The following is a 55723-nucleotide window of genomic DNA, read 5'->3' as shown; positions in this document are numbered from 1 at the left end:
ACTAATTATAAAATGGAACCGAAAAATAAAAAATAAAGGTAACTTAGTTAATGCAGTTTAGATGTCGAACAGCTTAACATAAGAAATGCTCTTGCGAATATTGTGAAAGCCTACTGATTCGTAAAGCCGCAGCGCACCGCAGGAATTTTCAGCATCGACGCCGAGAATAGCAGTCTCGACACCGGCAGCTTTGAGTCGATGCAAACCAGCCAGCAACATTGCTCGTCCCAATCCAATTTTGCGGAAGCCACGCCGCGTACCGAGAACACAAATCCAGCCTTCGTTTCTGCCGGTGCGATCGTTTTCATCGGGGTTAATTTCGCAGTAGCAAAAAGCGGCAAAAGTGCCGTCTGCTGCAACAGCGATCGAATCTAGCTCGTTTCTATAATTGGGTAGAGTTGAATAGTAATTGGATTTCTCTACTGTAAAATCGTGGTGGTTCCAGTGGTCGATAAACGACTGGTTGAACATTTCTACCCAAGCTTCCGCATCCTGTTCGCAGGAGACTTGACGCAGCAAGAAACCTTCGGGAAATTGCGGTTCTGGGATTTGTTCACAGAGCGATCGCGCCATGCGGAAAAAATAGCGATCGGCCCTGAAACCGCAACTTGCGAGCACAGAAATGCGATCGCAATCCTCAGCGCGAGCCCAAGATCGCAGCTTCACGGGCGCGCTCCGCATCGCAGACACCTCGCGCATCCGCACTTCACCCCAGGCGATCGCGGCTGCTTCCACGTCGCCCGATCGCGCGTCGGGGCGGACCCGAAACGACAGCCAACCGTCTATGACTTCCCCCGGTTCAGAAACCGACAACTGAGCAAAACCGATTAATTTTCCCTCCGCATCTTCCCAAAGGCGGATATCGCGCGCTACATCTAGGGAAGGTTCGTTAAATTCTTGTTGTAATTCGGAGATTGAAGTGCCTTGATCCAGCCGATCGACTTCTTCGCAAGTATTGATTAAATGTGCGATCGCATCTAAATCGCGATCGCCTGCATAGCAGCGCACCGAGAGATTTGCCATCATAGCTAATCACCATTTCCTGTTGTTATTCAGTTTAAAAATAGCTTGGGCGATCGCACTTTTATCGATCGGGCGGGTCGATTCACATTAAAAATCCGACCACGCAAACACTCACAGTAATCCAACCGCTACCGCCATTGGCTGCTATCGTGAGCGCAAAATGAGTGGAAAACGACAAACTAGAGACAGTTTAAAGTCTCAAAGCCTTGTGAGTCGTATGTTATTGGGGATGGGAGTAGAAGGACTTGAACCTTCGACCTTGAGATTAAGAGTCACCTGCTCTAACCAACTGAGCTATACTCCCGCATCTAGAATAGTATAACACAATATTTTAATTTTCGCATATTTCACCTTTTTTATTAAGTTGTGTGGTTACTGGGTGCTTCTGAATGTAACTAATATATCCGATCGCTCCCTTGGTTAGAGATTTGCGATCGACCTTTTTATTTGTTAGCGCCCAGTTTCGCAGCAGCAGCCATTTTATCGCGCTGCGCCCGCATCTCTACAGACGATCGCAGCAAGGTGCGATCGGTACTCAAAAGGAGATAAGCTGGTGTCAACTAAATATGACTGCTGCTAATGCCTGAACAAGAGGAAGGTTCCAAAACCATAAAAGTTACAATGCCCAACCGAATCCATCAAAAGCTGAAGAAGCTGTCTGACGAGTCAGGAATATCCATGTCTAAACTGATGCTCCTGGCAACTATCAACGAATATAAGCTGATTGACGATAAACTTACCCCTGACTAGCCCCATTTAGTACCCTCTCTTTCCCCATTGTGCTATCCTTCAGGAAAATAGTCAACCCTGGAGGTGTGCTTGTGACCCAAGATGAACTCGAAGCCCTTGTCGATGAACTCGGCTTAGTGTCAGTCGTCAGCCTGTTGGCAAATATCTGCCACAACAAAGCCCGACAAACCTTGTGCCTGAACGGACAAGGGGCTACTCCTTATACCGCTTGGAACAGCAACGGCTTCTTGCTGAAGCAGTTGATGACCAGACTGCGGCCGATCGGCAGCTACGATCGCGATTTAGACCTCAAGAACAACTGAGGTTCTGAGGTTCAACCCGTGCAAGTGCGTAAAGCATTGGTTTTAATCGGTTAACAGCCGAGTATGTATGCTTTAACTGTTAGGGCACGGGTTGAAACTCTTCGATTTGGACTTGAACCTTGAATGGAGAGGACGGGGCTCGAACCCGCATCGATCGACAGCAACTTTCAGGAAACGCGCTTCCTTACTGCCCGCAAGCAGATGAGAACTGCCCCCATCTCGGACTGTTAATTCCTTTCAGTGCCTCCGCAACCCGCTGCCAGTTTGCATTTTCAGGGAACGTCGCCAAGCAACTTTTTACCCTACTCAACAAACCCGATCGTCCTTTTGGGAGCCGCTTTTCCAAAGTTTTTACGGTGCCATTCCACTTAGGCGACCTCCCCATAATTTTGCTCGCTGTATGATAGTAAATCTCGTGAAAATAATTAATCCTCATCCTCCATAATTTATATAAAATCATAAGAAATCCACCGAGGAGGTACTGCCCCTCCTATCGCCGCGTTATCAGCACGGTGTCTCGCTTTTCGACTTCCGGTGGTTAAAAGGAAGATGAAGGAATCGAACCCTTACAGTTACCTGTACCCCAGTTTTCAAGACTGGTTGCCAACCATTTAGCGGCATCTTCCAAGGGGTGTCTGACGGGAATTGAACCCGCTATTACTGGTTCCACAAACCAGCGCCGCGACCGCTTTGGCTTCAGACACCACAAGTGGAGCCAAGGAGAATCGAACTCCTAACCTCTTGCGTGCAAAGCAAGCGCTCTACCAATTGAGCTATGACCCCGTGTAAAAGATTCACCTCTGGAGTAAATCTAAAATCTAAAATCTAAAATCTAAAAGCGACTTCAGACACCACAAGTGGAGTCAAAAAGAATCGAACTCCTGGCCTCTTGCGTGCAAAGCAAGCGCTCTACCAATTGAGCTATGACCCCGCGTAAAAGATTCACCTGTGGAGTAAATCTAAAATCTAAAATCTAAAATTGGTGTGGTGGATTGCGCTCGGATTTGAACCGATATCTTTCTAACAGCCAGTTAGATGCTTTACCAATTAAGCTACGAACCCCAGACAGCAGGAGCGGTAGGACTTGAACCCACAACATTCGAGGTAGAAGCTCGACACTCTATCCAGTTGAGTTACGCTCCCATGTTTTTTGTTAATGCGTGATTCCCTACGGGATAGCTGCACTTCACGCACTTTGACGTGCAAGTTATCAGAGCATTGCGTTTTCTCAGTTACTAGAGGGACTCCGCCGATGAGTTATTACACACTCTTTAAAGGATGGCTACCTTTAAGCCAACCTGCCGGGTTCATCGCACTCCTCGTTCTCAAACGCCCGCTAATTTTGACAGCGTTACCTTTCCTCTCGTACTAAAGTATGTAGGCTCCAAAGATTGGGAAACGCAAAGGGCGATCGCTCTTAATATAAAAAATTATCCATTCAATGGAATCAACCTCCTTAAATTAAAGTAAAAACAACGAGAGTGGCAGGACTTGAACCCACAACATCCGCGTCCGAAGCGCGGCGCTCTATCCATTGAGCTACACTCCCATATTGGTAGTCCTGACAGGAGATTACCCCGCGTCTGCTTGTAAGGCAAACGCTCTAACATCGAAGCTCAGGACTACAAAAGCGGATGATGGGACTCGAACCCATGCGCTGAGAATGGCATACTCAGATGCTAACCTTTACATCACACCCGCAAACCGATTTTAGATTGGAAATTTGAGATTTTGGATTGAAAAAACCTCTCGTTTAGCCAAGCGGATAACGAGGCTCGAACTCGTGCCTAGAGTTTGGAAGACTCGAATGCTACCGTTACACCATATCCGCAATTGTGGGGCTGGTGATAGGAATTGAACCTACAACCGACTGATTACAAATCAGTTGCTCTGCCTAATTGAGCTACACCAGCGCGCCAAGCAGATGGTGAGATTTGAACTCGCAAGAAAGCTTTACAAGAGCCTCATGTTGCCAATTACATCACACCTGCATTTTTGGTGGCGGGGGCAGGAGTTGAACCTGCTATTAAGAGGCTTATGAGACCTCCAAGCCTACCCAGGCTACTTCACCCGCGATGTCACCAAATACCCCTGACTGGCATCGAACCAACACTAACTAGATCCTAAATCTAGCGCCTCTACCGATTGGGCTACAGGGGCAAAACCGATTTGAGATTTGAGATTTGAGATTTGAGATTGAATAAAACCTCATACCCCTGACAGGCCTCGAACCTGCAAAAAACACTCGTTCTGAGCGAGTGATGTTTTCCAATTACATCACAGGGGTAAAGTCGGGATGGTTGGATTTGAACCAACGACTCCATGCTCCCAAAGCATGGCTTCTGGCCGCTGAATTACATCCCGTTCATGCTCCTAGTGAGACTCGAACTCACACTCAAAATAAAACAGATTTTAAGTCTGCCGCGTCTGCCAATTCCGCCACAGGAGCAAGTAGAAACTTAGTTAAAAATTTGGTACTCCTGGTGAGATTTGAACTCACACAACACAATTTTTGAAATTGCGGCCTCTGCCAATTGGGCTACAGGAGTGTAATTGATCTGCTTGGGTAATAGCAGAACTGGGAAGGCAGGGATCGAACCTGCATTTTGCCGCTTTCAAAGAGCGGTGCCATACCGATTAGGCGACTTCCCAATAATTGGGTGCCGGGGTAGGCTTTGAACCTACAGAAACTCCTATTTCAGAGATAGGCGACTTTAGCAATTTGTCTACCCGGCAATTAAAAAAATGGCTGCCCCAGTAGGACTCGAACCTACAACCTAGCGGTTAACAACCGCTTGCTCTACCATTGAGCTATAAGGCAACGCAATCCCCCAAGTCAGTATCGAACTGACGACCTCTTGCTCTTCAGACAAGCGCTCTACCAACTGAGTTATCGGGGGAAAACGGAGAAGGAGGGATTTGAACCCTCGACGGCTGTTAAACCGCTCTTTCTTAGCAGGAAAGCGCCTTAAGCCACTCGGCCACCTCTCCTCAGCGAGCGAGAACGGAGGGATTTGAACCCTCAATCTTCAGTTTTATTAACTGAGATGTTATCCGGCTACACCACGTTCTCAAGATTGCAACTGCATATTAAATGCAGTTACAAATGGGTCGGGCTGGAATTGAACCAGCAACGCTTTAAGCTACTGTTTTACAGACAGCTACCTACGCCAATAGGAGGGCCGACCCAAGATAGAAATTTTGGTAGGTCGCCGAGGAATTGAACCTCGATCCATCCGCTTAAAAGGCGGCTGCAAAACCATTCTGCCAACGACCCACGAGAAGTGCTGACGGGAGTTGAACCCGCAATCACTTGGGTGAAAACCAAGCGGCTTAAACCATTTGCCTACAGCACTATAAATTGGCACAGGAACTGAGATTTGAACTCAGAATGGTGGTTTTGGAGACCAGAGTGTTGCCAGTTACACCATCCCTGCTTTTGGTGGCAGCGGCGGGATTTGCACCCGCATTGACCAAGGTATGAACTTGGCGCTTTACGATTAAGCTACGCTGCAATTTCACTTTCGTTTCGTTCTTTTTCAAAGTTAAAAATTTCAATTAAAAGACTGTTAGTTTAATCTTTTAATTTCTAATTTTTAATTTCTGATAGGGAACAGAGGTTAGGGCGGGATTTGAACCCGCGAAAATCGGTTTTGCAGACCGACGCTTTGAGCCACTCAGCCACCTAACCTGGGAGTCCCGACGAGGTTTGCACTCGCAATCTTCACGCCAGAGGGGGAGACGGCTTGACTTTTGCCTACGGGACTTTGACGGGAGTAACGAGACTTGAACTCGCAACCTTTCGCTCGACAGGCGACTGCTCTGACCGGTTGAGCTATACCCCCACGAAAATGAACAATTTTCTGTCCTTGAATTACTCAAGTTGGGACGGGGTGGCGGTTGATTCCGCGTACTACAACCCGATCGGGTTATTGTTGCCGGAGTCTACACCGCCAATGTCCACAATTATGTGACACGATTAACTTCCTATTCAGTTTTCAAGGTTCATGTTGCTTGTGGGGTAAGACTTTGAAGCTCTTTCCCCTTCGCCATACATTTATACTACATTGCATAATACAAGGCTGTCAAGGGGGTAATACAACTTTTTTTTAAATTGGGTTTTTTAAAGGGGTGTTGATCGCTCCAAACAACCCTCTCCGTTCCCCCAAACCCTTATAAATCAAAAGTTTTGCTGCTAAAATGATGTTGTGGCGTAAGGTAAATCTGATGCTGAAACTGTACTACACACCAATTTCTCTGAATTCTCGCCGTCGCGCGAGGTGGCACTTCTGGAAAATGCGATAATCAGCTTTTAAATATCAAATACTACAAATCAAACCTTGTCTGAATTGCCCTTAACTCCCGTGCCCGCATCCACAGAACCCGATCGCCCAAACCTCCATCACTGGCTACACTCCTTGGATACCTGTCCGAGTACCAACAGTTGGGCGATCGCCCGCGCGGCCCAACTCCACCACGGAGATGCAGTATTTACTAGGCGACAAACCAGCGGGCGCGGCCAACACGGGCGCACCTGGCACGCCCCAACCGGTGTCTTGACAGTTAGTTTTGTACTCGACAACCTCAACCCCACTCTGTTGCCGGGACTCAGTTTAGCAGCGGGTTTAGCCGTGATTTACGCGATCGAAGATTTGGTTCCCGACTGTCGCGATATGCTGCGCCTGAAATGGCCAAACGATGTCTGGATCGATCGCCACAAATTAGCCGGAATTCTCTGCGAAGCCACCAACGGCAATGTTTCTGGCAAAACTCGCGCGGTTGTGGGAATTGGACTCAACCGCTGCGTAGATTTCGCGGCTGCGGGATTGGATGAAAGGGATCTCGGCAATGCGGTAAGCTTGCATTCTATTGCTAGTAAAATACCAGATGAACTGTGTTTGGTCGATCGACTGCGACACTATTTACTCGAACTAGCCGATATGTTTTCTACCACAGACAAGCCAGCCTCCAAGTCCGGTTTAGCGCTACTTTTGCCGGAATTGCGCCGCCGCGATGCGTTGATTGGCTGCCCGGTGGCGATCGAACTTTCCTCGGAAACCATCTGCGGAGAAGCCGCCGGCATTGATGGATGCGGCCGCTTGTTAGTATGCTTGGCGGGCGATCGAATACAAGCCTTTACCTCCGGGCGAGTTCGATTAATTTAAGAGGAAGAAGGAAGTTCGGCAACGGATTGTATAACGGATGTAACGGATGTCAGGAAGTTCGGCAACGGATTGTGTAACGGATGTAACGGATGTCAGTCCGATGGAAGTAGGAAGAAGGAACAAGGGAAATACAGTCAGAGCAATATTTTCAGCGATCAAAAATGTCCTAACCTTCTTGCCAGTTACTCTAAAATAAGAGAAAGAAGTCATTAGTCATTAGTCATTAGGGAAAATTCCCCATTAACAATGCCCAATGCCCAATGCCCAATTTCCTATGCCCTATCCCCCAATTCCCAATTACCAATTCCCAATTTTAATTTATCACCTCAAATACTACCAATCTGCTCAGCCACAGCGGTTGATTGGCCTCCACACCTTCGGGGCGACCCTTAGTAGAAGCAACTTGTATTCTGTTGCCATTTATCCCTTGTCTAACCAAAATATTTTTCACATTTGTCGCCCTTTCCAGTGCCAACTTTTGATTTTCTGCCGGAGTGCTTTTAAAATCGCTGTAGCCAACTATCCTTAAATTCTTCGTGCTATTTTTCTCCATATATTCCTTGACTTTGCTAAGCTTTTGTGCTACGTCTTTCGCCTGCAAACTTGCCGAGCCTGCACCGAAATACACGCGAACTGGCATTATTATCTTTGGTGGCGGTGGAGTTCCTATTATCACTGTATTTGTTACCGACTTCACCCCCGGAATTTTCTCAAAAGCTTGAGTTATTTTCTGAGCATCTGGTACTTTGCTCACGCTGCCTGCAACTGCGACTTTTCCCTCTGCATAGCGAGCTGAGATATTAATGCTTTCTACTTTATTCAAAAGAGCTGCTGTCCGCTTGATATCGGCTTCTACTAAAACCGGATCAGGAGGTACTTCAACGGCTATAATTTTATTTTCAATTCTTGATTGGGGAGCCGCTTGCTGAGCGATTTTTTCCGCTTTCAATCGCAGATTTTGATTCGGGACTCGTCCCGAAATCTCCAATAATTTATCTTTAACATCTGCCGCGATACGATAAACCGATAACTCTGGAGCAGATTGTAATGCTAAATTCGTATCTGCTTCTAAGCTCGCTTCAACTCCGCTGCGGTATTGATGAATTCCCCAAGGTACGCCAATTAAACCTAACGCTGCCAAACCGATAATGGGTAAAATTGGAAGTTTAGGAGATTTAGCTTTTACCTCTGTATCGATTAATTTTTGCAAGTTCGAGTTTACTTCGGGTGGCACAGTTGCTAGATCGCCGTTAAATGACTGAATTTGAGTTCCGTATTCTTGAACAATATTGTTGAATATCGCTCGCATTTTATACTTAAACCACTGGCGGGTTTCTCCTTGCATCACTACTGCTAGATAACACGAACCCGCCACTTCCAGTACGATCGTAGATGTGCCGTATTCTATAGCATCAATCTCTGCAATATTTCCCGACTGAGATATACAATCGTTTACAAAAGCGCGAATAGCAGTCAGCATCCCCGCTACCATGTCTGATTCTAGCTGTTCGCGTTCAGACTTCTGCACTGCTGAAATTACTAACCCCGATCCTGCTTGAATTAAAAAGACAGCTTTAACACTCAGTGGTGTTGTTTCTTTCACCAGCAATTCTGCTTCAGAAATTCCCTGCAATTTGGCTTTAATTTTGCGACTAATTGCCTGTGGACTTAAAGATGCTTCGAGTTTTTCATTAATCTCCCGCATCATCTCGGCGATGTATTTTAAAATCGTGCTGCCGATAATCGGATAAAGCGCATCCGACATTGCTTCTCGCTTGAGATGAATTTGCTGTTTGATAGCGGTGGCCATTTCCGGCGCGATCGCCATTGCAATTTCATCCGGCGATTCACTCATTCTGTGGCTGATTCCCACAGTCAGAGCCGGGGATATGGCTACTCCCATCGATTGTCGATTTTCTCTGGTTTTGGTATTAATTATTTCATCAATTATCGGAGCTATGGTTTCGACAAATGATTGTCTCGACTCATTAATGGTTTGGATCATCATTTCGGGAAACATGATTTTAATTCTGGCGAGTAATTCTTCCCGATCGCCTCCCCATTCAGCATCAGTAATTTTGCGATCGAGTTCCCCTACTTTATCGTTGAGTCTGTAATTATAACTTACAACTTCATCTAACAATGGTAAAATAGATTCGATTACCGACTTTTGTAGTTGAGCGTGATGGCTAACCATCAGCTCGTCAATCAAAGGTTTCAGTAAATCTGTAAACAAGTCTGTCGATTCATAAATTCGGTGTTCGATCGCCACAATCTGTTGTTCGATCTTCCCCAGTCTTTGATCAATCCTTTTATTCTGAATGATGGCATCGACAGCGGGGGCGATCGCAGATTCTATCTCTAGCTTTGCTTGCCCGATGTTTCGAGACAGCATTTCCACAATCACTGGCATTATTCTTGCCATCAACCCTTCTATCTCAGCTAAAACTTGCTGCTGAACTTCGACAATCTTACTTTCATTATTTAATATTTGTGCTGCAATACCGCTGTTTTGAATAGCAGTGTTGACACCAGGTGCGATCGCCTCTCTCACCTCTAACTTTGTCTCCTCGATTTTCCGGTTCAGCGACTCAATCATTAACGGCATTAACCTTGCCATTATATCTTCCGGCTGAGTCTTTTGCTGTCGTTGAAGATTATTTAGTCTACTTTCTACGTCGCTCAATTTGCCTTGAACTTCTCTTTGAAGAATTGCTGATTCTATCAAAGGTTGGATCGTCGCTGCTACTTGTAATTTTGATTCATCTATTTTCTGATTCAGCAAATCAGTTATTGCCGGCATTAGCATCGCCATTATCTCTTCAGGCTTCTGAGTTGGCGACTGTTGCGTAGCCAGCCGACGCTCGATGATGCTCAATACTTTTTCTTCTATTTCTACCCAAGCTATTCTTACCTGTACTGAGGGTGCGACAGTTGCTATAACCTCTAACTTTAATTCACTAATTTTGCGGCTCAGCAATTCGCTAACTACTGGTACTAGCTGCTTGATTAAATCTTCCGGTTGCTGCTGGTAACGCTGCTGAATATTTGCAACTCTATCTTCAATTCTTACTACGTGTTCTTCAAGTCCGTTTTGATTGTGAATTACTTGATTGACTGTCGGTGCGATCGCCGAAGCTACCTCTAACTTAGACTCCTCTACCTTACGGTTGAGCAGATCGCCCACTACTGGCATCAGCCGTTGGATTAAGTGTTCTGTATTCGGCAGTGGCTGCTGGCTCAAGTTAGCAATTTGATTTTCCCAATCTGCTAATTTTGCCTCCAACTCAATCGGATTAATTTTATTATTGCTCGCGAGGTCGATCGCCTTTTTTAATTCAGACTTCAACTCCTCTAATTCTTCTCTCACTAACTCAGGAATTAACGGTTTCAGTAAAACCATCAACTCTTCTGGTTGAGACATCAGTTTCTCAAAATTTTCTAACCTTTGTTCCACGCTCAAAACATTACTGTAAAATTCCGGCAAATCCCTTTCAAATAGCAATTGTTGCAACCGCTTAAACTCCTCTACTGCTTGTTCTAATTCTTGCTCAGACGGCCGATTTTTTTTGGCTACCTTCGCGGCTATAGATAAATCGGGTTCCTCATTATTGTTTTCTCGTCTTTGAGATGGGATCTCTTCATCGTTAGTTAATACTTCGGGTACAATACTCGGTGACTCGATCCGAAAAGACAATTGTTTGCGCCGATTTTCGTCATCCTCCAACCGCTGCACAGACTTTTCCGAAAGCGGTAACTTCAGCTCGCTTGGTTCTTTTTTTGATTTCTTTAATAACTGGAATTCAGTCAGTATAGTTAGCAATTCCTGAAGTTGCTCTCCAGCTTTAGAACTTGCCAGAGTTGCATCAGAAACCTCTTTTTCTGACTGATATATTTTGCCTGAATTATCATTAAATGCTGCCATACTGCGCTACCAAAAGGTGATTTTTATCGACCGAAGGAAATTACCAGCTTGCTTGCCGCCTCACCCCAGCGAAAATCAATAGGAATGACACAATTTTTCCAAGCGTCAGGCGTACTAAAGCTATCGCCTTATTTTAACTGCTGTTCTGCGACTAGCCAACTGGGCCGCCAACTGCAATGCTGCCTTCATGCTGGAGGCATCTGCAATCCCTTGACCTACAATATCAAAAGCTGTGCCGTGATCCGGAGATGTGCGGACAAAAGGCAAGCCAATTGTAGTGTTGACAGCTTTGTCAAAAGCCATCAATTTTACTGGAATCAACCCCTGGTCGTGGTACATTGCCAAGTAACCGTCGTGAGCTTCTGTGGCTAAACCGTACCAAACTTTAGCCGGTTTTACCCACAGGGTATCTGGGGGGACTGGCCCGTCTAACTGCACTTGAGGAAAGCGATCGCGCTGCGTTTCCAACCAAGGTATCATCCAGTCTTGCTCTTCATTTCCCAGTTTGCCATTTTCTCCGCTGTGAGGATTTAAGCCAGAAATCGCAATTTTCGGTCTTTCTAGCCCAAAATCTTCCCGCAAACACTCTACCAGCAATTCTAGTTTTTCGCTCAATAATTCTGGACTCAACGCATCTGGGACTTGACGCAGGGAAATATGTGTGGTAGCTAGTAAAGTTACCAGCGTCCAGCCACTGTGGGGAGATGTGGCGGCAAACAGCATTCCGAACCGCTGCGATTTTGCCCTTTCTGCGAGGAGTTCTGTTTGTCCGGGATAATTGTAACCGGCTGCCTGCCAGCAAGTTTTGGAAATCGGGCCTGTCACAATGGCCGAGAATTCGCCGGCGATGGTACGGGCGATCGCACTTTCCATGTAAGCAAAGCTAGCCGCCCCGCTAGCTGCACTCCCGACACCGGGGACAATTTCGCCCCACTTGTTGTCTGGTTCGATATCAATAATATTTAATGTTTCGGGATTTGCCGCTTTTGCTGCTGGATTGCTCGATCGCAACTTATCGTAAGTTTGCTGCAAAACTCTCCTAGAACCTATAATTGTTACCCTCAAACCAGCAGCGGGATCTGCCAAGGCCTTGAGAATCACTTCCGGGCCAATTCCCGCCGGATCTCCCAGAGTTACAGCTAGTTTTGATTCCCGATCGAGACTCAAGGCAGTTTTCTCCAACAAAATACAGGAATTTCGGCACTGAAATTTTAGCATTCATGTACCTGGTTGCCCCAAATTATATTATCTTTATTTAATGCGATCGCCCAATTGGACTTATCAAATTATGAATCCTGAAATTTTCAATGCAGCCTTTTTGTCCTTTTCCCTAATTTTCGTGGGTATAGGTGGAGGCTTCCTCCTGCTCAAATTGCAAGGCGGCGAAGAATAAGTTTTTTTAACCAATCCTTCAGAAGCCTTATACCTTCTGCCTTCTAGAGTCTAGTTTCTGCCGAAAGCAAGCCTTCTGGCGAATATCTCAAGCCTAAAATGAGAAAATTTCAGGTTTTTGTTAAGTTTTTTATATAAACTTAACAAAAACCTGATACCATCTTATTGAAAGTTTAAGATTCATAATTAATCCCTAGATGACTTTATTGATTTTAGGTGCCACCGGCACTCTCGGCCGCCAAATAGCCCGCCGCGCCCTAGACGAGGGCTACCAGGTGCGCTGTTTAGTCAGAAGTTACAGAAAAGCTGCATTTTTGAAAGAATGGGGCGCTGAACTCGTACCGGGGAACCTTTGCCAGCCAGACAGTCTGCCTCCGGCCCTAGAAGGCGTCAGTGCTATTATCGATGCAGCAACAGCCAGTGCTGCGGATTCTGTCAGCATCAAAAGAGTAGACTGGGACGGAAAAGTATCGCTGATCCAAGCAGCAGCAGCAGCAGGCATCAAGCGTTACATATTCTTTTCCTTTCTCGACGCTGAGAAATATCCCCAAGTCCCCTTGTTGGAAATCAAGCGCTGTACCGAATTGTTCTTAGCAGAATCCGGTCTAGACTACACAATCTTGAGACCTTGCGGCTTTTTGCAAGGACTGCTGAGCCTGTATGCTATGCCGATTTTGGACAATCAGGCAGTCTGGCTGCCCAACAAGCCATCCGCCCTTGCCTACATGAACACTCAGGACGTTGCTAAATTTGCCGTCCGGGCTCTTTCCGTTCCTGAAACCGAGAAAAAAAGCTTTCCGGTGGTGGGAAATCGCGCTTGGGATGCTGAAGAAATCGTGCGGTTGTGCGAACGGCTGTCAGGCAAGCAAGCCAAAATTACGCGCACCCCAGACGCCTTGTTGAAGGCTACTCGTCAATTTGCTAAGTTCTTTCAGTGGAGTTGGAACGTAGCTGACAGATTGGCTTTTTCAGAAGTTTTGGCCGCCGGAAAACCCTTGAAAGCTCCGATGGATGATGTTTACAGCGTCTTCGGCATCGACCCCAAAGAAACTACTACTTTGGAGTCTTATCTCGAAGAATACTTTAATCTCATTATGAAGAAGCTCAAGGAAATAGAGTACGAGCAGCTTAAAACTAAAAAACGGAGTAAACAAAAAATGCCCTTTACTTTTTAAAGTGCCGAAAGCTGGGATTATATACAACGACGTTAAACCTGTGGCTTGTCGCATCGCCGCAGAGTTGGAAGACAAGCTGACTGCCCGCGGCTGGGAGGTTTGCTCGGTTTCTGGTTCCGGAGGAATTCTGGGCTATTCTAGCCCCGATCGCCCCCTGTGCCACAACCCGATCGACCAACTCGTCCCCCCCGGTTTTGACAGCGACATGGAGTTTGCAGTGGTTTTGGGCGGCGACGGTACGGTACTGTCGGCATTTCGCCAAGTCGCTCCGATTGGAGTGCCGCTGCTGACTGTCAATACCGGTCACATGGGCTTTTTAACAGAAACTTACCTGAACTTGCTGCCGCAAGCTTTGGAAAAGGTAATCGCCGGAGAATACGAAATAGAAGAAAGATCAATGCTGGCGGTGCGGCTGTTTCGAGAAAACGACTGCCTCTGGGAAGCCCTTTGTCTCAATGAAATGGTGCTGCACCGGGAACCGCTGACTTGTATGTGTCATTTTGAAGTGGCGATCGGTCAGCACGCCTCTATTGACATTGCCGCAGATGGGGTAATTATCTCGACTCCCACGGGATCGACAGCTTACGCCCTTTCTGCGGGTGGGCCTGTGATCATTCCCGGAGTGCCGGTGTTGCAGTTGCTGCCTATTTGCCCGCATTCAATGGCTTCGAGGGCTTTGGTGTTTTCCAACACCGAGCCGATCAAGATTTTGCCGGCGAGTCCAAACCGCCTGGTAATGGTGGTAGACGGTAACGGCGGATGTTATGTTCTGCCCGAAGATTGGGTTCATGTCGAGCGAGCTCCGTACCCAGCCCGCTTTATTCGGGTGCAATCTTTTGAGTTTTTCCACATTTTGCGGGAAAAATTGGGCTGGGGTTTGCCTCACATTGCTAAACCGAGTTCTGTTGAGTTGCCTTGATAGTTGTTGTTGACACTCCCCGACTATCAAGGTACGGGGATTGTTGGCTCAACCAGTTGGCTGGCTCGTAGATATCATATCAAGTCGTAGCTGTAGGAGATGGCAATTCCCGTTCCCGTTTTTCACCGATTGAAGGGATTTTGATTTCTCGATCTGTTGATAAATCGTAGAATAAAGCAGCAATTAGTGTTGGTAATGTAGGGCGACATTTATCCACCGGAATCCTTAATTCTCGATCGAGCTTCCGAATCCTCTCCAAAGTCAGGCAGCGTTTATGATAGATGTATTCTCGTACTTCTGGGAGTTTAAACCATGTCTCTCGCTGAGTTAATTCCTTTGGTGAACAATCTGAGCCAGTCAGACAAATTATCACTCTTCAAACTCCTAGCCGCACAAATCCCAGACGCTGAATTACAAGTCATCTTTTCTGCATCAGAGTATCCAGTTTGGTCGCCCTACGATGCAACGGAAGCTGCAAACATTATGATGCAGATGATTCAGGACGATCGAGAGGCATCTACTCATGCCTAGTTCGATCGAGTTTCCCTTTTCTGACGATGAAGCATTACCCACGATTCCCATCACTCTGAGTCATGCAGGCTTTTCTGTCTCGGCGAATGCACTGCTAGATACTGGGTCTGCGGTCAATCTATTACCTTATGACATTGGGCTGCAATTGGGTGCAATTTGGGAGGAACAAACTGTCCGCTTGCCATTGGCTGGAAATCTGGCAACGGTTGAGGCGCGGGGTGTATTTGTAGATGTTCAAATTGGGAATCTGGAACCCGTTCGCCTAGCATTTGCTTGGGCACAAGCCTCTCAGGTTCCATTAATTCTCGGGCAAACCAACTTCTTTCGAGAATTTGATGTCTGTTTTCAGAGATCGCGATGCACGATCGAAATTATTCGCTTCTAATAAGCATCGATGCAGAACTCGGAGTTTTATTTAGCTTAACTCTCGATCGAGCTTCCCAATCATCTCCAAAGTCAGGCAGCGTTTACCATATAACGACCGTGTTCAGCGGCGGCAGACAGGTTAGAGCACCCACCGATAACCTCTGTTCTGTCCGCACCAACGCAGTGTTAGGCGGGCTTCAACAACTTAACTAAAAACCCAATAGAGCCTTTTGAACTTCCTCCGGTGAGACTTGAACTAGATTTTCAGTCGTGACAGGTTTGTACTGGTGACTCAACTCAATCATTCCGCCAACAGCGTTTACAAGCCTAAGTTGACGATAGAAAGACGGATTTGACCATACCGGCCCTTCAAGAACACCATAATCGTTTGTACCTTTAATTTTGTAAAAGGGTTTACTCATTTCTATCTAATCCTATTTACTGTTGATTGAGTTTTCCATTATTTTTGATTTTTTGAATAGATATCTTGAAATGATTCAAAATCTATTGCTATAGCACTCGTCCCCTGGTTTGCCAAACGGAGTTCCTGACAAATAATTGTATAAATTGCTGGAGGAAATCCCCCAGGAAACAGCCATCTTGTACCTCCATCTTCCATTGTCACAATACCTGAGATATTGGGATACCTATAACCAAGCTCATTTCTTATAATATGTCTCGAGAGTTCCCTACTATGTGTAAAACCTAAAGGACGCAGATCCTTTAGTAGTCGATATAACTCATAAGCCTCCGCTGTATCTAAGCGGCGATACCTCCTAGCTATTTTTAGAATTTCATCAACCTCCGCTGCATCTAAGTCATACTTCTTAGCTATGCTTAGAATTTCATAAACCTTCGTTATATCTAAGCCATACTTCTTAGCTATTCTTACAATTTCATCAACCTCCGCTGTATCTAAGCCATACGTCTCAGCTATTCTTAGAATTTCACAAGCCTCCGCTGTATCTAAGCCATACTTCTTAGCTATTTTAACTATGCTTGCAATTTCATAAGCCTCCGCTGTATCTAAGTCATACTCCTTAGCTATTCCTACAATTTCATAAGCCTCCGCTGTATCTAAGTCATACTTCTTAGCTATTCCTACAATTTCATAAGCCTCCGCTGTATCTAAGTCATACTTCTTAGCTATTCTTACAATTTCATAAGCCTCCGCTGTATCTAAGTCATACTTCTTAGCTATTCTTACAATTTCATTTTGGAGTAAAGCTTCTGCTTCCCTGCGTCGCTCCTCCTCTGCCGCTCTAAGCTGACTCTCTAAGTTATCTCGCTCAACACTTAGTTCATGTCTGCCATCAACTCCAACCAACTCTCTCGTTACAAGGTCAAGCCAACTAGGTTTGGGAGAGCCTATATTTTTCCAGATACTCTCTACTTTTTGCTTTAAACCACATAATTCATTTGTGTAACTTTGAGGGATATCGTTTGCGTTTAGCCAAAGCTTACTAACTTGTTCGCCTTTTTCGGTGGTTTCAATTTCATACCAGAAATTGACTGTTTCAAAAGCTTCGTCACTGTCCAATTTTTGGGCTAATTCAAAATGTTTTTTCTTGATTTTTTTGATATGGAAGAAAACTTTTCCATCAGGATTAAAAAAAGTATGACCTACAAACCCAAATCCTCTATCAGGATTGTAGCCTTTGATACTGCCGAAGTCTATTGTCATAAAGCTAATTCTCTTCACTTACCACAAAGGGGGCATAACTACACTATAAACAGGATTTCCCTGCTGACAAAAGAAACTTTCAAGGTAGCCTAACTTATAATTGTATCGCAGTTGCGGTATAATACTAGATATAATCGAATAATACCGCAGCTTGATGATGTATGTCAACCCGTTCTTACTCCCCCTCGGAATCTCCTGTCCTCGATCGACTTCGCCGCACGATTCGACTCAATCACTTAAGCCGTCGCACTGAAAAAACCTATCTATATTAGATTTTAGATTAGAGAGCATTTAGAGTCGATCGCACACTTTCGGCGATCGCCAGAACCAAAACATTCATCACAACTTCTTCACGCACGAATCACTGTAATTAACCGACCCATCGAGGTAGTCTGAATTTCAGTTTTCAGTCGTTCTTCTAACTCCGGTGCATTCTCGCTGCGATCGAATATCACCAACCACCCTTCATCTCGTCCCAATCGAGCCAAATATCCATCTAACTGTTCCAACCCTTTACTCAACGGATCGACTTTCCGAGTTCGCCAAACCTTCAGTTCAATTCCCAATGTTACCTCACCATAACGCAAACATAAATCCATTCTGTCGCGTCCAATGGCATATTCCCTCTCCAACGTTCCCCCACCATTAATCACCCGATGCAGAAACGCCATCAACACTAAATGCGGGGCTATTTCGGGATAAGATGCACTTTTGAGTAACGGTTCGCCATGCTGTAGCCAAAATTCCAGAAAAGTTTTGAGTAACGCTTGCGTGTCTAATGTCCCCTGGGCCGTTAACCAACTCGGTGCAATTTGGGGTAGAGAAGCCATTGGCGTTACGGTGAGCACGCGGGGCAAAACTTCGCGATAAATTGGATTGGCGATCGTCAATCCACCCTGAACATCCATCTTACACAAACCCAAATCGATTAAAAACTGAATATCATCATTGGGGATATTGCCCAGTTCCAAACCCGCCAACATCGGCTCGATAATGGCTTTGACTCGATTTTCTCTGAGTCGTTCTGCCAAACTATCTAAATGCGTATCTTGCCGTTTTATTAAAATTTCTTTAGCTGATAAAATATGTTCTGGTGTAATTTCTATAGATTCATCTGTTACTAATTCTTCTACAATTTCCTTAGCTAAAGCATTCACTAACCAAGGTTGTCCCTGAGTCAGTTCAAAAGCTAATGCTACGGCTTCAGGTGTAAAAACTTGTCCAGTATATTGGGTATGTTGCGCGTAGAGTTCGGCGACTTCTTCTGCATTAAAATCTCTCAGAGTAATCGATCGCACTTTAATATTAAACGGACTGGATGTATGGAGTCGATCGCTTCCCCCCGCAGCCACTTTGTAATCGCGAACATCCCGCAAACCAATTAAGCCCACCGATTGCGGAAACGCTTTCGGGCGATTGGGATAACCATCGCGCAGTTGTCGCAGCATAGAAATCAACGCTTGGTCTTGCAATGCGTCGATTTCGTCGATAAAAATGACCAAAGGACGAGATGAAAATTGTGCCCAAGCTTGTAAAGCAGCCCGAATTTTCTGTCCCGACTGTATGCTTGTCCAGTCTGGCGGTTGCAGTTCGGGTGGGAGACGGAAGGAAATGTTGTCTCGCCAAGCGCCCAGAATGGCCTCTTCTGCACCGCCGATATCTTGACTGAAGGGTGCGCCGACTTCAGCCGAAACCATGACGGCGGTGTATTGTCCGCTTTCGGTGAGTTGTTTGGCTAACGCCAGCATAGCGGTGGTTTTCCCCACTTGCCGGGGTGCATGGATGACGAAATAGCTTTGCTGAGCAATCAGTCGCTCTAAATTCGGGAGGCGACGGGTGGCAGGAAGCAGATAGTGAATGTCATCGCGGCACGGGCCAGCAGTATTGAACCAACGTGGCATAGGTCAACTGGGGCGAATGGGGCTGCTCTCAGTTTACTGTACTGTTATTGGAATGGCGTTCTAGTTGTTAAGCGGGGGTTTGTAGCGACTCTCCGAGCCCGATGAAACTCTCTATGAGCGAAAGTCGTGCTCGATTCTTGATTCATAGAACAGAAGAACCCCAACTGCCAACTGCCAAAGTTTCACTCTTCAACGCGATCGCCCAATTCGGCTAAACGAGTGCGAGACTGCCGCCACTTCGCCTGCACTTTGACAAATAACTCCAAATATACTTTGCCCTCAATTAACTTTTGAATCTGTTCTCGCGCCGCACTGCCGATCGACTGTAAGCGGAAACGATATAACTCAAATGAGTGACACTCCAATGTGTGAACTCACACAAGTGTCACTATAAAAAGCGACTGTGAAGCCATCAAAGACAGCAGTTATACCTGAAATATCAAATGAAAACACTCGAATGCACAGAGGATTCCCATCATGTTTACAGAAGAAAAAACTCTCAATAATCAAGCTATGGCTCTCGTCGCCGATACTACTTCTCAATCAACTCTTGCAGTTGCTCAAGCCTCTGAACTGATGAAACCCACTTTAAAGCGGGGTTCTACTGGTCAAGCCGTCAAGGAACTGCAACAGCTTTTATATCATTGGGGATATTATTACGGTTTTTCGATCGATGGTATTTTCGACACCTATGTTGAAGACGCCGTCAAAGACTATCAACACCGCGTCTTTTTACCTGAAGATGGGATTGTCAGTCCTCTAACCTGGCAAGCACTATACTCTGGTGCACCTGTGAATATGCCGACTCTCATGAATGGTAGTTCAGGTAATGCTGTCAAAATTGTTCAGAATGTCTTGAAATTGAATGGATACTATTTCGGTTTTGTTGACGGATACTTCGGGGTTATGACCAAAGTAGCGGCGATCCAGTTCCAAACGATTAAGGGTTTACCAGCCGATGGAATTGTCGGGCCGAGAACTTGGCACGCTTTGAGCAAGTTACCGCACTAAACAACGGTCTATCTCACTTGTATAGGACTTACGTGCCGACTCTAATTGTAGGGTGTGAAACGCGCACCTTACAACTACAGGTAGTGTAGTTTCTCAGTTATTGCGTAAGTCCTGTTAGTTAAGCTTTAATCATTTATGAGGTTAATCAAATGACACATTCTGCTATCCTTGAAGCTACAGCAAATTCGGCAGAAAACGGACAAGAGCTGGCTGAATTTTTGCAGGAAAATAATGGACACTACTCGGCAATGCGAGCGATGAGTTTTATTGCACTGATTGCAGCAATTGGGTTTGGCGCAATCACAATAACTAGCAAGAATGCTGATGGCAAATACATTACAACTTCTTTTTTAGTTGCTGCTTTTGCACCAAAAGCTGTTCAAAAATTTGCCGAACGTCCTTAAAGAGTTGACTGTTGACAGTTGACTGTTGCGGGCGGAGTTTTTAGGACAATGATTTAAACTGAACTTCGGCCTACGAGGGGAAGTTCAGTTGTAAAATCTCTCAACGATCGCCCTTATTTGCTCCATCAGTTCGCTTTACTCTTCAACGCGATAGCCCAATTCCGCCAAACGGGTGCGGGACTGCCGCCATTTCGGCTGCACCTTGACAAATAACTCCAAATATACTTTGCCTTCAATTAACTTTTGAATCTGTTCCCGGGCCGCACTGCCGATCGACTTGAGCATACTGCCGCTTTTACCGATTAAAATACCTTTTTGGGAATCGCGTTCGACGTGAATTGTCGCTAGAATGCGAGTAATTTTTGCTTCTTCTTGAACAATGTCGATCGCGATTGCTACGGAATGCGGCACTTCTTCCCGCGTCAGCAGCAAAATCTGTTCCCGAATCAATTCGCCCATAATAAAGCGTTCCGGCTGGTCAGTCACCAAATCGGGCGGATAATAATAAGGCCCAACGTCCAAATGTTCGATTAACAATTGTTGCAGCGGCTCGACACCCTCGCCCGTGAGAGCGGAAAATTTTACTACAGGCCACTCAGGATTGACAATTTGCTCGTAAGTTCGATCGATCAACACGGAATCCTCCGGTTGTTCGTCCAACTTATTCATCCCCAAAATCACCGGAACTTTGCAATTGCTGAGAATTTCGACAATATATCGATCGCCCCCTCCCGATTCCACCGAACCATCCACCACAAACAGCACCACATCTACCGACTGAATGGCGGTGCGGGCATTCTGCACCAAAACCTTGCCCAATTGGTGATGTGGCTTGTGAATTCCGGGAGTATCTACAAAAATAATTTGTGCTTCCGGTGTCGTTAGGATGCCCCGCAGCCTGTTACGTGTCGTCTGAGACACCGGCGAAGTAATCGCAATTTTCTGCCCCACCAACTGATTCATCAGCGTTGATTTTCCGACATTTGGGCGTCCGACTATACCCACAAAGCCCGATTTGTAACCCGCCGGAGCCGCGGGAACACCCATAATGTCCGATACGTCGATAAATTTACTATCTTCCACTAAAATCACCTATTTTCAAGCCCCTTCTTTCTCTGTCTATTGTCGCCTGAAAATACTCAAACGCCCATCGATGCACTCTAGCATCTTTCTCGCCCTGGTATAGCGCGCCACACTCAAACGTCGATCGAGCCGCAAACCAGTGTTAAAACGTGATATGCGATCGGCAAAACTTGATATCTGAGACAAAATTTGATAAAGTTCCAATGACATCGATCGAAAATGAATCATTCTGGTAAAACCGACTCCCCAATGCTGTAACAACTTCAGATGTGTAAATATCTAACTCAACTGAAACTCTTCTACAGTTTGTCAGGTCAGCCAGTTTTAACATTTTTGAGAATGTTTGGTAATAAATTAGGTAAGTTGAACTCAAACTAAAAAGCTCAATATCATCAGGCGCTTTCTCAATAAAAGCTAGTGTCTTTTGAGCATACCTAAATTAGTGCTAATCGTCATAAAGTTGAGGAGATGAATCGAATGAAATCGAAATTATTTTGGAGTTGCTGCACCGTTTTGGTAGCAAGCTTGCCTATTCCCGCCTTGGCTCAAACAAGCCCTCCCACCAGCCCTCAAGCAGGTATTGACTACAAGGGTGGCTCGAAGAATTACCAGTTGGTACCGGGCAGAATCCAGGACAGAACCTTGCCCAGAGCCTTTGACTTTCCAATTATTACCAATGTTGGTACTGACACTAGCATCACCTCGGATTTTCTAATTACCGATCAGTTTCGCGCCCCAGCGGGTCGTACAGAATACACCGGAGCTCTCACCGCCTGGGCAACATCAATCAGAGAATGTCTGGCCAAACAACCACTCTTGATTCGAGCCAGCACTAAGAACCCGATTCAGATTAATGGTAGAGTAGGCACGATTGTCAGAAACGCAAATAACCGTGCAGTTTGCAAATAAGCCAGCAATATCACAGGGGCTAAATTGACCGTAATTGCTGTAAGGGCGGGTTCACCAATATCTCCCATGCAAGCATCGATACAGTAAACCCGTCACCGCAGCGATATTGGGGTCAATCGAGGCCAGTTGATATAACTTCCGCTATCTTAAAGATAAAAACTAGAGAGTGTTTTTGAACAAAAAGAGCAATAGAAAACCTATTGCTCTTTTTGTTGGCGAAATTTCAATTAATATCTACTAGGACTGGTATGATATCGGCTGAAACGACATCATATAAGAGGTTTGTAGTGAGGAATGCAAGTCCTTATCAAAGTTTAAGGACTTGCATTCCTCACTGCAAACGACATAATTACGCAGAAACCAGATTTTTTCCAAAAAATCCCGTGCAACCCGATGGATATGGATTTTAACACCTGGTTTATCAAAGTTTGTCTGCGTAATTCACGATTTAGGAGCGCAAAATTCATGTGTACTCAGTAAAATTTCGCCATAATCAGGAATCCAAGCTAGCCACTCTTCTTGCGAACATTCACACAACAGCCACGCTTCGTCAAAGCTGAATGCGGTTGGCGGATTGAACAATTTAACCCACATAGAAGGAGTTAATTTTGGTGCAGGTACGGCGCAGCCAAATTTTTCCCAGTCGCGGACACTGAAGCTTCCGGGCGTTGGTTGGGATTGCCAAGTACGAATATCTGTTTGCAGTTGCATAATTACTCCTGTCTAGCTAAGAGTCTGCACCAGGGCGTGGTTGAAACAACCCAGAGCGAAGGCGCAGATAAATTTTGATTATGTAGTCTATGTTACCGAATTATATAGGCGAATGTGTAAGGTTGTAGCAAAAATTTACAATCGAGAGGAAAAAACTGGCTCAAAGCTGAAAAGGTCGATCGGCTATTGTTCAGCTCGGCAAAAATCGCCTACCATAGCAAACAACATCTGATTTATTTCAAAAATTCCGACATGAACCAAGCTACCAAATCCCAGTGGAAAACTCTAGACCGCTTTGTAGAAATCAACTCTCATTGGGTAAAACTAATCGCCGAACATCTCGAAACAACCGAAGGGCAAACAGTAGAATATTGGCGAGTAGAAAGAGCAGATTCAGTTGTAATCTTGACAATTCAAGCTGACAAATTGGTGTTTCCCCCACCCATGTATCGCCCCGGCGTAGCATCCGCAACCCTCGATTTTCCCGGCGGTCGCGTACCAGCCCAAGTCACGCCAGCAGCGGCAGTTCCACTTATAATGAAAAGGGAACTAGGCGTGACAGAAAGTGCGATCGCCCGCATCGAACCGATTAACACCGTCGGCTGGGCAATAAACAGTTCCTTCTCAAATCAAAAACTCTACGGTTTTGTTGCAGAATTGCATCCGACAGCAATAGTAAACCCCGAACTGATCGGTGCTGAATATCCTGTCACCCCAGACGGAATTCGCGACTTGCTCAAGAAATTAACTTGCCTCCAATGTCGAGCCTTACTGCTAGAATGGCAAAATAAAGTCGATTTTAGATTTTAGATTTTAAAATTGAGAATTGTCCCCCGATGCTCGCTGATTTGAATTTTAGGACTTACGCTCATCAACCCGGTTTTTCTGACAAATCTTGGGTTAAGTAGCAAATTATCTAAGAAGAAAACCGGGTTTCTAGCCCCTTGTCTGTAAGTTCTAAAATTCCTGAAAACCCAAATCACCGGAACTAATCATGCCTCTCAATAATGAAGTTGCTGTCGAATGCCTCGACGTGACATATCGCCTCAACCGCAGGCATTTAGTAGACAAACTCAATTTCAAAGTGCTGCAAGGAGAAGTTTTAGTATTGCTGGGACGCAGCGGGAGTGGCAAAACTACCACCATGAAATTGATTAACAATTTACTAACGCCAAGCAGCGGCGAAGTTCTTGTCATGGGAAAACCAACAACTCAGTGGAACCCAATTCAACTGCGCCGAAAAATTGGTTATGTAATTCAAGAAATTGGTTTATTTCCACATTTTACCGTCGAGCAAAACGTCGGTTTAGTGCCAAAATTGGAAAGTTGGGAGGGCGATCGTATTCAATCTCGCGTCCGGCAACTGTTAGAATTAGTCAACCTCGACCCCCAGCACTTCGCCAAACGCTATCCCCATCAGTTATCCGGCGGACAGCGGCAGCGGGTAGGCGTCGCTAGAGCACTGGCCGCTGACCCTCCGATATTGTTAATGGACGAACCGTTTGGTGCTTTAGACCCGATTACTCGTCTGGAATTACAGCGGGAATTCGGTCAATTGCAGCAGCAACTTGGCAAAACTGTGATTTTTGTGACTCACGGCATTCAAGAAGCTTTTTTGTTAGCTTCTAGAATTGGTTTGATGCAAGACGGACGGTTGATTGAATTGGGTTCGCCCGATGATTTTATGAAATCTCAGCATCCAGAAGCGCGCGCATTTATTGACTGTTTGCAAGTAGCTAGATTTCAATGATTTAGCAAAAAATTGATAATATAGTTTTAGTAACTAAGCTGATAATCAAACGATGCACAGTCTTTACGAGACAGACTTCTATGCTTGGACGCAAGAACAAGCCAAGTTACTTCGCAAGTGTCAGTGGAGTCAACTTGACTTGCCAAATTTAATTGAGGAGATTGAATCTTTGGGCAAACAGGAACGTCAAGAACTTAGAAATCGTTTAAGCATTTTGCTGGGACATTTGCTGAAGTGGCAATATCAGCCCCAGCAGCGCAGCCGTAGCTGGCTGTCTATAATTTGAGTGCAGCGACGGGACACTCAGAGACTGATACAAGATAACCCAAGTCTGAAACCTTACTTGCAAGAAGCTTTCCAAGAAGCTTATCAAAACGGTAGAGATTTGGCAGTAGGAGAAACGGATTTACCTCTCAAAACTTTTCCTCCAAACTGCCTTTACAGCTTAGAGGAAATTCTGGACTCTCGGTTCTATCCTGGTGAACCCTGTCCTGAAATAGAAAATGATTTATAAAATTGACAGCAATCAGCAATAACTAATTACCCAATGATAATTTTTATCAACCGCTATGGCGCTGAGATAATTCAGCGCGCCAGTGAACACTTATATTTAGTAACTGTTGCAATTTTTATCGCTATTATTGTGGGGATGCCCCTGGGGATTTTAGCCACGAGAAAACCTAAATTGAAAAAGCCAATTTTGGGATTTGCTAATATTATGCAAACAATTCCCAGTTTAGCTTTGTTTGGCTTGCTAATCCCGGTGCCTGTATTGGGTGGAATAGGCGATCGCACGGCAATTATCGCCCTCACTCTGTATTCTTTACTGCCAATTATCCGCAATACTTATACTGGTATTGTCGGTGTCGATCCAGCGATTACGGAAGCCGGAAGAGGCATGGGAATGACTGATATGCAACTGTTATGGCAAGTGGAAATTCCCCTGGCGCTGGGCGTGATTCTGGCGGGCGTGCGAGTTGCCGCAGTAATTGCGATCGGACTTGCTACAATCGCCGCTGCAATTGGTGCAGGGGGCTTGGGGGTGTTTATTTTTCGGGGCGTTGCTACCGTCAACAATCAGTTACTTTTGGCTGGGGCAATTCCGTCAGCTTTAATGGCCTTAGCTGCGGATTTTGGGCTGGGTTTGGTAGAATCGCGCCTCTCGAAAAGTACCTTAAAAACTATTAATGAGGAGTAAAATCCTGACTACCTTCCGTCAGCGTTGTCACTCTCTGCGAACCAGAAGCATTCGCAGGATTGGCTATCAGATTGCGGATTTCATTTGAGCGTTCAATGTACTCGCGATCGCTCAAAACAGCTTGGCTTCCCTCCAGCGAAATAGCATCGGCCAAATCGATCCAAGAACGACAACCGCCGTATTCAGGAGTGTAGGGAATTTCGCGGATTTCTGCAAGGCGATAAGCCCGCAGCAATAAAATATAAATTGGCTGAGTTTGTTTCCATTTCAGGCGATCGCTGACAAAAGTTTCATTCCAAATATGGTAAGGAAATAGCGCAGTAATTGCAGGTTCCCAAGCTACCAAAAAAACATCAGTAATCTCCGCCCAACTGCCAATTCTAATAACTTCAGGATGCCAACCAGATTCAACAGTATTGACTTGATGTGCAAACTCCGGCTTTAATAAATCCGGTTGTTGGTGTTCAAAAGTTGGATACAGCAAAACCTGTTTGTCAGTGACATTAAACTGTCCTGCTTGCTCGCGAATTCCCCCCTTCCGCAACAGCACAATCGTTTGACCTTTTTCCAAAGCATTAACTGCTACCTTCCATTCTTTCAGCGCCCTAGTAGTTGATTTCATAAAAATTTAGTTGAGTTTTAACCAAAATAACAAAAATCGGTAATTTCAAGCAAGTACAGCCACTTTTTCCTGTTAAAATTGGCGTAGTCCTGACTATGCAGGACTACCCTTTATTGCTAAATTCTCACTGCAAAAGATGCTGCTAATTCCCGTTCTGGTTCCATACCAACTGTAGGCGGCATGGAACGATTTGCTACTTGCTCAATTAGTTGTAAATGTTGTGGCAGCATTTTAGCTAAACTGTAGCGTTCTAGGGCGGTTTGACGGGCTTTGATGCGAATGTCTGCCATGCGGGTAGGATGGTCTAAAACTTCATCAATACGATCGGCTACTTGTTTCGGTGAGAAGTAATCGACCAGCAAACCGTTTTCTCCGTCGCGGATAACTTCTCTGACTGGCCCTGTGTCGGAACCGATTACTAAACATCCGGTTGATAGAGATTCAATCATGGACCAAGATAGCACAAAAGGTCTGGTCAAATAAACGTGTACGTCGGATGCTTGAATTACTTTTAAATACAGTCCGTAAGGTAGGGGCCCGACAAAGTGAACTCGCGACAAATCTAGGGGGACTTTTTTGAGCATATAGTCTTTGTAAGACTCGCCGTTGGGTAAAGAACGCCCATAACAAACTCTTTCGGAACCAACGATTACGACGTGACAATTGGGGCGACGTTCTTGTACATAGGCGATCGACTCAATGAATTCGGGAAAACCCCGGTAAGGTTCCATTCCCCGTGACACGTAGGTGACAATTTCATCAACGCCAGACAAGTCTAAGTTAGGCAAAACGAGTTTAGCACCGGGGTCTGGTTTGAAGTAATCGGTATCTACGCCGTCGTGGAGTGTGGATAATTTTTGTTGTAACTCTGGCGGAAATTGCGATCGCTGCCAATAAGTTGGTGATAAACCCCAATCGCAAGAGTATAAATCGATCAAAATCGGCGCATTTTTGATTCTAATTCTGGCCATATCGTCAACTGTTAAAGGTTCCGCTGGGTCAAAATCTGCGTCGGAACCAATAGCATGATAAAACCACTCGAAATAACACAAAAGTGGCGTATTTGGAAAAGCTTCTTTGACAAATAATGTCGGCCCCCAACCGGAATGTCCGCAGATAATATCGGGTACGAAACCGTCTGCTTTGAGTTGTTCTGCCATTCTAAATACGGCTTGTCCGTAGATGACGGCACTTTCTAAAGGGCGGACGTATTGGTGAGTCTGCGCGTGGGGTTCCCGGCTGGGGGTAAATGCTGCTTTGCGAACGCCGGGAATGTTCCACTCTGGGCGCTCGTTTTTAGTACCGAAAACAATTTGATTTTTGGGATCTGCGCCTAAAGCCGTGATAATGTGGCGGTATTGGGCGGGGAAGTTGGGATGGAGAAATAATGCTTTCATTGTCAGTTGTCTGTTGACTGTTGACTGTTGACTGTTGACTGTTGTCTGTTGAGTGTTGTCTGTTGACTGTTGTCTGTTGACTGTTGACTGTTGACTGTTGACTGTTGACTGTTGACTGTTGACTGTTGACTGTTGACTGTTGTTAGTTGGAAGAAAATATTTTGAGGCGGCTAAAAAGCTTTGATTTTATTCATTGGGGGTTGGTGCTTTGCAGATCCAGACACAATCTCGCGGTACTGAAGATGTATTTTTCAGGATGATTTGATAGTTTAAATGATGGAGAAATTTTTCCATAATTGTATCAGTCATAACTGAAAATGCTGTGCCGTCTCTGTGCCCTAGTAAGTTTTTGTCCCACTCGCTGGCGAATTTTTGCCACCCTAATTCGGTGAAAATATTTGTGTGGTGAAACACGCAAATTCGATCGCCCCGCAGCAGTTTGGGAATTCGAGTCAGGTAGTTGAATATATCTACCGGCTCTACGTGTACCATTGTATCGTAACAAAAGCAGACATCGGCTGAACCTGGATCGATGCCGTCTAATGTTAAACCGTCGAGTTTGACGTAAGAAACGCGATCGGTTCCCAAGCGCGATCGCGCCGCTTGCAGCATTTGACTGGAAATGTCGGCACAAATTAGTCGATCGCAATATTTCAGCAGCAGCGAACCTGTTTTTCCCCCGCCGATACCAATTTCTAAAACCGTATGTTCTTTTTTGATGTACGGTGCAATAAATTGCTGTTCTATTAGCGCTTCGTATTCTGCTAGGGAGTTGGCGGCACCGGCAGCTTTACCTATCCATTCGTCGCCAATATGGGCAAGTTCGGCATTAGTTTTTTGCCACTGTTGGGCGTAACTGTCCCAGGCCCTTTCATAATCTACTCTTGGGCGATCGGTCATTTTTTCATCGTTCATTTTTGATTATTTTATAGTATTGATGGCTCAATTTCCAATATGTTCCGCAATTCTTGGCAAATTATATTAAATCCTGCCCAAAGTTTAGGAGGTGAGTTACTGCCCTTCACTGGCGGGGACACTGGCACTGTAAAATGACTAATGACGGCTGAAATATGCTTCGCAGAAAATCGCTGCATAAGCTTGAGTCATTTCCTCAAAAGTATTAAGTGAAGCCAAGACATATTTAGCATTTTCAGCTAACTGCTGGCGCAAAGATTTATCCTCCAATAAACTAATCAAAGCTGCAACTAATTCGTCCGGGCGATCGGGCGTATAAAACAAACCATTAATTCCCGGCCTCACTTGTTCTCTAATTCCAAAAACAGGCGTTGTAACAATTGGCAAATCGCAGGCCATCGCCTCCAAAATCACTCTTGGAAAACTTTCGACGCGAGAAGTGCAAACAAAAATATCAGCCGCTTTGTAATATTTTCCCGTCTCCCCAGTTTCCGGGACTACTGTCACCCTTTGCCGCAAATCTGCTGGCAATTCCCCCACCAACTCGGCTAATTTATTGCTGTAAATACTAGGGCGATCGCCCACAATAAAACACCTAATTTTATTGTGCCATTGGTCAGGCAAAAGTGAAAGTGCCTTAACTAAATCCTGCTGGCCTTTGCGTTCGCATACCGTTCCCAGCAGCAAAAGTACCACATCTTCTGCTGCAACACCTAAAGTTTTTCTAGCCAATTCAGAGTTTTCCGAACTTTCCAGTTTGCTCAAATCTAAGCCGTTGTGAATCACGGTAAAATTGTGGTGGCTGTTGAGAGGTAAATACCTGTCCCGCGTTGCATCCGCCACAAAAATCACTTTGTAAGGAAATCGAAAACACTCTAAAGCTCTCGCCGCAATCTCCGAACCAAACCTGTTAAAATAAGTTTGCCAAGGTTCGCTTTCGTGCACGTTCCACACTGTAGGAATTCCGATTTGCCGCGCGGCATCAACTACAAAAAAGTTTTCTAAAGTATTGGCATAAATTGCATCTACTTTTAAACTTGCAATTTCTGTGCTAAAACTGCGGATAGCTTCATCGTAAGCATCCTGCTGGTAGATGTGTTCGAGAGGATTGTCGCGCACAATTACTTCAATTCCCTGCTGTTCGTAAGCTTGACGCAGGGGCCCGTCTGTTACGCAAAGTACGATCGGCTTAACCACACCCTCAGCCGCCAATTTCACTGCAATTTCGTACTGATGCAGCGGTGCACCCGTAAAATCTAGCGAATTGCTGCACATCAAAACTCTGATAGGATGAATCAAATTCTCTACTTTTGCTACCAACAAACCAGAATTATTAAATTTTACTTCTTCATTATTGGTTACATCCGTTACATCCGTTACATCCGTTACAAAATCCGTTGCCGAACCTTCTTCCTTCATAAAAACCCGTCGAGGTTGAATATGAAAATACTCATCTTCTAAAGACAAATGAGGACTGTAAAAACTGTCATTTTTGCCCGCATACTTACGTCTAAAAGCCGCCACTTCTTGAGGATTGTCGGTAAAACCCCTAGAAGTTCCCTCTTTGTGCAACAACTCCGCATCGGGACAATATACGCACCGATAACCGCGTTCTAACAGGCGATATCCGTAATCTGGATCATTGTAAGCAACAGCAAAATTTTCCTCATCAAAACCGCCCACTTCTAAGAACAATTGACGTGGAGTAATCATGCAAGCGGCTGTTACCGCAGAGTAATTTCGCGTTACCATCGCTTGAGAAAGATACCCTCGATTTTCGCTGTTCATCAGCTTAAAAGCGTGACCAGCCAAGCCGTGATGCAGCCCGTGAATTATACCCGCGTGCTGAATTCTGCCGTCGGGATATAACAGCCTCGCGCCGACTGCACCCACGCCAGGGATTTGAGCGTATCCCACCATTTGACTAAGCCAGCGCGGGTTAATTACTTCAGTATCGTTGTTCAAAAACAACACATATTCGCTGTCAACTTGTTCCGCAGCGCGGTTGTTAATGGCTGCAAAACTAAACTTTCCCCCAGGATTTTTTATCCGCAAAACTTGGCCATTTAATTCCTTTAAATATTCCAGAGTTTTCGGGTCGTCGCTTTCGTTGTCGATAACGGCAACTTGATAATTTTTGTAGGTTGTAGTTTCTAGAGAATCCAGACAAGCTTTCAGCAACTTTAGCTGATTTTTAGTAGGAATAATCACCGTTACTGATGGGCCGTTATCAGGGAAATCCTGGGCAAATATGCCCAAATTTTCTTTAATCGCCCATGCGTGCTGAGCGACATTACCGTTAATTTGGCGGCGGTTTAGTGCGTCTTGAATGGCTTTTTGACCTGCGGAAAAACTGGCGGGTTTCGCGGCCCCAGATATGGCTGTAGAACCGGGTGCGGTTCGCCAGTGATACAGCACTAGCGGCAGGTGGGCGACGTGACGAGAAATTTCGGTGGCTCTCAAGGCAAAATCGTAATCTTGCGAGCCTTCAAAACCTATCCGTAAACCGCCTATTTGTTCAAAAATATGTTTTCTCACGGCGCACAAATGACCGAGATACATATAGGAAAGCAGCAGTTCCGGCGACCATTGCGGTTTGAATTGCGGGGCGAATCGGCGACCTTTAGTGTCGATTTTGTCGTCGTCGGAGTAGAGAAAATCGGTGGCTGGATGCGCGGCAAAATATAGGGCAACTTCGCCTAATGCGTCGGGAGTGAGTTCGTCGTCGTTGTCTAAAAATAGGATGATGTCGCCTGTTGCGAGGGCGGCAGCGCTGTTGGTTGCTGCGCTGATGTTGCCGTTTTCTGTGCGAAATGTGATGCGGATACGATCGTCCTTTTGAACCCAGCTTTTCAAAGTGTCAGCGACAGTGAAATCGGTGCTGCAATCATCGGCAATGCAGAGTTCCCAGTTTGGATAAACTTGATTGATTACGCTGTCGATCGCACTTTCTAAAAAATCTATCTGTGGGTTGTAAACTGGCATTACTACCGAAATTTTTGGCAGCGGTTCCCGACAGGATTTTAACCGAGAAATCAAGTAATCGCGCGCGCGATCGTTCCACTGATTCACCTCCAGCCAAGCGTCATATCTATCAATTGGTTTAGGCACCACAAAACCCGCAGGTGGTAGTAAATCTCCCGGCGCAGTAAACTGTTTTTGCTGCCGATAAATCTTCCCCAACTGGCGGAGCACTTTCACAATTTCCCAGGGCAAGGGCACAATTCTACCAAGACGCTGTTTTCTTTCCCTCGCCCGCTGCTGAATTGCGGCTGTAAACCTTGATAACTCCTCAAACTTATCTGCACTTCGCTGCCAGATATGGTAGCGCCGCACTGTCAATATTTTAGGCGCTTGAAAAGACAAAATCTCCCCGGTTTCTAACTCAGCTTGCAGAGAAACGTGCCATTCCCCTGGCGGCAAATCCACAAGTACCTCAAAACCGCTTTCCGAACTGTTAACCCAGTCGGGAAAAACTTCGCCGACATCTTTTCGCCGTAAACCGTAGGCGCATTCTACAGAATAATCGCCGCACAATAAGCTTAATTTAGCAATTTTGTGATCGTGGTGGCAGCACCAACCTGCAAACAAAATTTGACCCTGACGCTGTTCCCACACCACCGGTACATCTAACGATGCTTGAATCGTTGAAACTAACAACGGATAAGCTGCCAACAAATGCCATTTACCTCGATCGTCTTGCGCTTCCAGTAGCACTTCGTGCCGTCCGGCAGGCGCTTCCAATTGAATTGTAAAACCTGATTTTTTCGCATTCGGAATATTAGAGTGTGCTAGCGCTATATCACTTCTATCTATGCCGTAAACGCCTGCGAAACTATGATCTTTAATTCTGGCGCGGACTGCTGTAGTCTCTCTTTTTTGGTTAAAAACCCAGCCGACAATTAGCAGGTTGGAATCACAAACTTGCCAAGTAGTGGGTTGATCTAACGAAAAAATAAATTTAGGGAACCAGTCGCGGATTTTGCACTGAACTTCCCACAACTTTTCTCTCGATTGCCACCATATTGAAGACTTAATTATAGCAAGTTCTGCACGAAAATTTTCATTTTCTTGGCGGGAGTGTTCTAATTTTTCCTGAGTTTGACTTTGTGATCTTTCTAACTGAATTAAATCAGCTAATTTTTGCTGCAATATAAATTCAGCTTCTTCAAATTGTACCTGAGTTTGCCCTAATTCTGCTTCTAATTCTAATACTTTTGCTAAAGCTATTTGAAATTGCGATTCTTTGCCTGCAAGCTGTACCTGAGTTTGTCCTAATTCTGTTTCTAATCCGAGGAGTTTCGCTAAAGCTTCTTGAAATTGCGATTCTTTGCCTGCAAGCTGTACCTGAGTTTGCCCTAATTCTGCTTCTAATTTTAAGACTTTTGTTAAAGCTTCTTGAAATTGCGATTCTTTGCCTGCAAGCTGTACCTGAGTTTGTCCTAATTCTGTTTCTAATCCGAGAAGTTTTGCTAAAGCTTCTTGAAAATTTGATTCTTTGCCTGCAAGCTGTACTTGAGTTGCTCCTAATTCTGTCTCTAAGCCCAACACTTTCGCCTGGGCCTGGTGAAATTGTTCTTGCCACTGTTTGAGTTCGGAAGAGCTAGTTTTTTGCTGTTTTTCCAGCAAGCGGATTTTTAGCCAATCTTCAAATGGCCAGACTGGAGATGCTGGGAAATGAATAACTTGATCGATCGCACCTTTCGATTCGCTGCTGAGATTCCCAGCTTGGGTTTCCAAAAGTTCATAGAGTTCTAATGCTTCGGGAAAATATTTTTCTATTAAACTTGGTCTGTGACTTTTGACAATATCGTTGACTAATAAAGATTCTTCAAAATTGTCGCCCGGTATCGCACCTAAGTTAACATTAAATTTTTCGTTGACTCGATCTAGGAAAAGTTCAGGAGTGTTGCCGATGGGGTAAACGTTGGCTAGGAGACAGCGATGGGGGAAACGTTCGTAAAGTTCTAAAACTTTTTGATTGTAGTGAATCCACATTTTTACTGCCATTTCGGGATTTTGCAACAAGCTGACATCGGTTCCGCGGCGGTAAAGAGAATCGACTACTTCCCAGGGCGATCGATAAACACAGATAAAATTAGCTTCAGGGAGCAAATTCAGCCAAAAATCCCAAAAAAGGGCTGTTCGGGGGTCTTTCCAACCCCAATGTTTGTGAGGAAGTTGATTTTGGTCGATCGCCCTTTTGGCGATTTCGACGTATTCTGGTGCTACCGGAATCGTTTTTTCAAACGTACAGCCGAGTTCATCAATACCGTGCGATCGTAAAACACTTTTGTGGAACTCCACAAAATCAACATTCTCGAAATGACCTTTCACATTTCCGTCGGCCGGGCCCACTAACTTTTTGCCAATATCAACCCCGACTTTCTGAAACAAAGAAGCTGTTAAAGAGGTACCGGAACGGTGCATTCCGGTAACAATAAAAACCGACGGTTTGCTGTCATTTGTACTCACAATTTATCTCCCTCGCCCTAACTCCCACACCAAATTTACTCACTACTCTCCTGCTAAGCCCAAGGACCGCCTGACTTGAAACCACGCGCTTCTAATCTTCCAGAACTTGCTGCTTTCCATTGCCAAAACCCGAGACTTCGCTTGCTCTAGTTCTTGCTTGACATTAATTAGTTGATTTTCAGTTCTCTCCAACTGGATTTGCACAGATACTAACTGATTTTGAGCTTGCTCCAATTCCATTTGAGCTGCAACTAATTGAGTTTGAGATTCTTGCAAATTTGTTTGAGATTCTTCCAACTTTGTTTGAGTAATCATTAACTTACTTTGATTTTGCTCCCATTCCATCCTAGCCGACTCTAACTGAGTCTCAAGTAATTTTAGTTTTGTCTGATTAGAACCCAATAAAGACTGCGATTCTCTTTGGTTAATCAGCGATTTAACAGTGCAAGTTTCCAGAATCCATTCCAAACCATAGTTATTGATTGCTTTGACTATTAACACATCCTGCAGCGCTACAGTGTTTTTGGGTAAATAACACCTCCACCCGGACTGCAAAGCCCCATCATTTTCAAAATATCCAGCCACATCCGGGCGATCGTAAAAAGGCTCGCACCTCTGTACAACCTCGCCGTTTAAAAGCACTTGCAGATCCTCAATTTTACCGTCGAGATTCACATCAGCCACCCATCCTTCTAGATACAAATTCTCCTTATTCGTAAAAGCAGCAACATCAATATATCCTTCCGGATGATGATGGAATTTTAACTCCGAAAAATCTCTAACTAGCTCATTTGTGACAACATACAAATCCTGAAACCTGCAGATGCCTTTTTTTATGCGGTGAACAAAAGCTTTACCTCCGCTAACTCGCTCGACACATTCTCTCACAAACTTTTCAGTTACATAAGTTGTGCCGTATTCCTCCTTATCTAAAGACTGGCTTTCACTTTGAGGACTAAACAAAATACCATTAGCCGGCATTTCTGTATTGGCTAGGCGCAAACACTCATCGTGAACGCTGAACATCAAAATGCCGTTAGGAGTCAACAAATCGTACAAATTTTGCAACCAACTTGTAAAAGTCCTTTCCGGCATATGGCTGAAAAAAGAATTAGCCAGAATGCAGTCAAACTTGCGATCAATTAAATAATTTTCTGGTTTTCCAGTTGAGACAATACCGTTGACGCCCAAGTATTCAGTTTGAAACTTAACCGCGTTAGCATAAATATCAGAAACCCAAATTCGTTCCGGCGGTATTTCCTGAATCAAAAACCTAGTAAATCGACCGTAACCGCAGGCAAAATCTAGAAAAGAGGGAACATTTTCAAAACTGCCAAAATGCCATTCCACAACTTGTTTAACCGTATCCAAGATGCGATGCCCGATCGAATAATAGCGCACCAAAGCCCGATCGCGATCGTCTTTGACATTGCTCAAGCTGAACAAATACATTTCATCGTCTTCGCAGATATTCAGTTTAAAATTTTCAGGAAACTTAGTTTGATCTTGAATAAATGCTTTGATTACGGGATTTTCGACTAAATCTAAATTGATATCGTTCATTGTTTTTACAGAATTTTAGATAACCTCTGTTGACTGCTCTTTCACTAGAGTATCAGCATTAACAACAGTTAAACACGGTTCGATCAGCAAGTCAACGATGCCGTTACCGCAAGACTCTGTACAAGACTGAACTCTAAACATCGCCACATCAACGCAACGATCCAGATAAGTTAAATCTCCATCTACCGTTCCCACAACCCCAGCATTCAGAAAATAAACCCCGGGATTCAGCAAACATTTAAACTGAAACTTCACTACAATTGTCGTTCCCGCTTCCACATACCTAACTGACTGAGTAGAACCCTTCAAAGAAGCACCCGCCAACTCAAAGCCGCTAATTGTTTTAATCAACATTCCAAACCTAACTTTGGAAGTTGACCGGGAGAAAGTGACAGAGTAAGTATAAATATAATCTTGACGGCCGATCAAGTGATTTACCAGATTCCCCTTCAGCGTCTCGATGTGGGGGTTGATAATTTCCGCTCCACGAGACGGATACCTTACCGTATTCGACGGTATCATCCCCGGATCGTAAAATTCCTCGTAATATTCCTGGGGTTTGGAGAGATGTTGCTCCGGTTTAACTTCCCTCTTTGTGCTTTCTAAATTAGCATCCTGAAGGTGGTCTTGACTTTCCTGTTTTGTCAGTTGGTTCAGAGCTCGAATATCTGACTTCAACCCCAGAACCTGATCTGGATCGGCATAAATCAGCTTTTGATACTTAGAAATTACCACCTTCGGCGTGTGAGCGAGCAGCAATTCACCGCTATCCATTAAAATCGCCGAGGTACAAAGTTGCACCACAGAAGTAGCAGCGTGAGAAACAAATAAAATTGTTCCGCCACCTTCCTGAATGCTTTGCAAGCGGGCAAAACACTTGCGTTGAAAAGCTTCGTCGCCCACCGAAAGCGCCTCGTCAACCACCAAAATATCTGGTTCGACGCTAGTCGCCACGGCAAAAGCTAGCCTGACAAACATACCGCTAGAATAAGTTTTGACTGGCTGTTCGATGAAATCGCCAATATCAGCAAAAGCAGCTATATCGTCAAATTTTTCTTCAGTTTCTTTTTGATTGAATCCCAGTAACTGAGCGTTAAAAAATACATTTTGCCGCCCGGTAAATTCCGGGTTAAACCCGCTTCCGAGTTCCAACAAAGCGGAGACTCTGCCTTTAACATCGACGCTTCCTGTGGTAGGAGTCAGCGTCCCTACAATTATTTGCAGCAGAGTGCTTTTCCCCGAACCGTTGCGGCCGACGATTCCCAGAGTTTGTCCTTGAGGGATTTCCAGATTGATGTCGTGTAGGGCCCAAAATTCGTCAGCAAGTTTTTTGCTGGGGTAAATAATTTCCTTTAAGCGGTCTCCTGGACGATCGTACCGCTTAAAGCATTTGGAAACATTTTTTAGTGAAATTACATTTTCTATCATCCGATTTTAGATTTTAGATTTTAGATTTTAGATTGATATTATGTTCGCTAGAACTAAAAATAGGTTTGTAGTGAGTACGACCGTCCTCTGATTTTTATGAGGACTTGCATTCCGCTGCTGCAAACACCTTTATGGGGATTTTAGATTGAAGAATTGACTTTATATCTCAAACATATTTACAGCACGTCAGCAAAAGCGGGACGCAAACGCCGGTAAACCGCCAAACCTCCACAAAATATAGCAGCAGAAATTAGCGTGGCTACACCCCATTCGCCCCAATGCTTAACTTCTCCAACCAGTATGAGGTCTCGATAAACCTCCGAGATGGCGGCCATTGGATTTAGCCAAAATATCCACGCTCGCCACTCTTGGGGGATGATTGAGGCTGGATAGACGATCGGCGTCAAATAAAACCAAAAATTTAGAATAACACCTAATGTCTGAGGAATGTCTCGCAAAAATACAGTCAAGCCTGCTGTCAAATATCCCAAACCAGCAGTTATCAGCAACTGAGGCACCCACACCAGCGGCAGCAAGCATAAAGTAGCGTTGAGCTTTTGCGACGACACTGCTACTATCACAATCAAAGCTGCTAAACCCAGAGAACTTTCAAGAAAAGCTGTAAAAATCGGCACCAATGGCAGCAAACCGAGAGGAAATACCACTTTTTTGACTAAATTAGGCTGCCCCACCACGGATACTCCCGACTTGATCAAACCGCTGGTGAAGGCAGTCCAAGGCAGCAAACCTGCAAACAACCAGACTCCAAATGTAATGTCGCTGTTTTCTGGGAATCCTGCAAGGCTGAGCTTTACCTTGAGGACGATCGAAAATACGTATGTGTAAATCACCAATTGCGATAGCTGATTCAGCAGCGGCCACAAATTGCCCAGAATCGAGCCTTTGTATTGAGCTTCCAAGTCCCGGCGCACCAATGTTGCCAGCAGATTCAGCTTCGCCCACCGCCGGGGCGTACTTGCCGGCCGCCGGCCGCGCACCCTTCGGGCCTTTTGGGCAACTCCTTTCACCGTTCTCAGCAATTTTTTCGCCCTCGTTCACTACCTTCACACCTAAATCAACTCAAGCTACAATTGTGCAGCTTTTGTTAAACCGCAATTATTCCACAGCCCCGCCGTTTTGATCAAGCATCTGCCACCCTAGCTTAGGCTTCTTCTTTCTTTCTTCTTTCCCCTTCCTTCGGAGGTTATTTTAGCCGATCGCCGATCGAACTGCCGAATCGATCGCCCGTTTTTGCTCGTCGTCGTAGCCCCACCGCCGGAAAAATTTTTCATACTCGCCGTTGGCACTGTGCAAACTTTCTAGCATTTGCGACGCTATAGTTTGACACGCTGCCATTTGCAGCATTTGAATTAAATTGAGCGATCGCTCCTGCACTCTAGCAGAATCGGTCGCCATTTCCTGCTTTTGCTGGCGCGAATGATGCACAACCATTGCCGCCGACATGGCCAAATTTTTCACCAGCAGTTCTGCTACGATCTCAGGAGCCGATCGCAGCGCCTCGACTACTCCGGGTGACGGGTGATCTGCCTCCTGTCCATCGTCCGTTAGATAGGTGACAAAAAACCCCCTAGCACCGTTCTGTGTTTTCACCAGAGATGTAACAGCTTGCTGGATGTCGGCTTGTAAAAGTCGATCGGCCTCCATGAACGACAGTAAAGATTGAGTCAGCTCGATCGCCCCCTCAAAAGTTATGCTTTCGGATGCTAATAAAGAAGATGGAATACTCATAACGAACTCAATAATTTTAAAGATTCTGCTAACAAGTGTAAACAATTCCCGCTGCCCGAACGCAGATAAATATGGCTATTATATCCTCCAAACAACAGCCCCCCGACCCAAATCTACCTGAAGACATAGCCCCGGCTCGTCGCAAAAAAGCCGCCAAACCCCAGGCGGAATCTTTGCTAGAATCGCAAGAACTACCCGACGAAATCAACAGCAAACAAGACGACAAAATCCGACCCCAACGCTTAGCTGAATACATCGGGCAAAAAGACTTGAGAGAAGTTTTGGCGATCGCAATTGCAGCAGCCAAATCTCGCGGCGAACCTATGGATCACCTGTTACTCTACGGGCCTCCAGGGTTGGGAAAAACCACAATGTCGCTAATTTTAGCAGCAGAAATGGAAGTTGAATGCAAAATCACCACCGCCCCTGCTTTAGAAAAACCGCGAGATATTGTCGGATTGCTGATCAACCTCAAAGCAGGCGACGTGCTGTTTATCGACGAAATTCACCGTTTATCTAAAGTTACAGAAGAAATCCTCTATCCGGCGATGGAAGACTGTCGGTTAGATATTACGATCGGTCAAGGCAAAAGCGCCAAAATACGCAGCATTCCCCTGAAACCATTTACCTTAGTAGGAGCAACCACAAAAGTCGGCTCGCTGACATCTCCATTGCGCGATCGTTTCGGCTTGATCCAAAGATTGCGGTACTACGAAATAGACGAACTTAGTCTAATTGTCCAAAGAACCGCCCAAGTTCTCGACACTCAAATCACCCCAGAAGGAGCCACAGAAATTGCCCGCCGAGCTCGCGGAACTCCCCGCATCGCTAACCGCTTGCTGCGACGAGTTAGAGACTACAGCGAAGTCAAAAATTTAAAGCCAATTGATGCCGAAGTTGCCTCACTAGCCCTGGAATTATTCAACGTCGATCCGCTAGGTTTAGATTGGACAGATCGGCGGATTTTGACAGCAATGATTGAGAACTTTAACGGTGGGCCAGTGGGTTTAGAAACTCTCGCGGCTTCTACAGGAGAAGATACTCAAACCATTGAGGATGTATACGAACCTTATTTAATGCAAATCGGATTTTTGCAGCGGACAAATCGCGGGAGAATGGTAACGGTTGCTGCTAGAAAACACTTGGGTTTTATCGAAGATAAGGAGTAGAAAATGGTACAGATACCAACAAAAACACTAACTTTGTCAGAGTTTCTCAAACTGCCAGAAACAGAACCAGCTAGCGAATATATCAACGGTGAAATCATCCAAAAACCAATGCCACAAGGAAAACATAGCAGGATTCAAGGTGAATTAGTCCCAGCGATCAATGTCGTAGTTAAAAAACCGAAAATTGCCTTAGCTTTTCCCGAATTGCGGTGTACTTTTGACGGTAGATCGATCGTGCCAGATGTCACAGTATTTACTTGGGACAGAATACCTGTTGATGAAAATGGGGATGTTGCTAATGTATTTGAAACTTACCCAGATTGGACAATTGAAATTCTCTCTCCAGGCCAGAGTCAAACTAAAGTAACAGGGAATATTTTACACTGTCTGAAAAACGGCACTAAAATGGGTTGGCTGATCGATCCGATGGTGCGATCTATATTAATTTATCCCCCTGGAAAGCAACCGGAAATTTTAGCAAAACCAGAAGAATTGTTGCCGGTTCCAGATTGGGCAGCAGAATTGCGGGTGACGGTAGGAGATTTGTTTGGATGGTTGAAACTATAGCAGAAGTCAGTTGACAGTTGTTATTGGAGACCAATAATTTTCCGGGCTGTGCCTCCAATTAAAAAGTAAAAATTAAAAAGTAAAAATTCCAATTACCAATTACCAATTAACAATTCCCTATTCCCCATTCCCCATGTTAATATCCCTCAGAATAGAAAACTTTGCCTTAATTGACTGCCTGGATCTAGAATTTGGCCCGAGTTTGAACGTATTTACAGGGGAAACCGGCGCTGGTAAATCGATTATCCTAGATGCGATCGATGCAGTGTTGGGCGGGAAAGTCGATCGCCGATCGATTCGCACCGGAGCAGCGCGGGCAATATTGGAAGCTACCTTTGAACTGGACAAAGCTGCAGCTTTGTGGCTGGGCGAGCAAGAAATCGAACCCATAGACGGAAATTTAGCCGTTTGCAGCCGGGAAATTAACGCATCGAGCGGTGCTCTACGCACCAGATCCCGCTTGAACGGAATTCTCGTCAACCGCCAGTTAATGGACCAACTGCGCGATCGGCTGGTAGAAATTACCGCCCAAGGCCAAACCGTCCACCTCGGACAAGAAACCCTCCAGCGAGAATGGCTCGATTTATACGGCGGCAAAAAGCTCACTGAAGCGCGATCGATCATCGCCTCCGCGTGGCTGGGAGCCAACAGCGCCAAAACAGCCCTCAAACGTAGGCGTCAGTCGGAACAGCAGCGACTGCAAAGACTTGATTTGTTAGAATACCAAGTCCGAGAACTCGGCGAAGCCCATATCGAAGACGCCGACGAACTTGAACACCTAGAACACGAATCAATCCGGCTAGGCCACGTCGTCGAATTGCAGCAGCAGAGTTACCAAGTCCACCAAGCCCTGTACCAAAACGATGGCGACAGCGCATCAGCCGCCGACTTGTTGAGCAAAGCCGAAGTAATTTTAAGCGACATGGCGGTTTACGATGTGCAGTTGCAACCAATCTTAGAAATGGTCAGCGATGCTTTAGCTCAAGCCACAGAAGCCAGCCGGCAAATTAGCAGCTACGGCGAACAATTAGAAGCAGATCCCGAAAGACTCGAAGAAGTAGAAGATCGGATTCGCGAACTCAAACAAATTTGTCGCAAATACGGGCCGCTCAAAGAAGCGATCGCCTACTACCAAAGCATTCAAAACGAACTAAATGAACTTTTAGAAGGAGGCGACTCAATGGAAGCCTTAGAACTCGCATATCAGAACGCTTTAGAGCAATTAAAAGATGCTTGCAGCCACCTCACCACCCTGCGACGCGAAGCAGCCCTCAAACTAGAAACGCACCTCGTAGGAGAACTTAAGCCGTTAGCAATGGAAAAAGTGCAATTTCAAGTCGAGATCTCGCCTTGTACCCCAACCGCTACTGGTGCCGACCAAATCGCCTTTTGTTTCAGCCCGAATCCGGGGGAACCTTTGCAACCCCTGGGGGCGATCGCCTCCGGGGGAGAAATGAGCCGCTTTCTACTCGCCATCAAAGCCTGTTTTTCCCAAATAGAAAGTGCCGGTACGCTGATTTTTGACGAAATCGACGCCGGAGTCTCCGGGAGAGTCGCCGGGGCGATCGCCAAAAAACTCTACCAACTCTCCGACAAACACCAAGTTCTCTGCGTCACCCACCAGCCGCTGATCGCCGCCATGGCTGATTGTCATTTTCGCGTCAACAAACAGACGATCGAAGCAGAACCAAGTATCGAGGAACCCGCAGCCAACTCCGAACCTGTCGAACGTACAGTAGTCAGAGTTGCCGCCCTCAACAGTGAGCAGCGGCGGGAAGAACTCGCCCAACTCGCCAGTGGCCGCTCAGCAACAGAAGCAATCGCCTTCGCCGAATCCCTGCTTGTCGAAGCCGCCGGATTGCGCCAAACTCAGTCGGCTCAACCCTGATCGCACCCTCAAGCCGATCGGGGGGTTAAAAGGCGGAGTTTTTTCCGAGTCGGAGGTTACACTAAAAATGTCAACCGCAAATTTTACAAAAAAAAGCTGAAAACCCCGTGAATTTAGTGGGATGAAAGCTAACAGCAGCAAAATAGAGAGAAATTCTAGTTAAAAACCACAATTGTGTAGAGAAGGGCACACATCACTAGCAACTGGTAGTGTCACAATTGCGGCTAGTCCCACAAGGCCACCCCTCTTTCAGCAGTCCTCCCGCCAGTACGCATTCATGTTACTGGGGGTGATCGGCTCAAAGCTCGGCAGAACATAGTTAAACCAGGCACCCACAATGTCAAAATCAGTTAATAAACCCTTTAAACAGGATTCGCATTCTCTAAAAAGATTGCAGCATTCCCACAGCCTTGTTACTCGCCCACCCTCCGTTCAGCAGCAAGACCAACTGAATTTTCCTTGCCTGGTGGCCGGAGTTCTGTAAACTGGGAAATACTTTCACACATACTTGAGTCTTGTGCGACAAGTGACTCACTAATCAACTTCCCCACTCTCTTCGCTTAGAGACTAACCCTTACACTTAAGCTTCTGTAAAGGTCTATGAAATCTGCATCTTCCACCAATTACTCTTCTCTAGACAACGTGATTGATGTCGCTGTTGTCGGCGGTGAAAATCATCATCAGGAACATTATTCTCCCCCTCCCTCTCCCCCTAGCAGCAGTGCAATTACCCCGCGCCAAGGAAACCTCTCTGGCATTCTCGACCTTCTAAATAAGCAAAGTTTCACAGTAGTAATTAAGCAAGTAGACGAAAAACTTAGGATTGTCAATCAAACCCTGGGAATGCTCGACAATATCCTGGAGAGCGAGGGATTTGATGCCATCCTCAACGAGATGTTGCAGTCGATTACACTCAAAACAGGGGAATTGCTAAATGCCGATCGCACCACGATATTTTTATTAGACGACGAAAAAAATGAACTCTGGGCGATCGTCGCTAAAGACGAAAATGGCAAAAACCTAGAAATCAGAGTTCCCGCCCATGTGGGAATTGCGGGAGAAGTAGCCACAGAGAAAAAAGTGGTGAACATTCCTTATGATTTTTATAACGACCCCCGATCGGCTAACGCCAAAAAATTTGACGAAAAAAATGGATATCGCACTTATACAATGCTGGCGATGCCCCTGCTCAACGAAGAAACAGGAGAGTTAGTAGCAGTCGTTCAACTGATTAATAAACTAAGACCGAATCACGAAAATTACGCTAGTTTAGACGAACAAATCGATCGGCACGGATTTACTCAAGAAGACGAACAACTCTTTACAGAATTTACTCCCTCGATTCGCCTAATTCTAGAGTCTTCTAAATCTTTCTACGCAGCAACTCAGAGACAACGGGCTGCCACGGCCCTGATGAATGCCGTCAACGCTCTTTCTCAGAGCAGTTTAGACTTAGAAGATACTCTAAAAAGGGTGATGGATCAGGCCCGCAAACTGATGAAAGCCGATCGCAGCACCTTGTGGCTGATCGATGAAGACAGAAATCAACTCTGGACAAAAATGCTGATTGGGGGTAAACTCCAAGACGTTCACATACCCAGAACGGCGGGTTTTGCAGGTATTGTTGCCCAATCCGGCGAACCGCTGCTGATTCCCTTTGACGTGTACGACGACCCCCGCGCCGCCACTTCCAAAGAAACAGACAAAAAAACTGGCTACCGCACTTGCAGTATGCTGTGTATGCCAGTCTTTAACTCGGACAAAAAATTGATTGGCGTCACCCAATTAGTTAATAAAAAACGACAAGGAGAATTCCCGCCCTACAACCCGGAAGATTGGCCTCACGCCCCCGATCAGTGGAAAGCGAGTTTCAATCGCAATGACATGGAATTTATGAAGGCGTTTAACATCCAAGCAGGAGTCGCCCTACAAAACGCCAAACTGTTTGCCGAAGTCAAACAGCAAGAACAAAGACAAAAAGATATGCTGCACGCCCTGACTAACGGCGTGATTTCTACAGATAAAAAAGGCAATATAGTAGCGACCAATCCCAGTGCCAAAAAATTACTGGGTGTCAGCGATGCCGAATTAGCCGAAGGTCAATCTTTGCGCGAGTTAATTAAGTTAGAAAAAGGCGATTTTGCCAAATGGTTTGATGCTTCTTTGTCTCCCGAAGACGAGAAGGACCGCCAGCAGTATTACCCCGATCAAGTTTTACTTTCCTTGGAAGGAGAAGGGCAGAGTATCAATCTCTCCATTAATTCAATGACCGACGCTACCGACCCCAACAAGGTCAACGGCGCATTAGTCGTCATGGAAGATATTAGCAGCGCCAAGCAAATCAAAAACTTGATGTACCGTTACATGACGCCAGAAGTAGCTGAAGCTTTGTTAGCTTCAGGGGATACTGGATTGGGCGGTAAGCGCAAAAACGTTTCGGTGCTGTTCTCAGACATTCGCAGCTATACCACACTTACGGAAAAATTGCAAGCCGAAGAAGTGGTAGTGATGCTGAATAAATATTTTGAAGTGATGGTAGATGTCGTGTTCGAGTACGGAGGGACTCTCGACAAATACATCGGCGACGCTCTGATGGCAGTTTTTGGCTCTCCAGCGCCCCTAGAGGATCATGCTTGGTGCGCCATGCAAACGGCGGTGAAAATGCGGGAAAAACTGGCTGAGTTTAATCGAGATCGCGTGGCACATGGCGAATTGCCGATCGGCATTGGTATGGGCGTGCATTCCGATGAAGTTGTCAGCGGCAATATCGGTAGTAGCAAACGCATGGAATTGACTTCTATAGGAGACGGCGTAAACCTCGCCTCTCGCTTAGAAGGCGCCAGCAAACAGTACGGCACCGACTTGATTATCAGTGACAATACTTACAGAGATTATGCCGATCGGCTGTACGTGCGAGAACTCGACTTTATTACTGTCAAAGGCAAAAGCGAACCCGTAATCGTTTACGAACTCGTCGGCATCCGCGAGGGATACTCGCCAGTTGGCAAGTCACTAACCGAAACACAGCAAAAAATTATAGAACATTACACGAAGGGGCGCGAACATTACAAAGCTCCAGTCCACCAAAGACTTTCTGAGAGTGAGGTGAAAAATATCTTAAAGGATGTCGCCGAAATGCCGGAGGCAGAGACTAAGAAACTGCTCTACAATGTAGATCAACAGTTGGAACACGAACTCAAGAACCTGTTATATCAACTGAAAAAGCTGTCAGAGTACGACCCGAAAACCCTGTCCGAAGCAGACCAACTCATCGTACTGTTGCAGACAGAAATCCAACTGCTGAAATTGGAAGGCATCAAAAACCTCTCGGAAGACGAAGCCAAAATGCTGCTGCAAGCAAAAATCAAGCCCCTATCAGCAGACGATATTAAATACTTGCAAGAAGGCGAAGTCAAAAAGCTCTTGGAAGCAGACATCTTAGAACCATCAAATCCCCAAATCAAGCGGCTGAAACCTGCAGAGATCAGACAGCTATTGCAGGCGAAAATTAAAAGTCGGGCCTCCGAGACAGTTGCAGAAATGTTAGATGAGGAATTTGAAAACCTGGGACTTGATCGGGTGAAAAAACTGCTGAGCGAGTTTAAGAAAGCCTTAGAACCAAAAGCCAAGCAAGCCTTTAAAGACGCTGCACGCGAATTTGAGGCCGTTCTGGAAGTTGACCCGAAAAACAAGGCAGCTAAATTGCACGTCGATCGCTGTATGTTATTTCAGCATAGTTTTTCAGATGTACTCAACTGGGATGGTGTGTGGAATCTCACAGAAAAATAGCAGTAGCCCACAGCAAATCCTCGCGGTGGTGCCAGGGTTCCGGGTGGGGGCGATCGCGATCGGGGGTGCGCCTCCCATCCCACCAGCAATTAACCTGAATATCCTATTGAGGTAATTGTAAATAAGCTCCAACAGGTATTATGGTTATATAACCGGATTTGAATTTGCAAGCGAGATGCCACGGGTTTCGCCCTACGTGTTTCGTTCGCACTACCTACCGCAACAAACTTAGCACTTCTATTATTTGAAGCGCTTAAAAATAGTTAGGACGGGCGGCAGCGTTACCCGGTTTCTGAGAAAAATCTTGGAGAAAGGCGGCAAAACATCCGCTCAAAAACCGGGTTGATCACCCCGCCCGCGTAAGTCTTAATAGCGTTAGCGGCTCATAAAAAGAGCTGACTTCGCAGATAGTCAATGTTCTAGTCTTAGATATAGAAAACCACTAGCGTCAGTTATGAATAATTGGAATTCGCAATCGGGAGATGTTGAGTGGGTAGATCAGGTTTACCAACTATTGCTGGAGATTGCTCGGAGCTCCCTGTCAGATATCCCCAGAATCCCGGAAAACATCACTGTTAAGGCTATCCCTCTGATCCAGAAGGTACAAAGCATTCAGCAAAGACCTGACGGGCAAGTGTTCAAATCCGGTTCCTTTTCAGTAAACGATCACGAATGGGTCGATCGAGTCTGTCAACTATTGGTAGAACTAACCAGCGCGTCTTTGTCCGAACAGCCCAAAATGCCGGAAAACCTTGCAGGCAGATCTTTAGCCCTCGCCGATCGAGCACAAAAAATTAAAGAAGACATCGAAGAAAATGCAGCCCAAACCCCAGCAGATGAAGATGACAATTCTTTAGAGTCTCCAGACGCGCTGCTTTCCCTATTGCACCACAGTTTGAAAGCTCAGCGCGCCAAAAGCTACAACCCCGATGCCCCCGAATGGCAGCAAGTCTTGAGCCTGCTCGACGTAGTGCAGTCAATTTACAAGCAAATCCAAAATTAAATTCCAGCTTTATTCAGGGGCGTCTTTAGGGTGCTTGATCGCTGGCTCTTAAAGGCAGTTGCTCTTTGACATAAAATTTTTTTTGCCGTATCCCGAACCTTTCCGATTATTGCACTTTTGTCAACTACACTAGGTTTAATCGGTTCTAGGGCAAGAGAACATGAGCGGACAAAAAATCGGCGATTTGTCAAAAGAAATATTAGCCGATCGCTATCAGTGCGATCGGCGGCTCGGCAAGCAAGCAGGAAGGCAAACTTTACTCGCCCGCGACTTAAAAACCCAACAGCAAGTAGTAGTCAAACTCCTCTCATTCAGCAGCGACTTTAACTGGGAAGACTTAAAACTTTTTGAGCGAGAAGTCGAAACGTTAAAATCCCTATCCCATCCCGCAATTCCCCGATATCTCGACTCCTTTGAAATCGACACCCCCAGCCGCAAAGGATTCGCCCTAGTTCAGAGTTACATCGAAGCCAAATCCCTACAAGAATATCTTTCAGACGGCCGCACCTTCAGCGAAAGCGAAGTCAAACAATTAGCAGCAGCATTATTAGACATCCTCGCCTACCTGCACCAGCGACAGCCCCCGGTGATTCACCGCGACATTAAACCCAGCAATATTTTACTCAAAAATCGATCGGGCAACAGCGTCGGGGAAGTCTACCTAGTCGATTTTGGTGCAGTTCAAACCTTAGCCACCCAACAGGGAAAAACAGTCACAGTTGTCGGCACGTATGGCTATATGCCGCCCGAACAATTTGGCGGGAGAGCCGTTCCAGCTTCGGATTTGTACGGCTTGGGAGCAACATTAATCGCTTTAGTTACCAAGCAGCATCCGGCCGATTTGCCGCAGAAAGATTTGCAGATCGAATTCGAGCAATTCACCCAACTAAGTCCCGCTTTTACCAATTGGCTGAAGTGGCTGACCCATCCCAGTTTAGAGCGCCGTCCAGCCTCAGTCCAAATAGCAAAAGAAGTTCTAGACAAACCACAGCAAATAAATAAACAGCAAATAAATAAATATTCCCTGCCATTGAGACAAGTAGAAACGGTGGATACGGCCTTGTTCCCGACGGCGCTCTTTTTCAGCACTTTGGCAGGACCTCTAGCTGTAGGAACTTGGGTAGGAATTTACAGCACCTTTCTTTTTGTGTTCATGGGGATAACTTTTTTCGGCAAAAGCCTCGAAATTCCGTCCATTCTGTTCTTGCTGCTGGGGTTTGGAAACGGAATAATCGTAGGAATTGTGACGCGCTTGTGGTTTTTTACCCCAACTAATCCCAAACTTCACCAGCAGGTTGTAAATGCAATTAGTATCGTATTCTGTACCTCGATAAGCATCGCCTTCTTTCTGATGATGGATCTGAAGGAGCTAGAGGATTCCAGTGATTATGTTGTCTTCGTGTTTGCACCGTCGCTAATTGCAGGACTGTCAATGGGAGCAATCAGCAAGTATATTGCCAGGTTCTATCAAAAAGCATGCGAACGGTAATCTAAAATTGAGATAGGACTTACGCACTCCGACTTTCAGAAACCGGGTTTTTGGTGAATCTGGAGGTGGCAACGAAGTATTTTCCTAAAAACCCGGTTTCTGGGTTCCGATCTAACCTTTAATTAAAATTAAGGTACAAAAATATGAGTGGTAAAATATTAGCAGAACGCTACGAAGTGCAGCGAGAACTGGGAAAACAAACTGGTCGCCAAACACTGCTAGCTCGTGATTTGCAAACTCAAAAATTAGTTGCGATCAAACAGCTATTCCTCGGTAGCGATTTTGAATGGCAAGACCTCAAGCTATTTGAACGAGAAGCGGAAACTTTAAAAGCACTTTCTCACCCAGCAATTCCTCGCTACCTCGACTACCTGGAAATTGACGAACCTGAAAGTAAAGGATTTGCCCTGGTACAGACTTATGTAGAAGGTAAAACTTTGGAACAGCATTTGCGGTCGGGGCGTACTTTTAGCGAAAGCGAGATGAAAGAATTAGCTAAATCGCTGTTAGAAATTTTGATTTATTTGCACCAGCAAGAGCCACCTGTTATTCACCGCGATCTTAAACCCAGCAATATTTTACTGCACAGCAGATCCGGTCACTCGGTCGGACAAGTTTATTTAGTTGATTTCGGTTCGGTGCAGAACCAAGCTGCCAAATTTGGCGGCACAATTACAGTAGTGGGAACTTACGGATATATGGCACCGGAACAATTTGGCGGGCGCTCGGTTCCGGCTTCCGATCTCTACGGTTTAGGTGCAACTTTAATTTATTTGGTAATAGGTTTGCATCCCACTGATTTGTCGCAGCAGGATTTGAAAATTCAATTTGCCGATCGGGCAGCCCCACTCAATTCTAATTTAATTGATTGGCTGGAGTGGATGACAGAACCGAGTTTGGACAAACGGTTATCTTCGGCTGGGGAAGCATTGCGATCGCTCGAAAATCCCCGCATTATCAACAAAAACCCTAGGGCGGAACAGCTACCAGGCAGCAAGATTAAACTCACAAAAACTTCTGAGTTTATAGAAATTGTAATTCCGCCACAGGGACTCGGTTTTGGTTTAATTACCCTGTTTTCTGGTGCGGTGAGTCTGAGTGTATTCTTATTCTGGTCTATTTACCTTGAAGTGATAAAAATCTATTATTTAAAGATACATTCGCCCTATCTTTGGATTCATGTCACACTAGAAGTATTAAATATTTTAATACCAGGAATAATATTACCTGGGGTAGGAGCAATTTTTATATTTGCATTATTTCGGGAATTGCGTCTCAGAATCGATCGGCAGCAAATCTCCTATACCAGCCATCTGCTGAAGTGGAGATGGAATTGTACCAACCCAGCCTCCAGAAAGCAAATTTGCCAGTTGGAAATTGAGACTACGCTTGATCGGCAACATAAATCATACAGAGTTACTCAGTTGATTATTCAAGCGGGCAGCCGAAAATATGAACTAGGTGGACTATATGGTGGACTAAGCGAATCAGAAATCGATTGGTTAGCAACAGAACTTAGCCAGTGGTTGGGATTGAAAATTAAAACAACTTTGAAATATAGTAAAGCAACTGAACCCTAGATAGAAAAATATCTCCCGATCGCCAAAACAAAGCATTGCGCCCTCAACCTGTGGGATGGGTCCCGCCCGTCCAGTGTATTTGCCACGCAGGCGAGAGACCCCACAACCCTCATCCTCAAATTGTGCCACGCCGATCGCACTCCTGGGCTTTCGGTCAATCTCATGCAACCGTCGGCCCCGATCGCCCGTAAAATGCTATCAAAGGGATTTGGCAAGTAGCACTCATCCCAATCATCTGTTAACTTGGAGATATTGTTGTGGACTTATCGCTAATTCCGGCACAGCCGAAACCAGGACTGCTCAACGTCCTCATCGAAATTACCGCCGGTAGCAAAAACAAGTACGAATTTGATAAAGACTTGCAAGCCTTTGCTCTCGATCGGGTGCTTTCTTCCTCAGTCCAATATCCGTGCGACTACGGCTTCATACCCAATACCTTAGCCGATGATGGCGACCCCCTCGACGGCATGGTAATGATGGATGAGCCCACATTTCCAGGGTGCATTATCGTAGCCCGTCCGATCGGAATGCTAGAAATGATCGACGGAGGCGACAGGGACGAGAAACTTTTGTGCGTTCCCGACAAAGACCCCCGCTATGCTCACTATAAGTCCCTCAAAGACGTAGCACCCCACCGCTTGGACGAAATAGCCGAATTTTTTAGAACCTACAAAAATTTGGAGAAAAAAGTCACGGAAATTCTGGGTTGGCAAGATGTTGATCAAGTCATGCCCTTAGTGGAAAAGTGCATCGCAGCCGATCGCAAATAAGCCCCTAGCCCGCACTCCTCGACTGCAACCCGACTAAAAACTCAGGAGGCCGAACTTAAGGCAATCGCTGCACGTCTAGGGATGCAGTCGAGGAACGGGTAGGTAGAAGATCAAATCTGTTGTGAATGCCGAGTCACCGGAACGGCATTCCTCAAAACCGCGCCCCGGCCCCAATCTTGAAAAAAATACTACTCATAGAGTAAGATGAAGCGCAAATTCTACCTCTGGAGAATGAGTTATACAGTGGAGGAAGTTTTACCCGAACACTCTTATTCGGCGCTATCTTAATCTCAGAACACATAACACGGCGGGCAGCCCGCATGATGCAAAAAATAATCTCTTAAGCGTGACATCTCCTACACGAATCGGTAAGGTTGAGAATTCTAACAGCCCAAGTATTAGGCACTCGAATAGTTTCCCGATTAAGGGCTTTATTATAGTACAGATTGCTAAAAACTAAAAAGTAAAAACTAAGATTTCAACTCCCAAGTTCCAGCCCCCAAAACTAAAAAAAATGCCAGATTCCGCACCCTCTCTACCCAATCCACAGCCTTCCGATCGCAAAGCCACAATGGAAAATAGTCCTTTGACCGAGTTTGTCGTTCAGTTTTGGGGCGTGCGGGGCAGCATCGCCACCCCCGGCACCAAAACACTGCGCTACGGAGGCAACACCTCCTGTGTAGAAATGCGCTTGGGCAAAAAACGCCTGATATTTGACGGCGGCACCGGTCTGCGAGTTCTAGGCCTCAATCTGCTGCGGCAAATGCCGGTGGAAGCCCATATGTTTTTCAGTCATACTCACTGGGATCACATTCAAGGCTTTCCGTTCTTTACTCCCGCCTTTATCCCAGGGAACTGCTTTCACATTTACGGTGCGATCGCCCCCAACGGCACTACCATCAAACACCGTCTTGCTGACCAAATGGTGCACCCCAATTTTCCCGTCCCCATCCAAGTCATGCAGTCCGACCTCAAATTCAACGATTTGACCCCTGGGGATATTCTCGAACTCGACGATGTGAAAATAGAAACGGCACTGCTGAACCATCCCAACACCGCGATCGGATATCGAGTCACCTGGGAGGGACACACAGCCGTCTACTGCACCGATACAGAGCACTTTCCCGATCGCCTGGACGACAACGTGTTACACCTAGCTCGCAACGCCGACGTGCTGATTTACGACGCCAACTACACCAACGAAGAGTATTACAACTTCAAAACCCCGAAAGTCGGTTGGGGACACTCGACTTGGCAAGCAGGAGTAGAAATAGCGAAAGCTGCTGGAGTCAAAAAAATCGTGATGTTTCACCACGATCCGGGCCACGACGACAATTTTCTCGATCGTACAGAAGCAGAGGTGCAGGCAGCGTTCGCCAATAGCTGCTTAGCCCGCGAAGGCATGAGCATACCAGTAATTTAACCAAAAATAAATTCAGAATTATGAAACAGGAAAAACCCCGCAAACGTCGCAGAGTAGGCTTGCGGGGGCTTTACTCAACGTTGCTAGTGTTGATAATTATCTGCTGTACCTGCGGCGGATGGGTTGCAGCTCAAACTGCCTACTCTCGCACTCCCGCGCGACTTGCTCAGGTTTCTTCGATCGAGGATACTGGAACTGTCGATCGCATCCCCGAAGGCTACCAACTCGGACAGCAACTGTACCTAGAAAACTGCGCCACCTGTCACATCGCTTTACCACCGCAAGTCTTACCTACAGAAACTTGGCGCCGGTTGCTGCAAGATCCCCAACACTACGGACAAACCATCAAACTGCTAGTAGACCCGCCCCGCCTGCTAGTCTGGAACTACCTGCAAACTTTTTCCCGTCCCCAAGCCAAAGACGAAGAAATCGCCTATCGAGTCGCCAGTTCTCGCTATTTCAAAGCACTGCACCCCAAAGTCAAAATGTCAAAACCCGCAAATATCAGCAGTTGCGTTACTTGTCACCCCGGCGCATCTCAATACAATTTCCGCAAGCTTACCGCCGAGTGGGAAAACTCTCCGTAGCGAAGATTAAGTTCGTAATTATATCTGAGTGCGATCGAGACGATCGCACTAACCAGAAAACGGCGATCGCATTCTGAACTAGAGACTTAAGTGTGGGTGCGATATTTCAATTCATGCTTACTGGGCCTGGCACCTTACAAATAACCTCTCGCTTTACCCTCATCAATAACTCTGACGGCTAACGGTGAAGTTCTGCGACTGCCGATAACGTCTGTTGCAAAACCGACCAAACTCGCTAGTCCGTTCCAACCGAGTGGTTAGCTGCGGCTTAAGTGGCATAGAAGTAAAAAATCTGTGCCTTTAACTACTTTTTGACAAATTGTTATGATATCTTAACTTTACCGGAGGCTAGTTCAGACAATTTAAGAAGCCTGGTTATCAAGTAACCTGATTTATGATTGACCCTAAAAAAATTCAACTGAAATGGGAAAGTTATTGGTTTAAAACCTTTGGAAGATGGCGATCGTGTCCATTGAGCTGCCCCGTAGACAGACCTCATCCTCGGCATATTTTTTGGAGTTGGATTGGCAGTTTTTTGGCAATTACTGCAACGTCCTATCTTGCCGTAAAAACTAATTCTCCTTTACTAATGGCTCCGTTTGGCGCTACAAGCGTTCTGATCTTTGGTGTCCCTGACAGCCCTTTGGCTCAACCCCGGAATGTCATTGGGGGCAATTTCTTAGCTGCTCTCACCAGTTTAATGATTCTGCATTTTGTCGGTTCTTCTCCCTGGGCGATGGGAATGGCTGTTTCTAGTGCGATCGGAATTATGCAGATTACCAGAACTCTACATCCGCCTTCGGGAGCAGTTGCCTTAGTCGTCATGATGACCCAGCCAGACTGGAAATTTTTGCTAACACCTGCTTTTGAGGGATCAATAATCTTGGTCTTGTGCGCCGTCATCTTTAATAATTTAGCGGCAGAAAGGACGTATCCCAACCACTGGTTATAGAATTGTCTCTAATTTTCTCATCCGACACTTTTTTGCTAACAAATGCTAACAAACATATAAATTGAGAGAATCTCTCAACAAAGGCGTGTCAACCAATGCCCGCAAGAAAATCCCGCGAGCACCATTTAGATCCCGATCCATCTTCAATCCAGTAGCTACGGACTTGACAGTTCTAGCACCACCTAGATTTTTGACAATTTCGCCCGTCCATGACACAGTTTTTGACGTGTAAGCTTCGTTGCAGTCAATCACAAGCTTGGAGTTTTCCCAAGCTTTCCACTTTAGGAAAGTCTTGAACTCGTAATGGCTCAGAGTCAACATTTGTCGCACCGTTTTGTTTCTTAACTTGCGGCGCGACTTAGACACCATTTGAGAGCTTTCAAAGGTTGGCAACAAAATCACATCAAAATTATCAACTAAAAACTTAGCGATTTTATGATGCAGCTCTTTGACCAAATTCTTAATTTTGCAACGAAGCCTACCAACTGCTTTCTTTAATCTTCTTTTTTGGCGACTGGGAGCTTTGGACATTTTTGACACTAATCTATCCAGCCGAAAGCACAGTTTTTGGATGTGCAAATTAGAGTCTTTTCCTAACCAGCCATAATAATTTTCAGAGAAAAATGTCATGAACGTGCGGACACCGGGATCGAGCGCAACAACCCGACCTTGTTTCTCGGTCTTAAGTTGTTGCACTTCTTCAGAAACTACTAGGTAGTATTCGCCATAAGCGAGAGTCAGCCTACCGTCGCTGAAATTTGCAGGCAAGGATTCTGTTAACTGACACTTACCCAAAATCGAGTTGTAGACACCGCAATCTTTTATAGCCGACTTCGGCACATAAATAGATTGTTTGGTGTCTTTCCTACTACGAAATTTACATTTGCGGATTTGCCCGTCTTTCTTGAAACCCTGCTTCGCTGCTTTGACCGCCGAGCAAGCATCTTTGATAGCAATCGATTTGATTTGGAAAGGTACAGGCTTTGCCCATTCTGGCAAGCTGTTGAGTATTCCGGTTTTGATTGTCATCCAGCTAGCTTTTGTGTCTGGTTCTTGGAGGTATTTTATGGTCGTGTTGTAAACAAAACGACTCACACCAAACCACTGCTTGAGCAGCGCTTTTTGCTCAGGATTTAGGAATAGCCGGATCTTCCTTGA

43 protein-coding genes, 29 tRNA genes and 2 pseudogenes are annotated in these 55723 nt (G+C 45.6%); 27 read left to right on the top strand and 47 right to left on the bottom strand.

Annotation, left to right across the window (positions count from 1 at the left end; genetic code table 11):
* Nucleotides 1-57: 57 nt before the first annotated feature.
* Both QUB37_RS20580 and QUB37_RS20575 read right to left on the bottom strand, forming a co-directional pair.
* On the bottom strand, nt 58-1026 hold the full coding sequence (locus QUB37_RS20580) for a GNAT family N-acetyltransferase (protein WP_333165502.1): 969 nt from the start codon (nt 1024-1026) through the stop codon (nt 58-60).
* A 227-nt stretch (nt 1027-1253) separates the two neighbouring features.
* Nucleotides 1254-1327: transfer RNA gene (locus QUB37_RS20575), tRNA-Lys, on the bottom strand.
* Nucleotides 1328-1602: 275 nt separating this feature from the next.
* Between QUB37_RS20575 and QUB37_RS20570 the strand changes: the two genes are divergently transcribed.
* A complete protein-coding gene (locus tag QUB37_RS20570; protein WP_332954368.1) occupies nt 1603-1773 on the top strand; it encodes a hypothetical protein in 171 nt (56 codons plus the stop codon).
* A 71-nt stretch (nt 1774-1844) separates the two neighbouring features.
* Nucleotides 1845-2075: a hypothetical protein gene (locus tag QUB37_RS20565; protein ID WP_333165499.1), complete on the top strand. Its 231-nt coding sequence runs from the start codon at nt 1845-1847 to the stop codon at nt 2073-2075.
* A 543-nt stretch (nt 2076-2618) separates the two neighbouring features.
* Here QUB37_RS20565 and QUB37_RS20560 read toward each other — a convergent pair.
* The 28 genes from QUB37_RS20560 to QUB37_RS20425 all read right to left on the bottom strand — a co-directional run bounded on the left by QUB37_RS20560 (nt 2619) and on the right by QUB37_RS20425 (nt 5920).
* Nucleotides 2619-2701, bottom strand: a tRNA-Ser gene (locus QUB37_RS20560).
* A 4-nt stretch (nt 2702-2705) separates the two neighbouring features.
* Nucleotides 2706-2779: transfer RNA gene (locus QUB37_RS20555), tRNA-His, on the bottom strand.
* Between the two features lie 6 nt (nt 2780-2785).
* Nucleotides 2786-2858 (bottom strand) — tRNA-Ala (locus QUB37_RS20550).
* 75 nt (nt 2859-2933) lie between these two features.
* Nucleotides 2934-3006, bottom strand: a tRNA-Ala gene (locus tag QUB37_RS20545).
* 54 nt (nt 3007-3060) lie between these two features.
* A tRNA-Ala gene (locus QUB37_RS20540) sits at nt 3061-3137 on the bottom strand.
* A 7-nt stretch (nt 3138-3144) separates the two neighbouring features.
* Nucleotides 3145-3218 (bottom strand) — tRNA-Arg (locus tag QUB37_RS20535).
* Between the two features lie 333 nt (nt 3219-3551).
* Nucleotides 3552-3624 (bottom strand) — tRNA-Arg (locus tag QUB37_RS20530).
* Nucleotides 3625-3704: 80 nt separating this feature from the next.
* Nucleotides 3705-3776, bottom strand: a tRNA-Gly gene (locus QUB37_RS20525).
* 59 nt (nt 3777-3835) lie between these two features.
* A tRNA-Gly gene (locus QUB37_RS20520) sits at nt 3836-3906 on the bottom strand.
* A gap of 5 nt (nt 3907-3911) precedes the next feature.
* A tRNA-Thr gene (locus QUB37_RS20515) sits at nt 3912-3988 on the bottom strand.
* A gap of 6 nt (nt 3989-3994) precedes the next feature.
* Nucleotides 3995-4066, bottom strand: a tRNA-Thr gene (locus QUB37_RS20510).
* 95 nt (nt 4067-4161) lie between these two features.
* A tRNA-Leu gene (locus tag QUB37_RS20505) sits at nt 4162-4235 on the bottom strand.
* A gap of 131 nt (nt 4236-4366) precedes the next feature.
* Nucleotides 4367-4439, bottom strand: a tRNA-Pro gene (locus QUB37_RS20500).
* Nucleotides 4440-4443: 4 nt separating this feature from the next.
* Nucleotides 4444-4524 (bottom strand) — tRNA-Leu (locus QUB37_RS20495).
* A 23-nt stretch (nt 4525-4547) separates the two neighbouring features.
* Nucleotides 4548-4624 (bottom strand) — tRNA-Leu (locus tag QUB37_RS20490).
* Between the two features lie 29 nt (nt 4625-4653).
* Nucleotides 4654-4727, bottom strand: a tRNA-Gln gene (locus tag QUB37_RS20485).
* A 5-nt stretch (nt 4728-4732) separates the two neighbouring features.
* A tRNA-Gln gene (locus tag QUB37_RS20480) sits at nt 4733-4811 on the bottom strand.
* 10 nt (nt 4812-4821) lie between these two features.
* Nucleotides 4822-4896 (bottom strand) — tRNA-Asn (locus QUB37_RS20475).
* A 6-nt stretch (nt 4897-4902) separates the two neighbouring features.
* A tRNA-Phe gene (locus tag QUB37_RS20470) sits at nt 4903-4975 on the bottom strand.
* A gap of 4 nt (nt 4976-4979) precedes the next feature.
* Nucleotides 4980-5066 (bottom strand) — tRNA-Ser (locus QUB37_RS20465).
* An 8-nt stretch (nt 5067-5074) separates the two neighbouring features.
* A tRNA-Tyr gene (locus QUB37_RS20460) sits at nt 5075-5148 on the bottom strand.
* 34 nt (nt 5149-5182) lie between these two features.
* Nucleotides 5183-5264: transfer RNA gene (locus QUB37_RS20455), tRNA-Tyr, on the bottom strand.
* Nucleotides 5265-5277: 13 nt separating this feature from the next.
* Nucleotides 5278-5352: transfer RNA gene (locus QUB37_RS20450), tRNA-Lys, on the bottom strand.
* Between the two features lie 5 nt (nt 5353-5357).
* Nucleotides 5358-5431: transfer RNA gene (locus QUB37_RS20445), tRNA-Glu, on the bottom strand.
* 6 nt (nt 5432-5437) lie between these two features.
* Nucleotides 5438-5512, bottom strand: a tRNA-Trp gene (locus QUB37_RS20440).
* Between the two features lie 3 nt (nt 5513-5515).
* A tRNA-Met gene (locus QUB37_RS20435) sits at nt 5516-5590 on the bottom strand.
* Between the two features lie 102 nt (nt 5591-5692).
* A tRNA-Cys gene (locus QUB37_RS20430) sits at nt 5693-5766 on the bottom strand.
* Nucleotides 5767-5846: 80 nt separating this feature from the next.
* Nucleotides 5847-5920 (bottom strand) — tRNA-Asp (locus tag QUB37_RS20425).
* 495 nt (nt 5921-6415) lie between these two features.
* Here QUB37_RS20425 and QUB37_RS20420 point away from each other — a divergent pair.
* Nucleotides 6416-7240 (top strand): biotin--[acetyl-CoA-carboxylase] ligase, encoded by an 825-nt coding sequence (locus QUB37_RS20420; protein WP_333165496.1) that lies wholly within the window; start codon nt 6416-6418, stop codon nt 7238-7240.
* 46 nt (nt 7241-7286) lie between these two features.
* Nucleotides 7287-7436 (top strand): hypothetical protein, encoded by a 150-nt coding sequence (locus QUB37_RS20415; protein WP_333165494.1) that lies wholly within the window; start codon nt 7287-7289, stop codon nt 7434-7436.
* 117 nt (nt 7437-7553) lie between these two features.
* On the opposite strand, the gene QUB37_RS20410 is transcribed toward QUB37_RS20415, so the two are convergent.
* Together QUB37_RS20410 and pdxA are read right to left on the bottom strand one after the other, a co-directional pair.
* The gene (locus QUB37_RS20410; RefSeq protein WP_333165493.1) at nt 7554-11165 is read right to left on the bottom strand and encodes an OmpA family protein; all 3612 of its coding nucleotides are present in this window, start codon (nt 11163-11165) and stop codon (nt 7554-7556) included.
* Nucleotides 11166-11285: 120 nt separating this feature from the next.
* Nucleotides 11286-12383 carry a 4-hydroxythreonine-4-phosphate dehydrogenase PdxA gene (pdxA, locus tag QUB37_RS20405; RefSeq protein ID WP_333165491.1) on the bottom strand — a complete coding sequence of 366 codons (1098 nt, stop codon included), beginning with the start codon at nt 12381-12383 and terminating at the stop codon, nt 11286-11288.
* A gap of 40 nt (nt 12384-12423) precedes the next feature.
* Here pdxA and petM point away from each other — a divergent pair, with 40 nt between their 5' ends.
* The 5 genes from petM to QUB37_RS20380 all read left to right on the top strand — a co-directional run bounded on the left by petM (nt 12424) and on the right by QUB37_RS20380 (nt 15567).
* Nucleotides 12424-12558, top strand: a complete 135-nt coding sequence (gene petM / locus QUB37_RS20400; RefSeq protein ID WP_422614758.1) for a cytochrome b6-f complex subunit PetM — start codon at nt 12424-12426, stop codon at nt 12556-12558.
* Between the two features lie 196 nt (nt 12559-12754).
* Complete coding sequence (locus tag QUB37_RS20395; protein ID WP_333165488.1) at nt 12755-13732, top strand: NmrA family NAD(P)-binding protein; 978 nt, start codon at nt 12755-12757, stop codon at nt 13730-13732.
* 1 nt (nt 13733) lies between these two features.
* Complete coding sequence (locus tag QUB37_RS20390) at nt 13734-14651, top strand: NAD(+) kinase (RefSeq protein WP_333165486.1); 918 nt, start codon at nt 13734-13736, stop codon at nt 14649-14651.
* A 312-nt stretch (nt 14652-14963) separates the two neighbouring features.
* Nucleotides 14964-15182: a hypothetical protein gene (locus QUB37_RS20385; protein ID WP_333165484.1), complete on the top strand. Its 219-nt coding sequence runs from the start codon at nt 14964-14966 to the stop codon at nt 15180-15182.
* Nucleotides 15175-15567, top strand: coding sequence for an aspartyl protease family protein (locus QUB37_RS20380; protein WP_333165483.1), 393 nt, complete (start codon nt 15175-15177; stop codon nt 15565-15567). Before QUB37_RS20385 ends, QUB37_RS20380 begins: the two co-directional genes overlap by 8 nt.
* A 441-nt stretch (nt 15568-16008) precedes the next feature.
* On the opposite strand, the gene QUB37_RS20375 is transcribed toward QUB37_RS20380, so the two are convergent.
* From QUB37_RS20375 to QUB37_RS20365, 3 genes and pseudogenes are all read right to left on the bottom strand, one after another.
* Nucleotides 16009-17232, bottom strand: a complete 1224-nt coding sequence (locus tag QUB37_RS20375) for a hypothetical protein (protein WP_333165481.1) — start codon at nt 17230-17232, stop codon at nt 16009-16011.
* A 350-nt stretch (nt 17233-17582) separates the two neighbouring features.
* Nucleotides 17583-19133 carry an ATP-binding protein gene (locus QUB37_RS20370; RefSeq protein ID WP_333165478.1) on the bottom strand — a complete coding sequence of 517 codons (1551 nt, stop codon included), beginning with the start codon at nt 19131-19133 and terminating at the stop codon, nt 17583-17585.
* A gap of 182 nt (nt 19134-19315) precedes the next feature.
* A pseudogene (locus tag QUB37_RS20365) lies at nt 19316-19462 on the bottom strand (GTPase Era); the annotation flags it as partial.
* 148 nt (nt 19463-19610) lie between these two features.
* Here QUB37_RS20365 and QUB37_RS20360 point away from each other — a divergent pair.
* Both QUB37_RS20360 and QUB37_RS20355 read left to right on the top strand, forming a co-directional pair.
* Nucleotides 19611-20144, top strand: coding sequence for a peptidoglycan-binding protein (locus tag QUB37_RS20360; protein ID WP_333165475.1), 534 nt, complete (start codon nt 19611-19613; stop codon nt 20142-20144).
* 149 nt (nt 20145-20293) lie between these two features.
* On the top strand, nt 20294-20548 hold the full coding sequence (locus QUB37_RS20355; protein WP_333165471.1) for a hypothetical protein: 255 nt from the start codon (nt 20294-20296) through the stop codon (nt 20546-20548).
* Between the two features lie 135 nt (nt 20549-20683).
* Here the strand turns inward: QUB37_RS20355 and era are convergent, their stop codons facing one another.
* Nucleotides 20684-21595 (bottom strand): GTPase Era, encoded by a 912-nt coding sequence (era, locus tag QUB37_RS20350; protein WP_333165504.1) that lies wholly within the window; start codon nt 21593-21595, stop codon nt 20684-20686.
* A 72-nt stretch (nt 21596-21667) separates the two neighbouring features.
* Entirely contained in the window at nt 21668-21859 is a 192-nt protein-coding gene (locus QUB37_RS20345; RefSeq protein WP_333165469.1) for a hypothetical protein, read from the bottom strand.
* A gap of 249 nt (nt 21860-22108) precedes the next feature.
* Between QUB37_RS20345 and QUB37_RS20340 the strand changes: the two genes are divergently transcribed.
* Nucleotides 22109-22540, top strand: coding sequence for a hypothetical protein (locus tag QUB37_RS20340; protein WP_333165466.1), 432 nt, complete (start codon nt 22109-22111; stop codon nt 22538-22540).
* A gap of 441 nt (nt 22541-22981) precedes the next feature.
* On the opposite strand, the gene QUB37_RS20335 is transcribed toward QUB37_RS20340, so the two are convergent.
* On the bottom strand, nt 22982-23251 hold the full coding sequence (locus QUB37_RS20335) for a hypothetical protein (RefSeq protein WP_333165463.1): 270 nt from the start codon (nt 23249-23251) through the stop codon (nt 22982-22984).
* 252 nt (nt 23252-23503) lie between these two features.
* On the opposite strand from QUB37_RS20335, the gene QUB37_RS20330 reads away from it, so the two are divergent.
* The 4 genes and pseudogenes from QUB37_RS20330 (at nt 23504) to QUB37_RS20315 (ending at nt 26199) form a co-directional block, all read left to right on the top strand.
* Entirely contained in the window at nt 23504-24061 is a 558-nt protein-coding gene (locus tag QUB37_RS20330; RefSeq protein WP_333165461.1) for an NUDIX hydrolase, read from the top strand.
* 184 nt (nt 24062-24245) lie between these two features.
* Nucleotides 24246-25001, top strand: coding sequence for an ATP-binding cassette domain-containing protein (locus QUB37_RS20325; protein ID WP_333165458.1), 756 nt, complete (start codon nt 24246-24248; stop codon nt 24999-25001).
* A gap of 52 nt (nt 25002-25053) precedes the next feature.
* A pseudogene (locus QUB37_RS20320) lies at nt 25054-25515 on the top strand (DUF29 domain-containing protein).
* Nucleotides 25516-25548: 33 nt separating this feature from the next.
* Nucleotides 25549-26199, top strand: coding sequence for an ABC transporter permease (locus tag QUB37_RS20315; protein WP_333165456.1), 651 nt, complete (start codon nt 25549-25551; stop codon nt 26197-26199).
* Here the strand turns inward: QUB37_RS20315 and QUB37_RS20310 are convergent.
* The 8 genes from QUB37_RS20310 to QUB37_RS20275 all read right to left on the bottom strand — a co-directional run bounded on the left by QUB37_RS20310 (nt 26186) and on the right by QUB37_RS20275 (nt 39348).
* Nucleotides 26186-26821, bottom strand: a complete 636-nt coding sequence (locus QUB37_RS20310; RefSeq protein ID WP_333165454.1) for a DUF1802 family protein — start codon at nt 26819-26821, stop codon at nt 26186-26188. The two genes, QUB37_RS20315 and QUB37_RS20310, sit on opposite strands and share 14 nt — an antisense overlap.
* Nucleotides 26822-26937: 116 nt before the next feature.
* Nucleotides 26938-28218 carry a glycosyltransferase family 4 protein gene (locus QUB37_RS20305; RefSeq protein ID WP_333053633.1) on the bottom strand — a complete coding sequence of 427 codons (1281 nt, stop codon included), beginning with the start codon at nt 28216-28218 and terminating at the stop codon, nt 26938-26940.
* 186 nt (nt 28219-28404) lie between these two features.
* Nucleotides 28405-29133 carry a class I SAM-dependent methyltransferase gene (locus QUB37_RS20300; RefSeq protein WP_333165452.1) on the bottom strand — a complete coding sequence of 243 codons (729 nt, stop codon included), beginning with the start codon at nt 29131-29133 and terminating at the stop codon, nt 28405-28407.
* A 138-nt stretch (nt 29134-29271) separates the two neighbouring features.
* The gene (locus tag QUB37_RS20295; protein WP_333165449.1) at nt 29272-34608 is read right to left on the bottom strand and encodes a glycosyltransferase; all 5337 of its coding nucleotides are present in this window, start codon (nt 34606-34608) and stop codon (nt 29272-29274) included.
* Between the two features lie 42 nt (nt 34609-34650).
* Entirely contained in the window at nt 34651-36171 is a 1521-nt protein-coding gene (locus tag QUB37_RS20290) for a methyltransferase (RefSeq protein ID WP_333165447.1), read from the bottom strand.
* Between the two features lie 15 nt (nt 36172-36186).
* Entirely contained in the window at nt 36187-37599 is a 1413-nt protein-coding gene (locus QUB37_RS20285; RefSeq protein WP_333165445.1) for an ABC transporter ATP-binding protein, read from the bottom strand.
* A gap of 176 nt (nt 37600-37775) precedes the next feature.
* Nucleotides 37776-38627, bottom strand: a complete 852-nt coding sequence (locus tag QUB37_RS20280) for an ABC transporter permease (protein ID WP_333165443.1) — start codon at nt 38625-38627, stop codon at nt 37776-37778.
* Between the two features lie 181 nt (nt 38628-38808).
* On the bottom strand, nt 38809-39348 hold the full coding sequence (locus QUB37_RS20275; RefSeq protein WP_333165441.1) for a hypothetical protein: 540 nt from the start codon (nt 39346-39348) through the stop codon (nt 38809-38811).
* A 71-nt stretch (nt 39349-39419) separates the two neighbouring features.
* Between QUB37_RS20275 and ruvB the strand changes: the two genes are divergently transcribed.
* The 11 genes from ruvB to QUB37_RS20220 all read left to right on the top strand — a co-directional run bounded on the left by ruvB (nt 39420) and on the right by QUB37_RS20220 (nt 54565).
* Nucleotides 39420-40517 carry a Holliday junction branch migration DNA helicase RuvB gene (ruvB, locus tag QUB37_RS20270; RefSeq protein WP_333165439.1) on the top strand — a complete coding sequence of 366 codons (1098 nt, stop codon included), beginning with the start codon at nt 39420-39422 and terminating at the stop codon, nt 40515-40517.
* Between the two features lie 3 nt (nt 40518-40520).
* A complete protein-coding gene (locus tag QUB37_RS20265) occupies nt 40521-41084 on the top strand; it encodes a Uma2 family endonuclease (protein WP_333165437.1) in 564 nt (187 codons plus the stop codon).
* Between the two features lie 133 nt (nt 41085-41217).
* On the top strand, nt 41218-42972 hold the full coding sequence (gene recN / locus QUB37_RS20260; RefSeq protein WP_333165435.1) for a DNA repair protein RecN: 1755 nt from the start codon (nt 41218-41220) through the stop codon (nt 42970-42972).
* A gap of 600 nt (nt 42973-43572) precedes the next feature.
* Entirely contained in the window at nt 43573-46761 is a 3189-nt protein-coding gene (locus tag QUB37_RS20255; protein WP_333165433.1) for a GAF domain-containing protein, read from the top strand.
* 454 nt (nt 46762-47215) lie between these two features.
* Complete coding sequence (locus QUB37_RS20250) at nt 47216-47764, top strand: inorganic pyrophosphatase (RefSeq protein ID WP_333165431.1); 549 nt, start codon at nt 47216-47218, stop codon at nt 47762-47764.
* A gap of 160 nt (nt 47765-47924) precedes the next feature.
* Nucleotides 47925-49253 (top strand): serine/threonine-protein kinase, encoded by a 1329-nt coding sequence (locus tag QUB37_RS20245; RefSeq protein WP_333165428.1) that lies wholly within the window; start codon nt 47925-47927, stop codon nt 49251-49253.
* Nucleotides 49254-49396: 143 nt separating this feature from the next.
* The gene (locus tag QUB37_RS20240; RefSeq protein ID WP_333165425.1) at nt 49397-50833 is read left to right on the top strand and encodes a serine/threonine-protein kinase; all 1437 of its coding nucleotides are present in this window, start codon (nt 49397-49399) and stop codon (nt 50831-50833) included.
* A gap of 257 nt (nt 50834-51090) precedes the next feature.
* Entirely contained in the window at nt 51091-51603 is a 513-nt protein-coding gene (locus QUB37_RS20235) for an inorganic diphosphatase (RefSeq protein ID WP_333165423.1), read from the top strand.
* 514 nt (nt 51604-52117) lie between these two features.
* Nucleotides 52118-53026: an MBL fold metallo-hydrolase gene (locus QUB37_RS20230; RefSeq protein WP_333165421.1), complete on the top strand. Its 909-nt coding sequence runs from the start codon at nt 52118-52120 to the stop codon at nt 53024-53026.
* 20 nt (nt 53027-53046) lie between these two features.
* A complete protein-coding gene (locus QUB37_RS20225; protein ID WP_333165418.1) occupies nt 53047-53613 on the top strand; it encodes a diheme cytochrome C in 567 nt (188 codons plus the stop codon).
* A 394-nt stretch (nt 53614-54007) separates the two neighbouring features.
* A complete protein-coding gene (locus QUB37_RS20220) occupies nt 54008-54565 on the top strand; it encodes an HPP family protein (protein WP_333165414.1) in 558 nt (185 codons plus the stop codon).
* Nucleotides 54566-54610: 45 nt separating this feature from the next.
* On the opposite strand, the gene QUB37_RS20215 is transcribed toward QUB37_RS20220, so the two are convergent.
* Nucleotides 54611-55723, bottom strand: a 1113-nt coding sequence (locus QUB37_RS20215) for a transposase (RefSeq protein ID WP_333165412.1), incomplete at its 5' end; no start/stop codon positions are given.

Source organism: Microcoleus sp. AT3-A2, from assembly GCF_036705685.1.
GTDB lineage: Bacteria > Cyanobacteriota > Cyanobacteriia > Cyanobacteriales > Microcoleaceae > Microcoleus.
Note: the sequence above shows the minus strand (reverse complement) of the source record. Positions and strands in the feature narration are given on the sequence as shown.

What these genes read in the sequence shown, in the direction of transcription:
- QUB37_RS20345 (WP_333165469.1), bottom strand. Translation starts at nt 21,859, where the DNA reads ATGATTCATTTTCGATCGATGTCATTGGAACTTTATCAAATTTTGTCT.
- QUB37_RS20375 (WP_333165481.1), bottom strand. Translation starts at nt 17,232, where the DNA reads ATGACAATAGACTTCGGCAGTATCAAAGGCTACAATCCTGATAGAGGA.
- QUB37_RS20330 (WP_333165461.1), top strand. Translation starts at nt 23,504, where the DNA reads ATGAACCAAGCTACCAAATCCCAGTGGAAAACTCTAGACCGCTTTGTA.
- QUB37_RS20570 (WP_332954368.1), top strand. Translation starts at nt 1,603, where the DNA reads ATGCCTGAACAAGAGGAAGGTTCCAAAACCATAAAAGTTACAATGCCC.
- QUB37_RS20275 (WP_333165441.1), bottom strand. Translation starts at nt 39,348, where the DNA reads ATGAGTATTCCATCTTCTTTATTAGCATCCGAAAGCATAACTTTTGAG.
- QUB37_RS20395 (WP_333165488.1), top strand. Translation starts at nt 12,755, where the DNA reads ATGACTTTATTGATTTTAGGTGCCACCGGCACTCTCGGCCGCCAAATA.
- QUB37_RS20355 (WP_333165471.1), top strand. Translation starts at nt 20,294, where the DNA reads ATGACACATTCTGCTATCCTTGAAGCTACAGCAAATTCGGCAGAAAAC.
- QUB37_RS20305 (WP_333053633.1), bottom strand. Translation starts at nt 28,218, where the DNA reads ATGAAAGCATTATTTCTCCATCCCAACTTCCCCGCCCAATACCGCCAC.
- QUB37_RS20290 (WP_333165447.1), bottom strand. Translation starts at nt 36,171, where the DNA reads ATGAACGATATCAATTTAGATTTAGTCGAAAATCCCGTAATCAAAGCA.
- QUB37_RS20300 (WP_333165452.1), bottom strand. Translation starts at nt 29,133, where the DNA reads ATGAACGATGAAAAAATGACCGATCGCCCAAGAGTAGATTATGAAAGG.
- QUB37_RS20230 (WP_333165421.1), top strand. Translation starts at nt 52,118, where the DNA reads ATGCCAGATTCCGCACCCTCTCTACCCAATCCACAGCCTTCCGATCGC.
- QUB37_RS20310 (WP_333165454.1), bottom strand. Translation starts at nt 26,821, where the DNA reads ATGAAATCAACTACTAGGGCGCTGAAAGAATGGAAGGTAGCAGTTAAT.
- QUB37_RS20240 (WP_333165425.1), top strand. Translation starts at nt 49,397, where the DNA reads ATGAGTGGTAAAATATTAGCAGAACGCTACGAAGTGCAGCGAGAACTG.
- QUB37_RS20315 (WP_333165456.1), top strand. Translation starts at nt 25,549, where the DNA reads ATGATAATTTTTATCAACCGCTATGGCGCTGAGATAATTCAGCGCGCC.
- era (WP_333165504.1), bottom strand. Translation starts at nt 21,595, where the DNA reads ATGGGTGTTCCCGCGGCTCCGGCGGGTTACAAATCGGGCTTTGTGGGT.
- QUB37_RS20385 (WP_333165484.1), top strand. Translation starts at nt 14,964, where the DNA reads ATGTCTCTCGCTGAGTTAATTCCTTTGGTGAACAATCTGAGCCAGTCA.
- QUB37_RS20255 (WP_333165433.1), top strand. Translation starts at nt 43,573, where the DNA reads ATGAAATCTGCATCTTCCACCAATTACTCTTCTCTAGACAACGTGATT.
- QUB37_RS20220 (WP_333165414.1), top strand. Translation starts at nt 54,008, where the DNA reads ATGATTGACCCTAAAAAAATTCAACTGAAATGGGAAAGTTATTGGTTT.
- QUB37_RS20370 (WP_333165478.1), bottom strand. Translation starts at nt 19,133, where the DNA reads ATGCCACGTTGGTTCAATACTGCTGGCCCGTGCCGCGATGACATTCAC.
- QUB37_RS20250 (WP_333165431.1), top strand. Translation starts at nt 47,216, where the DNA reads ATGAATAATTGGAATTCGCAATCGGGAGATGTTGAGTGGGTAGATCAG.
- QUB37_RS20340 (WP_333165466.1), top strand. Translation starts at nt 22,109, where the DNA reads ATGAAATCGAAATTATTTTGGAGTTGCTGCACCGTTTTGGTAGCAAGC.
- QUB37_RS20580 (WP_333165502.1), bottom strand. Translation starts at nt 1,026, where the DNA reads ATGATGGCAAATCTCTCGGTGCGCTGCTATGCAGGCGATCGCGATTTA.
- QUB37_RS20380 (WP_333165483.1), top strand. Translation starts at nt 15,175, where the DNA reads ATGCCTAGTTCGATCGAGTTTCCCTTTTCTGACGATGAAGCATTACCC.
- QUB37_RS20360 (WP_333165475.1), top strand. Translation starts at nt 19,611, where the DNA reads ATGTTTACAGAAGAAAAAACTCTCAATAATCAAGCTATGGCTCTCGTC.
- recN (WP_333165435.1), top strand. Translation starts at nt 41,218, where the DNA reads ATGTTAATATCCCTCAGAATAGAAAACTTTGCCTTAATTGACTGCCTG.
- QUB37_RS20325 (WP_333165458.1), top strand. Translation starts at nt 24,246, where the DNA reads ATGCCTCTCAATAATGAAGTTGCTGTCGAATGCCTCGACGTGACATAT.
- QUB37_RS20335 (WP_333165463.1), bottom strand. Translation starts at nt 23,251, where the DNA reads ATGCAACTGCAAACAGATATTCGTACTTGGCAATCCCAACCAACGCCC.
- QUB37_RS20225 (WP_333165418.1), top strand. Translation starts at nt 53,047, where the DNA reads ATGAAACAGGAAAAACCCCGCAAACGTCGCAGAGTAGGCTTGCGGGGG.
- QUB37_RS20410 (WP_333165493.1), bottom strand. Translation starts at nt 11,165, where the DNA reads ATGGCAGCATTTAATGATAATTCAGGCAAAATATATCAGTCAGAAAAA.
- QUB37_RS20265 (WP_333165437.1), top strand. Translation starts at nt 40,521, where the DNA reads ATGGTACAGATACCAACAAAAACACTAACTTTGTCAGAGTTTCTCAAA.
- QUB37_RS20415 (WP_333165494.1), top strand. Translation starts at nt 7,287, where the DNA reads ATGTCAGGAAGTTCGGCAACGGATTGTGTAACGGATGTAACGGATGTC.
- QUB37_RS20245 (WP_333165428.1), top strand. Translation starts at nt 47,925, where the DNA reads ATGAGCGGACAAAAAATCGGCGATTTGTCAAAAGAAATATTAGCCGAT.
- pdxA (WP_333165491.1), bottom strand. Translation starts at nt 12,383, where the DNA reads ATGCTAAAATTTCAGTGCCGAAATTCCTGTATTTTGTTGGAGAAAACT.
- ruvB (WP_333165439.1), top strand. Translation starts at nt 39,420, where the DNA reads ATGGCTATTATATCCTCCAAACAACAGCCCCCCGACCCAAATCTACCT.
- QUB37_RS20285 (WP_333165445.1), bottom strand. Translation starts at nt 37,599, where the DNA reads ATGATAGAAAATGTAATTTCACTAAAAAATGTTTCCAAATGCTTTAAG.
- petM (WP_422614758.1), top strand. Translation starts at nt 12,424, where the DNA reads ATGCGATCGCCCAATTGGACTTATCAAATTATGAATCCTGAAATTTTC.